Consider the following 57671-nt stretch of genomic DNA (forward strand, 5'->3'; position numbering starts at 1 on the left):
TAGCAATCCCATCTTACTTCTGATAAGTTTGTCTTCCGTACCCATTAGCTTTCTCCTTTCTGATTTTGTTTTATTTCCCCTCAGAAAGAATAGCTCGTGGGTACTTCCTTTTCAATTACCCAACTGTCAGATTTGATCGGAACTAATACAACTGACAGGATAGTCGGCAGTTTCTGTCCTACACCCTCCTGCGTTTCATTTTCAATGTCGTGCTGTCAATAATATCGTCAAAGAGCATCGCATGCTTGGTTTCAATAACATTACGTATTCGCTGAAGAGATCTTGCCTCGATCTGCCTGACCCGTTCCCTGGTGACACCGATTCTCAGTGCAATATCCTTGAGCGTTGCAGGCGGATCGGCAAAAAACCGTTCTTTTAGTATAAATATTTCCCTGTTTGATAATACCTGCGGTTCAGAGGATATGATGTTCATTAAGAATGTCTGGCGTTCCTTGCATACATATGCATGTTCCTGATCCGGTGTTTCATCAAGCATATGGTCAAGAAGTTTGTCGTCTTCGTCATGATCCCTCGACAGGCTGCAGTCGAGCGAGACAAGACCCTTGGCATGGGAAAGAATGCCCGTGTGAGTCTGATAGCTCTTGTAGATATAATTCTTGATGTATGCCTTTATCCACCAGATTGCGTAGCATATAAAACGCACGCCTTTATCCGGATCGAACCTGGTGATGGCTTTTACCAAGCCCATATTGCCTTCCTGGATGATTTCAAGCGGACGATAACCCAGGTGGAAATAGGACTGGCTGATTTTCATGACGAATCGCAGATTGGATGTTATGATTTTCTTACCGGCCTCTTCGTTGCCTTCTCTGTACTTTATGGCCAGTTCCTTTTCTTCCTCTCGAGAAAGAATAGGATAATCCTTGATTCTCCTTGTGTAAATCTCCAAATCTGAAGAAGAACACCTGCCCCCCATAGACCCTCCTTCCCCAGTATCATTGTGACATGTTATATTGTATTACAACATTAGTACACAAAATGCACAATGTCAATAATTAATTTTAATCCAATGGATCAATGATTACATCTCAAATAATATTAATGTGTTAAATAAATATTAAATTATTATAATTTAACTATATTTCACAATAATGAATCATGCCTCATAATTTAAATGAAAGAAACAGATTATAATAATCGGCTTAATCCTTATTTTTCTCTGCTCGCCAGCTTTTAAATCCTCCGATTATAGCAGGCATAACTGTTATTATTATTATTGCCATTACAACCAGGGTAAAGTTCTTTTTTACAATGGGAATGTTCCCGAAATAATAACCGGCAAAGATAAAAGTGAACATCCATGATATGCCGCCTGTGATGCTGAAAAGCAAGAATTTCGAATATTTCATGGTACCGATTCCTGCCACAAACGGTGCAAAGGTACGGATGATAGGCATGAATCTGGCGAGTATTATAGTCTTGCCCCCATGCTTCTCGTAGAACGCATGTGCCCTTTGCAGATAAGCCGGGTTGAAGAAACGGGATTTTTTAAAATGAAAAGCCTTTGGTCCTATCCATCTTCCGATCCAGTAATTGGTGTTATCTCCACAAACGGCTGCAAAAGTAAGGAGAATGAACAGATTGATATGTGATAACGGACTGCCCGGAAGGGCTGACAGTGCACCGCCCGTAAACAGTAATGAGTCTCCCGGAAGAATAGGCGTCACGACAAGTCCGGTTTCACAGAAGATCACGATAAAAAGAATCAGGTATGTCCAGGCATGATAATCTCGTATTACATCGGCGAGATATATATCAAGATGAAGAAATATATCGACAAACTGCATTATCAGTTCCATTCTTTTTCTCCGAAGTCTTTTTTCGGATATATATTTTAAAGGTATTTACGTTGCAAGGAATGTATTGAATTGTTACAAAAAAATAATGACTGGCGATATATTGAAACTTGATGTTGAAGGTCTAATTTTCGGGGGGAAAGGCTTTGCCAGAACAGATAACGGCCAGGCCGTTTTTATTTCTCAAGTCGTACCCGGGGAAACCATCTATGCAAAGATTGTAAGGGAACATGCATCATATCTTGAAGGCATACCTGTTCACATAATCAAAACCTCTCCCGACAGGGTTGAACCTTTGTGTGAGCATTTTTCATCATGTGGCGGATGCGACTGGCAGCATATAAAATATTCAGAACAGGTCAAGTGGAAAGAGATTATAATGAAAAATCATCTCAGGAAGGCTCTTTCAGAACAGGATACTGAATATTATACTCCTGCAATCTCCTGTAAAGAATATGAATATCGAAGCCACATACAGCTTCAATGCAATTCAAAATCAATCGGATTTTATAGAAAGAATACAAATGAGATTATCGATATCAAAGATTGTCCGATTGCGGAAAAGAAAATAAGAGATATATTGCCTTTTCTAATAAAATGTATATATAATTTAATATTAAGAAGTAGAATAAGAGCAATTGAATTGTTTGCCCTTGGGAATACGGTACAGATTATTATTCATTCCGGGCAAGAGGTAAGTAAGAAAGCATTAATAGAGATTTCAGGAGCATGTAAAGATTTAAGCATATCTGGAGCAGTAATTGTTAATATGGCATCGGGTAGCATGAAAGTCATCGGAGATGGGTGCTTTGTATATGGTGTGGAAACAAAAATGAGGAGATTCAGCATAACGGGGGGACTCGGTGGATTTGTCCAGGCAAATCTTTGTGTAAATCAAATGATGGTTGAGCATGTAGTCGATTTGGTAAAAGGTTCTGAGAACGTCCTTGATCTCTTTTGCGGCTGTGGAAATTTCACTGTCCCTGTGGCTTCAGTCAGCAGAAAAGTCACCGGAATAGACCATGACAGAAGACTTACAGATTTTGTTTCAGAAAATGCAATCAATAACTGCCTGGATAATGTTCAAGTAATAACCTCTGATTTGGGAAAAAGCCTCGACCTGAAGAAACTGAAAAAAACAAGGTATGATACGGTAATAATGGATCCGCCAAGGACTGGCGCTGCGGGATCAATCAACTTCATCAGCAGAATAAATCCGGAAAAAATTGTTTATGTGTCATGCAACACTTCAACGCTTGCAAGGGATATGAACCTTTTAGAGAAATCAGGATATTGCCTGAAATCGCTCAGAATGTTCGATATGTTCCCGCAGACATATCACATAGAAACAGTTGCTTGTTTGGAACAACAAGAGAAATAAAAAAACAACATATTAGGAGGTTTTATATGAGGAGCAGGAGGAATTTATTTTATTTATTGGCTGTACTTCTGGCATTCGTTTTTTCTTCAGGTTTCCTTGGCTTCTGTGTTGGGTCGAATTATAAACCATGCACGATCGAATTCACCAGTCCGCCTAACGGAACCATTCTGGCTCCGGGAACGACCGATGTCGTGATCAAAGGTATTGTAAAAAGCGGAGACAGCAAACCTCTCAGTTTGACAAATAATGGAAAAACTGTTGCCTTTGATAAAACTACAGGGAAATTTCAATATACGCTTAAGCTTGACCAGAACAGTATATACACAACAACCACTTTTCAGGTTACTGATTCAAAATACATTGTGAATAAAGAAAGAATTTCATATGCAATAGGTTATTCTGCTCAACCTGGGGCATCAGGGGTAGTGGATAATGCGCTCAGGCTAATGCTGACAGAAGACCTTCTCGGCCAGGTCGTAGATGCGGCTGCAAGCTTTATGAATACATGGAAGAATGACCTTGTTTACGGATGGAATAATGGGCTTTACGGTTCTCTGGACCCTGCAAGTCCTTTTGCAGGAATTACTCCGATATTGCCTATTCAGACGAACGTGTCCGATGGTATGAACGGCTATATCAGAATTGATCCTCAAATGTCCGGTAATGACAAAGGCTACATCAACATCGGAAATATCTCAATTGATTCAGATATCAAGGCGGACAGGACAATTTCGACTCAGATGTCCATTACACCAGAAGCCTGGGTGAATCCGAACGGCGGAAGAGCAAAGGCACTTTTTGTACAGGGTCACTATCGTACATATCCTCTGGGAATAGAAACAAGGATTCATTTCAATCTGAAAGCCGACAGCGTTAATATTTCAAATGCGAAACTGAAGCTGAGCGTCAACTCGAAGAATAAGATAGTGGCAACCATAGACTTGTCTCATGCCTCTGTCAGCCTGGGAAATCCAGAAATCGAATTCGGTATCCTGTCTATTCCAAGCTGGTTTGTAAGTTTTATAATCGACATAGTAAAGTCCGATATATTGTCCAAACTTGTCGTTGATACCGAGCTCATCGACATTAATTCTCTTGCCGGAAATATTTTGGGAATCAACATAAACGGCTGGCCGATGGATAAAACCAACCTTTATTCTGCAACTGAAAACGATATAACAATGGATCTCGGTCTTGGTTCCACACTTGCCGATCCATCAGCCGAAGTCCAGATACCTGGTCTCAATATGTTTTATTCCACGCCGTTTGACCAGCTTCCTCCTCTTCAGATAGCAGGTAATGAAAATCTGATCATGGCTATAAATGACGACCTCATCAACAATATCGTTTTCAATGCACTGCAGGCCGGATTACTGAAGGATCTGGATATTTCGGAAGAATTCAAAGCACTGGTCAAGAGTATAATGCCCCGTGATAATATTGAGTGCTATGTTACCATAACAACTCCACCGATTGTTGACTTCTCAGGCAACTATTCCGACACGCTGGGAATAACTGATGTGGGAAGGATTATTGTCAGGAATGTAATACTGGAGCTCCATAATGTATCGATCATTGCACCGAAATATCCCTGCGTACTCAGGGTAAGTGCGGATCTTGATCTGGTGCTGAAGCTTATTTTGGGACCTGACGGCAAAACTATTAGAGGTACTATTGATACTGATAACTCAGAAGCCGCTGTTCTTACTTTCCTGTACACGAATTCAACAACCTCAGCCATTCTCCCGACCATCAAGGATAAGATCGGTAAGGAAATAACATCTCAGCTCAAGGGTGCCATCGAGAAAATGCTTAACTTCTCGATACCTGCAATACCTGTTTACGGCCAGTCCATTGGTCTTGAACTCAAAGGTACTGAATTGGCCCAAAACAGCATTATTGTGAAGGTTAAATTAGATATTGCCAGGTAACATTCAAAAATAAACGGCAGGGAATAATTTGCCCCCTGCCGTTTTCTTTTTTCAATCTGGATATTTGTATCAGTGGAATGTATATTGTCTATCAATGAAGATAGGTATCATATGCAAAGAAGATAATACTCAAGCACTCTTGCAGGCCGCGAAGGTTGCCGAGTGGCTGGAAATCAAAAAAATCCACTGCCTTTATGAAGACCATATGGCCGCATGCATGGATAAGCCCAAAACTGATAACGTGTGGACGGGCGCTGATGTAATGGTGGCAATCGGAGGAGACGGCACAATCTTAAGGACGATAAGGATGTCACTTCCAAGGGAAATCCCTATCCTCGGCATACACATGGGATATCTGGGCTTCCTTACAGAAGTAACCGAAGAAAGGGCTTTTGAGGCAATCGAAGCAGTCCTCAACAATAAATGCGTCAGGGATGAAAGGATAATGCTTGAAGCCCGCCTGATAAGGGGGACCGATGAGATCATCAGGCAGAATGTCATCAATGATGTCGTATTGAACAAGGGTGCCCTTGCAAGGATTTTCGACCTCGAGGTCTGGGCAGATTCAACATTTATAACATGCTTCAGGGCTGACGGCCTTATAGTATCGACGCCTACCGGTTCGACTGCCTACAATCTGGCTGCAAACGGCCCCATAATTCATCCCAAGGTGGATTCCATCATACTGACGCCAATCTGCCCTCATGTCCTTTCTAACAGAAGCATAGTCTTACCTGTTGACCAGGAGGTCACTCTAGTCGTCAATCCCAAGAAGGAATCCGGAAGCGTTTACCTCACGCTTGACGGCCAGAAGGGCATGCCTCTGATGATGGGCGATCACGTAATAGTCAAACGTGCGAAAGAAAAGGCAATATTCTTAAGACTTCCTGACAGGGACTTCTTCCAGATCCTGAGAACCAAACTTAAATGGCAGGAAAGATGATTGAACTCCTCAAGATTTCATCCCTTGCAGTATTTGATGAAGCGGAAATCGAATTTGGAGAAGGCCTTAATTGTATCACAGGCGAGACGGGTGCAGGAAAATCATTGATAATAAAAGCGCTTACAATCCTGATGGGAGCCAGAACATCCGCCGATCTGGTAAGGACGGGTAAGGACAGGGCCGTAATTGAAGCGCTCATTCATAACAACTGCGGCGATGAGACGGTTCTGAAGAGGGAAATCTTATCAACAGGCAGAAGCCGCTGCTATATTAACGGTGAGCTGTCCACCCTTGAAAAACTCGGCCAGGTTTCATCAGGGCTTATTCACATCTACGGCCAGCATGAATATCAGGACCTGCTTTCGCCAAGGGAACAGATGCGCATACTGGAGGATATTTTCTCCCTTTCGAGGCAGTGCGTATTCGAGGCGTATGAACAGCTTGCAGCCTTGAATGACAGACTTGTCGAGACGCAAAGACTTATAGAAAACGCGGCAGCCGAAAGGGCCGATCTTGAGCATACTGTCCTGGAAATAGAATCCGCGCAAATTCATGATAATCTTGAAACCGAACTGAAATCCGCCCTTGAGGTAGCGCTGTCGGCACAGGAACTTCAGGAAGCTTCTCTCAGGATAAACGGAATGCTCTACTCGGACAGCCGCTCGATCACTGATATGCTTTCTGATGTAAAGGCGATACTGACAAAAATGCTGGAGCACGATAAACGAGTTGCCCCTTCACTGGAGAGTATTTCAGCCATTTCAACCGAGATCGAGGATATAGCCCGGGAGATGCTCAGCTTTTCTCAAGGATATGAATTCGATGAGGCCGGAATCAATAAGCTTGAGGAAAGGCTCCACATTCTGACCGATTTAAAAAGAAAATACCACGCAGATGAGGCCGGCCTTGTCGCCATTAAAGAAAAGGCAAAGGAATCCCTAGTGCTGATAGAAGACTCCTCACAAACTCTGGAAGAGATGAGGCTCTCACTGAAAACAGGTCTTGAAACCTACAAAAAAAATATCGGGGAATTTCTCTTAAAAAGACTTTCTGCAGCGGAAGCCTTTTCGAAGGGAATAAATAAGGACCTTGAGGATCTGGGTATGCCAGGGACGGTTTTCAAGGTCAGCCAGACAACGGCTCAGGAACTTGATGAAATATTTCTTCAGAATGACATACGCTCTCTTGCGCCGGGTCAGCTTCTTGAAGGGGAATTCATGGTTTCCACCAATGTCGGCCTTGATATGATCCCTCTTGCACGGGCTGCTTCAGGAGGAGAACTGAGCAGGATCATGCTTGCAATAAAGGCAAGGCAGAAGAAGGGTACAGAAGGTTCAATGGTATTCGATGAGATAGATGCCGGAATCGGCGGTCAGGCCGCAATAATGATTGCGGATAAACTTAAAAGCCTCTCTGAAAAGTCGCAGGCGATAATAGTGACGCACCTTCATCAGGTCGCCTCTTCGGCGGATTCGCATCTCGTAGTGGAAAAGAACATAAAAAACGGTGAAACATTCTCATCGGTGAAAACAGTTAAAGGTGATGAAAGGGTAGCCGAACTTGCTCGAATGATGGGCGGCGAGGCCCCGGGCGAAGCCCTCATAAGACATGCAAGGAAACTCGTCAAGAATTCCAGATAATAATCAAGGACCTTATAAATCTTGTGATGGTTCATCTTGCAGCAAGGGATAATTGCCGCTTTCTTTAAACTTTTATAACTTAAAACTTTTTATTTATTATGTTATGGCGGGTTAATGATTATTAGAAAAGCCGTTGTATCTGATGTACCCGAAATCAGAAAGCTGATAGAACCGTTTGTAAAGGACAGGCTTATACTGCCCAAATCCCTTCATTCGCTTTATTCTTCGCTGAGGGATTTCTGGATATTGACCGACGATGCAGGCATGTTAATAGGATGCTCGGCTGTTCAGGTTTCCTGGGATGAGGTTGGAGAAATCAGGACACTTGCAGTGAGGAAGGACATGCAGGGCAGGGGGTATGGGCTGGAACTTGTCAAAAGATGCTTAAACGAGGCAAGGGATCTCGGTCTCAAAAAGATATTCACATTGACGTACAAGGAAGGTTTCTTCAAGAAGGCCGGATTCAAGAACATAGATAAGTCCAGGCTTCCGAACAAGATTTGGGCCGACTGCATACACTGCCCGCATTTTCCCGACTGCGACGAAACGGCCATGATGTATACAATCAGATGAGGTGAATGAATTGACTGCCGTACTTGATGATAAAATCGAAAAGGCTCTCTTGCTCCTGAAAAAGAAGGGGATAAGGGATTACGAAATTTTTGCATCTTCAGGAGACATTATCAGGGCGGAAGCCGAAGACGGTGCAATGAAAAACCTCGAAAGGGCGGCGGAAGCAGGGGTGTCAATAAGGATACTGACTGATGGTTCCATGGGTTTTGCATGCGGAAGGGACGCCGACGAGAAGCTTGTGGATTCGGCAATAATATCAGCAAGATACCAGTTTTCAGACGAACACAATACGATCCCTTCCGCTGAAGCGAAGTACATGAACACAGATATATTCGATAATGATATTGCGGGACTGACAGCAGAGGAGTGCCTCGAAAGGGCAAAGATAATCGAGAGTTCTGCGCTTAAATATGATGAAAGGGTAAAACAGGCAAGAAAGGCGACATTTGCAAGAACATTGTCATATGTCAGAATTGTCAATTCCGCAGGTATTGATGTCAAGGGTGAGGCCACATACTGTTCCGCATCGGTTATGGTCATGGCCGGCAGCGGTGAGGAGATGCAGTCCGGATATGACTTTTCAATCAGTCATAATCTAAAGGATATAGAACTCGAAAAAACAGGCCTTACCGCCTCGAAAAATGCCGTATCAATGCTCGGGGCAAGGCATATCGTGACATGCAGGATGCCTGTTCTCTTCGACAACACTACTACAGCCGATATCCTCGAGACGATTTCAGGCTCTTTTGTCGGGGAAAATATTATCAAGGGAAAGTCTCTCTTGAAGGACAGGCTGGGAGAGTTGTATTTTTCACCCTGCATAACATTACTGGATGATCCTCTCGAGAAGAACTCGATCAACAGCTTTGCCTTTGACGGAGAGGGTGTCGCTTCAAGAAAGAACATACTGATTGAAGAGGGAAGGGTGGCTTCATTCGTATATGACAGCTACTGGGGAAAAGTAGCCGGCAGGTCTTCTACCGGCAATTCGATAAGGGGTTCATACAGATCTTCTCCGGTACTGGGCGTCAGATATCTCAAGCTTGAACCGGGCGGCGCCATGTTAGGCCAACTTGCCGGTCTCAAGCAGGTATTGAAGGTTACCGATATAATGGGAATGCATACCGTCGATCCGATTTCCGGCGAGTTTTCAGTAGGCGTTAATGGAATGCTCATTGAAAAGGGCGAAGACTCTTATCCTGTAAGGGAAGCGGCGATTGCCGGAAATCTCTATTCCATGCTCGGCCATGTTGTACATGTAGGTGATGACATTAGGAGCTTCGGCAGTGTTAAGACTCCGTCTATACTTATTGAAGATATGGACATAAGTTCACAATAAAAAATGTTGAACAGGTGATGATGAATGATTAACTGGCTTTTAAAAATATTCGGAAGCAGCAACGAAAGGGAAATAAAGCGGATAAGACCTCTTCTCGAACAGATCAATTCCCTTGAAAAGAAATATTCTGACATGGACGATGCGGGCCTCAAGGGAATGACTCCGATGTTAAAAGAAAAGCTCGCGATGGGTGCAACCCTCGACAATATCCTTCCGGATGCCTTCGCAGTAGTGAGAGAGGTTTCAAAAAGAACCCTAAAGATGAGGCCTTTCGATGTGCAGATACTGGGCGGAATTGTCCTTCATCAGGGAAAAATCGCTGAAATGAAAACGGGCGAAGGCAAAACGCTTGTCGCAACAATGCCTGTATATCTGAATGCGCTGGCAGGAAAAGGAGCGCACGTGGTTACGGTCAATGACTATCTTGCGAAGCGCGATTCCGATTGGATGGGTGCGATATACAAATTTTTGGGAATGTCGGTTGGCGTTATCGTTCACGGGCTTGATGACATACAGCGCCGCGAAGCATATTTCTCGGACATTACTTACGGCACGAACAACGAGTTCGGTTTCGATTTTCTGAGAGACAACATGAAATTCACGCTCGAAGATTATGTGCAGCGCGATTTTTTCTATGCAATAGTCGATGAGGTGGATTCGATACTTATTGATGAAGCCAGGACGCCGCTCATTATATCCGGTCCGTCAGAAGAATCCACAAGCATGTATTATGATGCAAATTCCGCGATAGTATCACTGCTCAGGCGCGATAACCGTGACAGCCTTATCAACCTTGATGAAAAGGCCAGAACCGTTACGCTTACTGACGAAGGTGTAGAGTATATTCAGAAAATCATGAACAAGGAAAATCTGTATGATCCGTCAGAGTTCCAGACGGTTCACCACCTTAATCAGGCGCTCAGGGCGCATACCCTCTTTAAGAGCGACGTTGACTATGTCGTAAAGGAAGGAGAGGTCATAATAGTTGATGAATTCACCGGACGTCTCATGCCGGGAAGGCGCTATTCCGAAGGGCTCCATCAGGCCCTTGAGGCGAAGGAAGGCGTCAATGTCGCAAGCGAAAATCAGACGCTCGCCTCCATTACATTCCAGAACTACTTCAGGATGTACCAGAAGCTTGCAGGAATGACCGGTACGGCTGAAACCGAGGCATTGGAATTCAAGAATATCTATAATCTCGATGTGAATGTCATTCCAACGAACATGAAGATGATAAGAATCGACCATAACGACCTTATCTATAAAACCGAAAAGGAAAAGTATAATGCCGTTGTCAGGCAGATCGAGGAATGCCACAAGAAGGGTCAGCCGGTCCTTGTGGGAACGATATCCATCGAGCACTCCGAGCATGTCTCCAAATTTTTAAAGCGAAAGAACCTGCCTCATAATGTACTCAATGCCAAACACCACGAAAAAGAGGCTGAAATCATAGCACAGGCCGGCAGAAAAGGGGCCATCACCATAGCAACCAACATGGCAGGCCGCGGAACCGATATCCAGCTCGGAGGAAACCCGGTATACATGGCCAGACAAAAGGCCCTGCAGGCCGATGACGCCAATTATGAGGAGATACTTGGCAAGCTCAGGGAAGCTTGTGCAAAAGAGCATGATGAAGTAGTCAAAGCAGGCGGGCTTTTCATCCTCGGTACTGAAAGGCATGAGAGCAGGCGAATCGACAATCAGCTCAGGGGCCGTTCAGGCCGTCAGGGCGACCCTGGAGAGTCGAAATTTTACCTTTCTCTCGAAGATGATTTATTGAGGATATTCGGTTCGGAGCGCATTTCATCGATTATGGACAGACTGGGTGTCAAGGAGGATGAACCAATCGTTCACCCGCTTATCAACAGAAGCATTGAAAGCGCCCAGAAAAAGGTCGAAGGAAGGAACTTCGAAATAAGAAAGCACCTCCTTGAATATGACGATGTCATGAACAAGCAGAGGGAGGTCGTATACACCGAGCGAAGAAAGATACTCTCGGAAGAGAATCTCAGGCCTTCCGTCGAAGCCATGATAGAGGAGACAGCACGAGCTATCGTTGAGGAATATATCTCAAAAAAGGTAAATATAAATGATTCGGATATCGACGGGCTTAAAATCAGGCTCAAGAACACATTCGGTCTTGAGCTGGCCTTTGACCCCTCAAGAAGCACGAACAGGGAAGACCTGCTTGATAATGTAGTGCGCGAACTCAATGCACTTTATGATGAACGGGAAAAGATATTTACGCCGGAGATAATGCGAATGGTCGAACGCCAGGTTATGCTCATCACACTTGATACGCTCTGGAAAGATCATTTGCTTACAATGGATCATCTGAAAGAGGGTATCGGACTCAGGGGTTATGCACAGAAAAATCCTCTTAGAGAGTATCAGAGGGAAGGTTTTGATGCTTTTACGGATATGCTTTTCAGAGTAAAGGAATTGACCCTGGAAAGACTGTTCAGAATGCAGCTCCAGCGTGAGAGTGATGTCGAACGCATCACACAGAAGGAGCGCAAACAGAGAATGATGATGTCGCGCGGACCGGAAGTCAAACCTGAAACTGTCAGAAGGCAGGGGAAGAAGGTCGGAAGAAACGAACCGTGTCCGTGCGGATCAGGGAAAAAGTATAAGCAGTGCTGCGGGAGGAATGAGTGATAGACGTACCGGTCGGATTCAGGTTTGCTGCAGTCAATGCAGGGGTCAAGAGCAGGGAGACTAAAAAGCTTGATATGGGAATTATCCTGTGCGATTCGCCTGCTGTATCGGCAGGGGTTTTTACGACAAACAAGGTCAAGGCTGCACCTGTTCAGATTTGCATTGAGAATATCAGAAGGGGCTCTGCCAGGGCCATACTCGCAAACTCAGGAAATGCCAATGCCTGTACCGGATCAGAAGGGATTGAAGATGCAAGAAACCTTATGAATGCCGTTGCCGCCAGCCTTGGTATCAGTCCTGAAGAAATCCTGCCGATATCGACCGGAGTGATTGGGTTAAGGCTCCCTGTTGACAGGATGTTGGAGAAGGTCGCATTGCTTGCCGAATCTCTGGGAAATGATCCGGAACCTTTTGAAACAGCTATTATGACGACAGACACATTTGCCAAAATCGTATCAAGGAAAGCAGGGGAAGCGACAATCCTGGGGTTTGCAAAAGGCGCTGGTATGATTGCGCCCAACATGGCTACGATGCTTTCTGTCGTGCTCACGGATGCAAAGATAAATATTGCTCAACTCAAGAATATTGTTAATGAATCTGCGGATAACACATTTAATGTGATCACGGTTGATGGGGACATGTCCACGAATGACACGCTTATCGCCATGTCATCAGGAAGGGTGGAAGCGGCACTGGATGATATAAAAGATGCCATAAGGGAGACTATCGGCGAGCTTGCCATGATGGTTGTAAGGGACGGAGAAGGCGCAACCAAGCTTGTCAAGGTGATCGTCAACGGGGCGGTATCGAGGGATGACGCCAGAACCGCTGCCATGGCGGTTGCAAATTCGCTTCTTGTAAAAACGGCCATGTTCGGAGCCGACCCGAACTGGGGAAGAATAGCATGCGCTCTCGGTTACAGCGGAGCTGATGTAAATCCTGACAAAATATCCATAAAGATCAACGGGCTTGATGTTGCCGAACAGGGAATGCAGGCAAGTTCTTTTGATGAAGAAAAAGTTCACCGCTCGCTTAAACAAAAAGAAATCGTAATCGAGATTAACCTGAATATCGGAAAAGGCACATTCACTGCCTGGACTACCGACATTTCATATGACTATGTAAAGATTAACGCGGAGTACAGATCATAAAATATTAATATGGCCGATAATATATGTTATGTTAAATAACGGATTCATTAAGTTCCATTTGAATAAAAGGTCTCACTTCCCTTTCGACTGTTTTGTGAAGTCTGTTTATAAATTTCATGTGATAAAAAATGAAATGCTCTTCTTCATTCAAGTTTAATAATTTGATGAACCAACCCTTCTCTTTCTGGAAATTTCTTAAAATGCCTCATATACCCATCATGCATTTAAAAATGGATGATGAATCATACAGGCCGGCTTAAAATTTTGGCATATTGGCTAAATTAGAGCCTCGTCTATATAACCATTTGTTATTATTATTGTTAAATCCATTTTATTCCATGCAATAAGACTTCATTTTATTAATGAGATTATCTGATAGACATTTTCATGATAATTTGCTGTTAATCATATAAGTTGAATTTTGTTGAGGGGGTTTTAGGATTTATGAAAACTTTTTTTTCATTCACAAAGATTATTTATCTTTTAATCATAACAATCAGCTTAAGCTTCTCCTCATGCAAGATTGATAAAAAACCTGCCGAGCAGGATGCTTATTTGAGAGCAAAAGCCCAGGCGTACACGGACTTTCTTATAAAATGGCATTCAACAGGTCTTGGCGGAGTATCAGACATTGTTTTTACTGATGAATCACGCAACCAGATATTGAGAACAAGCGGTTCCGGTGACAGCACTGACTGGACTGCGACTTACCTTGTAACGCAATCGATCAGATATATCGTAACAAAAGAATCACAAGCCCGGGAAGAAGTTTTGAGAATAGCCAATTACCTTCATATCGTAAAGGACATTACCGGTGACCCCGGATATCTGGCCAGGTATGCAGCACCTGACAGCCCTCCCTGGAATGTCGAGTATCCTGATGCGGACAACAAATATGCAGGCACTGGAAAATATGCCGGATATTTCTGGCTGGGCCATAATGTCAGGGACAAGTATATAACGTGGTTCTGGGGTCTCACCTGGGCCTATGATGCAGTCGACGATGAAAATATGCGCGCGACAATCAGGCAGGATTTCCGTGAAGTAATCCTTACCCTTGAAAAGAACAAATGGAAGATCATCGATCCGTTCGGAGATGTGTATTCAGCAGCCGACATTCTTCCTGACATACGTTTAGCCCTGCTTGTTCAGGCGGCTCATGTGATCGATGAACCGTATTTCTGGGACCTTCTTGACAGGGAATACAGAAAGGTAAGCCCTGGTCTGATTTTTACTTCTATCGCATATTTCAACAGATATATGGAATATTATGCCTTTATAAACAATTATTCCTTTGCCGAGCCGCTGTTCAGGCTTTGGCCGGACAGGGCCCGATTCAATTACCTTTTCAGTATATGGAAAATAAATGTCAGAAAAAATTCCAGTGATACGCACAACGCATTCTTTGACAGTGTATATTACGGAATCTGCTTAAGAAGCGGCATATATGATACAAATGAGATGAACGCCCTTGCCCAGGACGTTCATCACGGGCTCACCGTAATGAACGAGGCGCCCAATTATCGCAGAAAAGTTACATGCAGGGATGATCTTCCGCTGGACAGTTTCTCTGTCTGGGCAAGTTCGGTAATTGCAAAAAACGGTTGGTTCGAGGACCTTACCGGCATCAGGCTGGAAATCGAGCCTCAGACTGCTGTCGCACATGAGGTTGACGACAGGTGCTGGGAGCCCATGCTCTGGGAAAGAAGCCCCTATCATCTTAAATGCAGTGGGGAAGAAGATCAGACCTACACAGGACCCGGCGTTGACTATCTGATAGGATACTGGCTCGGGGTATATTACGGGCTTCTTCCAGGAGGCGGTCCTTATCTCAAGGCTGAGTTCAGGAGTCGGAATCAATAATATTGAATGCTTTCCCGGCGCTCTCGATTGCCTTTGATATTTCGTTTTCTCCGTGGGCGGTGCTTATGAACATAGCCTCATATGGTGAAGGTGCAAGATAAATCCCGTCATCAAGAAGGGCATGGAAAAACCGGGTGTATGCCTTTGTGTCGCTTGCCATTACATCGGAAAAGCCTTTTATATCCTTGTCACTGAAGAAGATTGAAGCCATCGAACCGATGCGGTTGACCGATACCGGCATTCCCTTCCTTGAGGCTTCATATTGGATGGCGTCAAGAAGTCTGTTGATCGATTTTTCAAGACCCTCATAAGGATCAGTGTCCCTTAAAACTTCAAGAGTTGCCAATCCGGCAGCCATTGCCAGAGGGTTGCCAGAAAGGGTGCCTGCCTGATAGACAGGGCCTACCGGGGCAAGCATTTCCATGATGTCCGCCCTGCCCCCGAATGCTCCAACCGGGAGCCCGCCGCCGATTATTTTACCCAGGCAGGTCAAATCAGGTTTTATTCCGATTTCATCCTGATATCCTCCGAACCTGAATCTGAAACCGGTAATCACCTCATCAAAAATAAGAAGGCTTCCTGCTTTGGCTGTTTCGTCCCTCAGGGCCTCAAGGAACCCCGGTGCAGGCAGCACCACTCCCATATTACCGGCAACCGGTTCGACAATTACCGCTGCTACTTCGCTGCCTCTGGCGGACATGAATGCCCTGAAGGCATCGATGTCGTTGTAGTCTATAACGGCGGTTGTCGAGGCAATTGCGTCGGGTATGCCTGCGGTATCGGCTATACCTAGTGTTAATGCGCCTGATCCGGCCTTGACGAGAAGGCTGTCGACATGGCCGTGATAGCATCCTTCGAATTTGAGCGTTATATTCCTGCCTGTAAAGGCCCTTGCCAGGCGGATAGCACTCATGGTCGCCTCGGTCCCCGAATTTACAAAACGCACCTTATCTATCGATGCAAACGCACCACATATCATTTCAGCCATCCTGACCTCAAGTTCGGTGGGCGCGCCATAACTCATGCCGGTGGAGGCCTGCTTCCTAACCGCCTCGACCACCTTTTCGTGACAGTGCCCCAGAATCATAGGCCCCCAGGAAAGCACGAAATCAATATACTTTTTCCCTTCGGCATCAGTGATATAGGCCCCTTTTGCCGAAGAAACAAATCTTGGCGTTCCCCCTACTTTCCTGAATGCACGCACAGGCGAATCTACACCGCCGGGAATCACTCTAATAGCCATTTCGAAAAGCTCGCTGTTGGTCATTACAGCCTCCTTTTGCAGGATGTTTGAACGAACAGGATTTGTTTACATTATGAGCGGTTGCATAGACAAATAAAATTTAAATTTTACTGCCGGAAGGGGGATTTTTAACGTCATTCGACAGAATTTTCTTAAGAGCGGATGAAAAAGTGCTTATGCGGTAAGGCTTTTGTACAAAACCGGAGAGACCTTTGCCCAGGAAGCGGTGGACTACGTCCTGTTCGTTATAACCGCTGCTCATTATTACTGGTATTTCAGGATCGATTGAGCGCAGTTCGCGGAATGTCTGCTCTCCATCCATATGCGGCATTGTAAGGTCAAGAATGATACAGCGTATCTTTTCTTTGTGCATATTGAATATGTTAAGGGCCTCTCTTCCATCGGAAGCAAGCATTACATCAAAACCCAGACGTTCGAGAAGAAGCCTTCCGAGGGCTCTGATCGATTCCTCGTCATCCACCAGCAGGACAGTACCGCTGCTCTTCCAGAGCTTATCATCTTCCTTTTGTTCGGGAGATACGGAATTAGGCAGTGCATCAACAACAGGGAACAGCACCTTGAATGTGGATCCTTTGCCTGGTTCGCTGTAGATCTTCATGGCACCCTTGTGGCCTTTTACTATCCCTTGAACTGCTGAAAGGCCAAGGCCTCTGCCGGTAAATTTTGTCGAGAAGAACGGGTCAAAAATCTTCGACATCGTAGTCTTGTCCATACCACAGCCGGTATCCGCCACTTCCAGGTAAACATAATATCCTTCCTTAAGATCGCTTTGCAGCTGAAGCTTTTGCAGGTAATCCCTGTTGCACTCTATAAGACCCGTCTCAATGTATATTGCACCGCTGTTTTCACCGATGGCTTCGGATGCGTTTATTATAAGGTTCATGATGATCTGCTGAATCTGGGATACGTCTGCGTGTATTGAAGGCAGTTCCTTTGCAAGTTTGAAATTCAGAATGGCCTTTTTCGATACGGAAACTTCAAGCATGCGGCTCATCTCCTCCACTATCTCCGAGAGGTCAACAGGCATGATTACAAACCTTCCCTTCCCCGAATATGCAAGCATCTGCCTGCAGAGGTCGGCCGCTCTCAAGGAAGCTTTGTTGATAGACTCGATCCTGGGTCTTGCCGGAGACAACTCTGAAAGATCCATAAGCGCAAGCTCCGCATTTCCCAGGATGGCTGTCAGAATATTATTGAAGTCATGTGCGATCCCGCCTGCAAGCACGCCAAGACTCTCAAGCCTCTGGGTCTGCTGCAACCCTTCTTCGATCTTCCTTCGTTCTTCTTCCCGCCTCCTGCTTTCTGTAATGTCATATATGACGCCCGTCCATAGCATGTGCCCGTTCTCAGCCGGCCGCGGGATCGACTCGTAATGGATCCATTTGATACCGGCATTCGTATTTATCCTGCCTTCCCATGAAAAAGGGGTTGAATTGGTATTTGCTTCGATACGCTTTGCCGTGAAGCCGTCCTTGTCCTCTGAATATATCATTTCATTGATAAAGCCGGGATTGATTTTGATTATCTCTTTTTCTATGCCTAAAATTTCATAAAACCTGTCGTTTACCATCTCAATGAGATAATGAGGATTGTCGGAGCCGCTACTTGCCTCCTTTGGAAATACTCTAAGCCGGTATATACCGGCAGGCTGAGTGTTTACCAGATCAATATACAGCTCTCGCTCGCGTTGAAGAAGCGCTTCCGATTTTTTTCGCTCTGTTATGTCGCGATTGCTGGCCCGTCTGCCGATGTTTATGGAGGCGGAATTTAGTATTGGTTTGCATACATGGTCGATCCACCTGACTGAGCCGTCCTTATGTATGATTCTGAACTCTGCATGGCTCAACTTGTCCGAGGCATGAAATTCATTTATGTGTGAAGCAATCCTTTCCCGGTCATCTTTATGGACGATATCTATCACCAATTCAGGATTAATGATAAATTCTTCCGGCTTATAGCCCGTTATCTGTTCACAAGATGGGGATGAATATACAAAGTGCCTGTCATTATCAATCCAGTAGTCCCAGTCATGCGTGAAATCGGCAAGCAGATGGAACTTTTCTTCTGACTCACGAATAACCGCTTCTGAGCGTCTGCGCGTTTCGACATCCCGTTCAAGTACTTTAGAATTATAACGCCACCAGATACCGCTTATACCCAGTATGGATGCAATCAGTATCACGGCGATTGCCAGGCCTGTTGCAAAAAGCCTGTCGTACATCGGTTTATAAATCTCAGTTTTATCCATTTTTGCAATCATCGTCCAAGCTGTTCCAGGAATTGCTTCAGAGGCCGCAATTACCGGAACGCCCCGGTAGTCGATGCCTTCAAAGGCCCCCTTTCTTCCGCTCAAGGCAATGGCTGCAGGCAGATTCGGATCATTAACTGGCTTTTCAAGCTTAAGTGCTGTCCCTTTCACATGCCTGAGTTCGTTCAGATACAGGACCTTGTCACCTTTCCTTTCGACAAGGAGTGTTTCGGCGGTCTTGCTGGGTGTCGGCCATTTCTGAATGAGGGGGTATAAAAATAGGTATGGATCGATCTCAAAGATTATGAAGGCTATCGGTGAAGTATTCCCGGCTGATGATTGTATATCGGGCGGATAAACAGGCACTGTAAGATCAATTGCTATTCCCCCCGACGTTTCCCGGTAAAGATCGAACATCAATATCTTATCCGAGCTAAGAACCTTAGATTTGACACTCGTTAAAGATTCATCCTCTGAAGCGCGAATGGACGGAACTGAAATGAGAGGCTTCAACTTGTTATCATACAGGGTAATTTTCTTATAGTTGAAGCTTTTCTGAATGACTGTCATCCAGTCAAGTATGTGCTTCCGTGCCCGCGGCGAGTATGGATCTGAGAGATATGATTCTACTGTTTCCGCGATCAGGTTAGATTTGTATACCAGATTTGCATCTCCCAGCCTCTCATTTCTCCAGTTCACTATCTGCTGTACCTTGAGATCGGCAATGGCGCTTAGATTCTGGTTAATTCTCCGGGTCTCGTCCGCCTGCTGTTTTTTCATGTAAAGCCAGCCGGAAAGGCTTATACCTAGGAATACCATAACAAATATCGCCAGAAGGACATACTTTAACTTTATGTACATTTTATCAGTCAAGATGGTTGAATTATCCATTTATCACCTTTTTCAATATCACTATAAGATCATTCATATGATAAGGTTTCTGGATAAAGCCGGAAAGATTCATTCCGGTAAAGCGGCCCTTCACTTCAGCTTCATTGTAACCGCTGCTTATAATAATCGGTATGTCTGGCTGAATGATCCTCAGTTCCCTGAATGTTTCCTCACCGCTCATATTGGGCATTGTCAAATCAAGCAGGACGCAAACAATCCGGTTTCTGTTTTTGCGGAATATGTCAACGGCTTCCCTGCCGTCTGCTGCAGAAAATACGCTGAAGCCCATACGTTCGAGCATGACGCGGCCAAGCGTCCTTATCGATTCTTCATCATCAACAAGAAGGATGGTCCCGCTTTCTGTAAAGACTTTTTCTTTGTTCTTCAATATGGGAGCCTGTTCCACCTGATACGTGACTGCCGGCAGCATCACCCTGAATATTGAGCCTTTGCCGGGCTCGCTTATTATATTTATGCCGCCCTTGTGGCCGCGGATTATTCCGTGCACAGCCGGCAGCCCAAGGCCCCTGCCTGTGAACTTTGTCGAGAAAAACGGATCAAATATCCTGGATAATGTTGCTTTGTCGATACCGCAGCCCGTGTCAGCAATTTCAAGATATACATAGTTGCCTTCCTGCAGGTCGTTTTCCAGTTGAGCCTCATCAAGATATTTCCTGTCGATTTCCATGAACCCGGTCGAAATATTTATTACGCCACTCTTTTCGCCAATGGCCTCGGATGCGTTGATGACGAGATTCATGATTATCTGCTGAATCTGTGATCTGTCCGCTTCGATGAGTGGAAGACCTTCAGCAAGGCTGTAGTCAAGAAGGACATTCTTGCTGACAGATACTTCAAGCATGGGCATCATTTCCCGTATCACATCGGTAATGTCGATGGATTGAATTATGAAGCGGCCCTTGCCTGAATATGCAAGCATCTGTTTGCATATCTCAGAGGCCCTTAATGATGCCTTGATTATTGCCTCGAATCTCGGGCGCAGGGGCGAACCGTCAGGGGTATTCATGAGCCCGAGTTCGGAATTGCCGAGGATGGCCATAAGTATGTTGTTGAAGTCATGTGCTATCCCTCCGGCAAGCACGCCGAGGCTTTCCAGTTTTTGAGCATGATGAAGCTGCTTCTCGAGATTTTGTCTTTCTTCCTCGTTTTTCTTCCTTTCCGAAATGTCTCTAACAATGGCCATCACGACTTCTTTACCGCCTATAAAACTGAGCTTGAGGTTGACTTCCACCCAGAAAATCTTTCCGTATTTATCTTTTGCCATCCACTCAAAGAGCTGCGGGCCCTTTGTTTGAGCTGCCCTGATCTTTTCGGTTGCATCATCACTCGAATAAGGCGGATGTCCTTCGCTGATTGATTCTATATCAAGCGCCAACGCCTCCTCATGAGTATAAGAATACATCTCGCACATTCTTCTGTTGACATCCAGGATACTTCCGTCCTTCAGATCATGAATGAAGATGGCATCGTTTGCCGTATCGAATATTGCCCGGTAGTTTTCTTCAGAAATCCTAAGTGCCTCTTCATCATGTCTGAGTCTGGTAATGTCCGTGCTGGTGCCGATCATTTTTACAGATATTCCTTTGGCGTCCCTTACCGAATCTCCCCTGTCCGACCATATTCCGTATGTCCCGTCCTTGCGCCGGATGCGGTATTCCTCGATATAAGGGGCGCCTTTTTCAATGTGCAGGTTGAGCTTACTTATTACGCGGTCCCGGTCGTCGGGATGGATGCTTTCCTCCCATGCCTCTATAGTCCTCGGAAATTCACCCTGTTCATACCCGAGCATGTCATCTACCGCACCAAACCATTGCAGGCTTCCGTCATGTATGTTCCATTCCCAGATCAGATCGCTTGCGTTACCTGCGGCAATGCGGAAGCGTTCCTCCGATGCAAACAGCGCATCTTCAGAGAGTTTTCGCTCGGTAATATCTGTTGCGAATCCGTACCAGTATACGCTGCCGTCAGAGAGTTTTTCAGGTTTTGACTGACCCAGAATCCATCTGAGAGGTTTGTCCGGAACCTGAACGCGAAATTCGCACAACCAGGGGGTCATGTGCTCGGCTGAATATTCAATCGAGCCGATTACCTTACTCATGTCATCAGGCAATATAACCTTTGTTATTGGAGAAAAATCGTTGCGCACATCCCTTGCGGAACAGCCGAAGATGTCCTCTATGGCCTCGGTAGAGAATGGAATGCAATAGGTTCCGTCAGGATTCTTCAAGAACTCGTAAATCATCCCCGGAACCTGGGAAGAAAGCTTTCTGAATCTTTCATCGCGTTCCTTAAGCTCGGCATCAGCCCGTTTCCGTTCGGTTATGTCAATAACATGGGTAATCAGATATAGCGGTTTATTTTCTTTGTCGCGCAGCAGGACGGAAGAAAGTTCGCCCCAGACAATCTGTCCGTCTTTGCGGATATATCGTTTTTCCAGATGTATGGCGGAAATTTCGCCTGAAAAAAGACGGCTGACAGCCATTTGGCTTGATGCAATGTCATCGGGGTAAGTAATATCCATAAAATTCATGTCCTGGAATTCTTCCCGCGTGTATCCCAGAAGGTCGCAAAAGGCCTGATTGACCCTTAGAAAGATTCCGTCAGGCCTTATCAGCGATTTTCCGATGCTGGCGTTTTCGAAAGACATTCTGAAAAGCTCTTCGCTTTCAAAAAGGTTCTTATTGGCCGTCTCAAGCGCAGCAGTACGTTCGGCAACAAGCTGTTCCAGATTTCTACTGTATCTTTCAAGTGAATCCGCCATTTCATTAAATGAAACAGCCAGCTCTTTTATCTCCTTTGTTCCGCCTTTTAAGATGGCCCTTGCCCCTGTTTTTCCTTCTGCCAGCATCTTCGTTGCATTAACAAGCTTCCGGACATGCCTTATTATTGAAATGTCCGTTGCGAACCAGACAAAAATAAACGCCACGGCCATAGACAGACCAAGCCAGATAAAACCTGTGATCATGTTTTTACGGGTATCTCTGTATATCTGGTTTAAAGAAAGGCCAACCCCAACGAACAAACCATCGTCGCTTCCAGGGACGTATATGAACGTAAAAAGCCTCTTATTGCCGTCAGTACCTATTGCTTCGACATATTCCCCCGGCTTTTTACCGGCTCGCCTGAATTCCTTGAACCCCATGCTTGATTTGCCCTGAAGCAATTCATTGTCCGGGTTTCTGGTTATGATTATGCCGTTTCTGTCAATCAGATTGACCAGAGAGCCTTTCGGGAGGACAATTTTGTTGATCAGAAGGTTCAGTACCCTCTGGTCAAGCGTGACAAAAACCGAGGCCGCAGGTTTGCCGGCAGAGTTGTCCGAAATGATAGGATAACCGAAAGTTATACCGGGTTTTCCTGTTATTCTGCCAACCTGATAGTCTCCTACACTGAAATCCTTTGACTTCTGCAAACGTTTGAACCATTCACGGTCATGGACATAAATTCTTTTATCTGCCGGAACGGAAGATGAAATAATCAGACCTTCCGGATCGCATATGCCTATCATCAGATACTCTTGTGTCGCCATGCCTAAATTTTGAATAAGTTCCGTTTCCATCTGGATGTTCTGTTTTATCAGCTCACTTGAGTATGCGAGGGACAGGAGAAGCTGCCTGCATCCTTCTACAAGACGGGCGGCGCCGGATGCGCTTAGTTCAGCGGTTTTCAATCCGTCTTTTTTAATTTTAAGGATATTTTCATTTCTCTCGATTATTATTCGGGTAAACATAAGCAGGCTTACAGGCACCATGGCGAGAATGACGAGCACCATGAGGCGGAAACGCAAGCCCGAAAGCCAGGATTTCATTCCGGTGACCCCTCCTTATCCCCAACACAAACTCCTCATGGATATTTCAATTATGTAGTCTTATATCTCAAGCTATAATTTAAAATATTAATGTTTATATTTCACGGGTCAATGCCTTCAATCAGAAAGTATCCAGGGAAGGCGCAAGGAAAATTTCTCATCAGAGGTATGATTATCTAAAAATATTGCATTGAGGACTTCTTGAATTCCCGCTTGCTCCAGAAGATTTTATAGTCTCTGAGGCCTGTTTCCTCTGAAATCATGTTTATCAGATCTTGAAGTTCCTTTTTTGTTCTCGCATGAATCATTGTGAAGATATTATATGCACCGAAATCAGGACGTTCATAGCAGTGGGTTATGGCCTCATATCCGGAAAGCTCTTTACCGGCCTCTTCCACCCTTTCCTCTTTAACCGCCCATGTCACGATTGCATTTGCCAGAATGCCGGCCTTCTGATGCCTAAGAATTGCCTTGAAATCACGGATGATGCCGTTTTCTTTGAACATCTTCAAGCGGTTTATAAGCTCTTCCTGAGATATTCCGAGTTCTGCGGCCCATAAAGCAAAAGGCTCTTTACATACAGGGAGATCGCCCTGAGCGAGCCTTAATATATCCATATCGATCTTATCCAGCTCTTTCATGGTATGCAATGTAGCCACAGAACTCTGCTGCTTTCAATGACAATACTTGATTGACTGAAAACCGTCAGTCCGGGGCGCTAAAATTATCCTTTAAGCTGCCCTTCTTTCTTTTTGTGATCATCCTTTCTGTCAACCTGACAGGCACTGCTCATTCATGTCTGAACGCCGAACCTGGGCAGAATAAACACCTGCAGGATAAACCACAGTACTATTATGCCAATAAAAATCAGTGCTTCACTCATGATGACAAGCCTCTCTCAATCATTGCCGAGAGCTGTTCTTTGGGTCTTGATCCCAGCATGGATTCCCTTACCTGTCCTTTGTTGAAAAGAACAAGCATCGGAATGCTCCTGACTGAATATTCCCGCGATACTGCCGGATTTTCGTCAACATTTACTTTAACGATATTGACCTTACCGCTGTAATCCTTTGCCAGATCTTCAAGAACCGGGGCTATAGCCCTGCACGGTCCGCACCACGGGGCCCAGAAATCAACCAGTGCAGGCATTTCGGAGTTGATTACCATAGCATCGAAGTCACTGTCCGTTGCATGTTTTACAAGGCTTTCTGTTTCCATCATAGTTTCTCCTTTTAACCTGTTTATATTTTTATGCATGTTCAGCATATTTGATGTTCTTAATATAGGGCTTGATGGTAACTGTTGTAATTGATTTGAATCAAGAAAATCGATTTGTCTTCAAATCATGGCTGATTAGCTATTGACCTTATGCACATAATTACATAAGGTATGTACATGAAAATTGAACAGGCAAAGATCAAAGCGGAAATATTGAAGGCACTGGCCCACCCTGTGCGCATAATCCTTGTGGATGCACTCAGCAGGGGCGACATGTGCGTTTGCGACATGAACACACTGGTGAATGTAGACCAGTCAAATGTATCGCGACATCTCGCTGTTTTAAAGAAGGCCGGAATAGTGAGCGAACGCAGAGATGGCATGCGGGTTATACATCATCTCGAGACGCCATGCATACTGAATGCAGTCGGCTGTGCTGAAAACGTACTCATGGAAAGGCTCGCCCGTCAGGCAAAATTAATGAAAAAGGATTGATATATGAATAAAGAACTTAAAATACTTTTGTACCTGATAGCGGCCTTTGCAATAATTTTCTTTCTGCCTGTAGATTCCCTGCGTTTTCAGGGCGCCGTAATCGAAGCTTTCAGACTTCTCAGATGGTATGCCAGGGAGCACGTACTTTTATGTCTGGTGCCAGCCTTTTTCATAGCAGGAGCAATCGGTGTGTTCATTTCGCAGGCGTCGGTCATGAAATACTTCGGGCCTACAGCCAAGAAATGGCTTTCATATTCTGTTGCTTCGGTATCCGGAACAGTGCTTGCGGTGTGCTCCTGCACGGTGCTTCCTCTTTTCGGCGGCATATACATGCGCGGCGCAGGCCTTGGTCCAGCCATAGCCTTTTTGTATTCCGGCCCTGCAATAAATGTTCTGGCAATCGTGCTTACCGCCAGAGTCATCGGCTGGGAAATGGGGCTGGCACGAGCAATAGGAGCTGTCTTGTTCAGTATTGTCATAGGGCTTTTGATGCACTTTATTTTTATCAAGGAAGAGCGCGCCAAGGTTCAGGCGGCAGGTGAAGTCTATTACGGCGATGATATAGAAAACGAAAGACCGCTCTGGCAGACCGTGCTGTTCTTCTTTTCCATGATAGGGATACTGGTCTTTGCCAACTGGGGCAGACCGGTTGAGACAACTGGAATATGGCACGCAATCTTCTCGGCAAAATGGGTTGTTACAGCATTATTCGGCATCATGTTCGCAGCCGTGTTGTGGCGTTTTTTCAAGGTTAAATTTCTCTATCTGTTAATCGGCGCAGTTGCAACCGCCGCCATGACATTCGTCATGCCCGGCATGCCTTCTATGGCCGTCACGGCAGGAGTCATTGCACTTTCAATAATTACTTTTTATTCCGGTTCGGAAATGACCGACTGGAGAGAACAGACATGGGGGTTTGCAAAACAGATAACGCCTCTGCTTTTCGGGGGCGTTCTTGTAGCAGGATTTCTTCTTGGAAGTCCTGAATCCAAGGATGCAGGAATAATCCCAAGCATCTGGATTCAGGCCTTTGTCGGTAATACGCCCGAGGCTTTCATGTCACTTACGGGTATGATTGGTGAAGCTCCTGCCTGGCTTAATCTGATATGGCCGGTGTGGACTAACTTTTTCGCTTCACTTTCAGGTGCATTGATGTATTTTGCAACGCTTACCGAAGTGCCGATAGTAAGAGGGCTTATCGACAGCGGCATGGGACAGGGCCCTGCACTCGCGCTGCTGCTTGCCGGACCGGCGCTGTCTCTTCCCAGCATGCTGGTTATAAACAGTGTGATCGGCCCCAGGAAGACACTTGTTTATATAATTCTGGTTGTAATTATGGCGACAATATCAGGGATGGTCTACGGAGCAATCGTTTAAAAAACTATTCGGAGGAATTTTTATGAAAAAGATACAGATACTCGGAACAGGGTGCCCGAAATGCAACATGCTCAAGGCAAATGCCGAAACAGCAATCAAGGAGCTTGGAATTGATGCAGAGATCGAAAAGATTTCAGATATTAAAGAAATCATGAATTTCGGTGTAATGAGCACGCCCGCCATAGCAATAGACGGTAAGGTCATCAGCGCGGGCAAGGTTTTAAAGCCGGAAGATATAAAAAAACATCTAAGCTGAATGTCTTAAATTTATTCATCTTACATGCTTTTCATAAAGGAGAAAATTATGAGAAAATATTTATTGCTGCTGGTTGCTTTTGCATTTGTCTTTTGTCCTGTCCTTGCTGATGCAGCCGCTAAGGCAGATACAAAATACATCGTGTATTATTTCCGCACTACAGGCCGCTGCCATTCATGCATCCAGATGGAGAAGATGACAAAAGAGACCATTGAGAAGGATTTTGCAAAAGAGGTTAAAAGCGGCCTTGTTGAATTCCGCTCGGTCGATGTTGAGACTCCTCAAAATAAGCATTACATAAAAGATTACGGGCTTTACACAAAATCAGTCATTATTTCCGAAGTAAAAAACGGCAAGGAAACCCGCTGGAAGAACCTGGATCAGATATGGAAAAAATTAAGGAATGAATATGAATTCAGGCTCTATATCTCTGATGAATTAAGACAGTTTATGAAAGGCGCTAAATAGATGACGTTGCTGGATATCTGGGCAGCCATGTGGCTGGGGATACTCACTTCCATCAGCCCCTGCCCTCTTGCAACCAACATTGCGGCCATTTCCTACATAGGCAAGGACATGACATCTCACATGAAGGTGTTCGTCTCCGGCATCGCCTATACAACAGGAAGGGTCTTTGCCTATGCGGCTGTGGGCGTTATGTTGAGCGCCGGGCTTTCATCCGTGCCGGATGTCGCCAACTTCCTTCAAAGATATATGAACGCCATTTTAGGCCCCATGCTTTTCATAACAGGCATATTCCTGTTCGGTTTTATCAATATCAGCCTGCCGGGAATAAACGCCGACAGGTTTAAAAAACTTGCAGGAAAAGGCATGGTTACAGGGCCGTTCCTTCTTGGGATAATTTTTTCACTTGCATTCTGCCCGGTTTCAGCGGCTCTGTTTTTCGGCAGCCTCATACCGCTTGCGCTTTCAGTGAAATCGCCGGTCATGTTTCCGTCATTATATGGTTTCGGAACCGGTCTGCCTGTCATCCTTTTTGCCTTCCTCATCGCTTTCGGTATGCATTCGCTTGGCAGTTTCTTCAAAGGAATCACCCGTTTTGAAAAATGGGCGAGATACGCAACCGGAATAATTTTTGTGCTGGTCGGCGGATACTATGCCCTCATCTACACATTTAAAATAATCTAGAAAGAGAAGTATGAAGATGAAAAAGATTGAGATTATCGGTCCGGGGTGCCCCTTCTGCAAAACTCTGTATAAAAGGGTTGAAGAAGTCGTAATGGAAAACGGAATCGAGGCTCAGGTCGAGCATATTAAGGATTTCAGCGCATTTATCAAATATTTTCCCAGAACCCCGGTTTTAAAGATGGACGGCCAGGTTCTGCATAATGGCAAAATCCTTCCGGACAAGGCGAAGATAAAAAACATGCTGGTCTGATGATGAATCAAACGGCATGAATAAAAAGATAAGGAGAGCTATTATGAAAAAGACAGTTATCGCATTAACGGTTGTTTCATTGCTGGTTCTCGGAATTTCCGCCGAAGCGTCGGCAAAAACGGGCTATAACTGGAGAGGCAGCGGCGGATGGGGAACAGGCACGCCTTATCAGAGCCTTTTTGATCCTTCAAAACTCGAAACAGTAAAGGGCGTAATCGAATCTGTCGAAATGATAAATCCCATGAAAGGCGTACATAATGCGGTTGCTCTGATTCTAAAAACAGACAAGGAAAGTCTAACCGTTCACCTTGGACCTGACTGGTATATTTCAAGACTGGATACAAAACTGAATAAGGGAGATACCATCGAAGTTAAAGGCGCAAAGGCCATTTATTCAGGGAAAACTTTTATAATCGCCTCCGAGATTAAAAAGGGAGATGCCACTCTTGTCCTGAGAAATGATAATGGCATACCTGTCTGGGCAGGGTGGCGCAAGCAGTAGGTTAACCAATTCTTAAGCCGGATTCAACATTTGGATCCGGCTTAAAAATCATTTGAATTGAATACATTATAGATAACCAATTCTTAAGTTATATTAAAAATTTCGGCAACGTCATACATCTGATTATCGGTATGACATTTATTATCGTTTCTCTGCGCATGCTCTATGAAGGGGTTCTTGGAAAGACTCCCCCTCCCCCATCAGGAACTGATATGCCAGGCACCGTCGTAACCAAATCGGTTCTTGGTTCAAGTATTGGTTTTCTTGCTGGAATAATCGGTTTGGGCGGCGGCTACGCTCTTGTCCCGTCATTCCTGTATTTTTTCAGGGCACCGATGAAGCTTGCCATTGGAACATCCATGGCAGCATTTGTCTGGATGGCGCTGGTTGGGGCTATCTTCAAGATTTATCAGGGAGTCGTCAATATTCCGGTTGCCGCTAAATACGGAATTTAGTGTAATCTTGAAGCATCCGAGGACAACTGTAAAAACCATTGCTGTTGAAATTATCCACGCTGCTATTTAAATAAGCAGGAATAGTATTTCAGATAAGTTGTTCAGATTATATATATTGACTACCAATATAATGACTCCTATATGTAACATATAAAATAAATCAAAAGGATGCAGTCCAATGGACCTTAATAACGTAAACTATTGGAAATCATTGATAAACAACGGACTTTCCAGGATGCTGATCTTGAAGGTGTTATCAAAGGGACCTAACCATGGCTATGGGATATTGAAGGAACTTGAATCCCTTACCTGCGGCTGCTGTATCCCCACGTATGGGACTATATATCCAATCCTCAAGGAATTAAATCAGCATGGATACACGGAAGTCAGGGAAGACAAACAGCTCAAGGGTGCCCAGAAAAGACGGGTCTATACTCTGACTTCTCAAGGCTTTGAGGCTTACAAGGTGGCTGTTGAGGCCTGGAAAACCACGATTCCCTATATTTACAAGGCAATTGAATACCAAGAGACTGTTTGTATCAAAGAACAAAAGCAAGCCTGATACAAGGTCCTGACAAATGCACAGGAGGTATGGATGTTCGGATTGAATAATTTCATCACAGCAGGAAAATTCTTTCTCATCATAACAGGTGAGCTGATACTCATCTTTATAGCTGTATCATTTATCATTGGCGTGCTTATGGAATATTTGCCTCCTTCCCGAATAAGGGATTATCTGTCAAACAAGTTTACATGGGTGCAGTATATTATCGGCGCCGGCATGGGTGCTGTCACCCCTTTTTGTTCCTGCTCAACCGTTCCAATCACAGCCGGGTTGCTTAAGGGAGGTGTTCCTTTCGGGCCGGTTATGGCGTTTCTGTTTTCTTCGCCTGTACTAAACCCGATAATCATTGCACTTATACTTTCACTTCTTGGAATCAAAGTAACCGCTGTTTATGTAATTGTTACTTTTTTGGGTTCCATCATTGCGGCAGCCATGTTGTCAAGGTTTGGCATGGAGAACCAGGTGAAACCTCTTCTGAAAATCCAGGAAGATTGCTGCGCAGGAGCGTCAAATCAAGACTATGACCCTTTGATGTACAAGAATGATTCAACTGAATGTTGTTGTTCTTCCGGGAAAGCCCAACCTTCTCCGATTATCAGCATTAAAAACAATCAGAATTCTTGCTGCTGTGCACCAGAGTCTGCACAAACTGAATCAAACCCAGACGAATCATCATGCTGTTCTGTCAGTTTTGAAAATGAAACACCAGCGGAAGATTCATTTAAGGAAAAGATGAAACGGGCTTCTTTGTCGGCTTTTGATACTTTTAAGGAAGTCTTCTGGTATCTGCTCCTTGGGGCTGGCATTGGAGCATTTATTTATGGCTTCTTTCCACAGGCCCTTGTTGTTAGACTGGCAGGTCCGGGTAATCCGTTTTCTATTCCTGTTGCTGTATTCATTGGCATTCCCATGTACATCAGGGCCGAAACCGTTATTCCTATAGGAGCGGCTCTTGTTGGAAAAGGCATGGGTGTCGGCACTGTATTGGCTCTTATAATCGGCGGTGCTGGGGCCAGCATACCTGAAATGATAATTCTCAGCTCCATGTTCAGGAAAAAGCTGATTTTCGCCTTTGTATTGAATGTTTTTATAGTTGCTATTGCAGCTGGGTACCTTGTCGATCTTCTGGTTTATTGAAAACAAAGAATAATAATTCTGTTTGATTATTGTTAGCCTATTGGCTAAATATAAATCTTAATGCAGATGAAAAAAACTTTAGAAATCACCAAGGCACTCGCTGACAGAAACCGGCTCAGAATCATTTTAATGCTTTCATGTAATGAGGAGCTCTGCGTATGCCAGATAGCGGACGTCCTGAATATTACCATGCCGTCTGTTTCGAGACATATGTCAAAACTTTCTGTGGCACGGCTTATTGAAAGTCGAAAAGAAGGCAGGTGGATTTATTACAGGCTTTCTGAAGAATTTCCTTATGACCTTCTGGACTGGCTTGAGGAAAACCTTTCTGACTCAAATGAGATACAAAACGACCGTCGTGTTCTTGAAAAGGTCCTTTCTAAAAAGTCCATGGATTTCTGCAAAAACAATTCAAATATCAGGAGAAAATGTAATGAGTGAACATATTTCAAAGCGGCTTTCGTTTCTGGACCGATACCTGACAGTCTGGATATTTGCCGCAATGGCGCTTGGTGTTGGTATTGGTTATGTCAATCCGGGAGTTTCCGATTTCTGGAACAGGTTCAATATGGGAACAACCAATCTGCCGCTTGCCGCTGGGCTTATCCTGATGATGTATCCGCCTCTTGCAAAGGTGCGATATGAGGAGATGGGGCCTGTATTCAAAAACTTCAAGGTGCTGGGACTGTCGCTTATTCAGAACTGGATAGTAGGGCCTGTATTGATGTTTGCCCTTGCAGTTATATTCCTTCATGACAAACCTGAGTACATGGTGGGTCTTATAATGATTGGCCTTGCGCGCTGCATTGCCATGGTCATAGTCTGGAACGACCTTGCCAAAGGAGACTGCGAATATTGCGCAGGACTTGTGGCATTCAATTCAATCTTTCAAGTGCTGTTCTTCTCGGTCTATGCATATGTCTTCATTACTGTGCTGCCGACATGGTTCGGGCTTAAAGGCATTACTGTAAGCATTACGATTGCCCAGATAGCCAAAAGCGTTTTCATTTACTTGGGCATACCCTTTATAGCCGGAGTCATTACGAGATTCATGTTGATAAATATAAAAGATAAAAAATGGTACCATGAAAAATTCATCTCGAAGATCAGTCCGATAACGTTGATTGCACTGCTGTTTACAATAGTCGTGATGTTTTCATACAAAGGCCAGTACATAATCAGCCTTCCGCTTGACGTCGTGCGCATTGCCATTCCGCTGCTGATATATTTCATTTTGATGTTCTTCATCTCATTTTTCATGAGCAAGAAAGTTCATGCAACCTATGGACAGGCGACAACGCTCAGCTTCACGGCAGCATCGAACAATTTCGAACTGGCGATCGCGGTAGCAATAGCCACATTCGGTATCAGCCACGGTGCCGCTTTTGCCGCTGTTATAGGGCCGCTTGTAGAGGTGCCTGTCATGATAAGCCTTGTGGTTGTGGCATTGAGGCTTGGCAAAAAATATTTTCCAGGGGCAACAGACAGCTGTTCAGGCTGAGTCCCGGAAGCCCGTGCTTATCGCTGTTTCCAAAGGGTAGTTTCCTCAGGGTTTTTCACTGCGGGTTTTATTCCCAACATGATTTTCTCAATAATATATTATTTTATTAGTATGCCATCTTTTCTTTGACTTCTGCCGCTGAATTATGCTAGCCAACCCGCATTATGGATAACGACGACAGTAACGGCGATAGATGCATGTGAACCATACCCCAGGCGTGGAAAATCCTTGACCCGGGGTGGAAGAGGATGACCGTGCCGGCCTGAAAGAAAGCCTGGTAAAGAGTCAATCCCAAAAAATTTAAAACGCACGGGTGACTTGCCATGATGAAAGGATACCAGCTCTGCGAATGTAAAATTACGAACGGTGAAACATCAAGAGACTGCCAGATTCAGGTATTTATCAATCCGGATCCCGAAGAAAAACGTTATCTTATTGAAGATCTCAAGGTTGACGAGCATACGCTGAATTCTGCACTTGACCCTGACGAGATCTCCCGTCTCGAGTTCGAGCCGAACCACCTGGCGGTCATTTTCAAAATGCCAAAGAGCTATTCCGGAAATGACCAGCTCCTTTTCAGGGTTGCCTCGACCGGTGCATTCCTGTTCGAAGACAGGCTCGTAATAGTAATTTCTGAAGACGTGCCTCTTTTTGAAGGCAAGCAGTTCATGAGGGTCACATCACTGAGAAGCCTTTTTTTAAGAATTCTGAACAGAAGCGCCTATCACTTCATGGAACACCTCAAAATCATCAATATGCTTACAGACGAGATAGAAGACAAAATTAACGAATCGATGGAGAATAAGTATCTCATCAATCTGTTCACTCTTGAAAAGAGCCTTGTATACTATCTTAACGCCATACACTCAAACACCGTTGTTATTGAAAAAATCAAGAACGCCTCTGCAAAGATCGGTTTCTTGACAGAAGAAGCGGAATTTCTGGACGACATCCTGGTTGAAAACAACCAGTGTTTCAGACAGGCGGAGATATACTCGAACATTCTCGCAGGCCTCATGGATGCAAGGGTTTCAATAGTCAGCAATAATCTCAATATCCTTATGAAAACACTAACCCTTATTACTATCGCTATAATGATTCCAACACTTGTTGTAAGTATATTCTCAATGAATGTTACAATGCCTATTCCGCATGACCATCCTTTGGCCTTCTGGTTTATCATGGCAACGGCGCTTGTCTCTGTTGCTGCAGTGATATCATTCTTCAAATTCAAAAGGCTGTGATAAATCAATTTTCTGGAATTTTCATGCTTTTTATTGGGAAATAGTTTTTCCTATCAGGGGCAACAGGTACGCCCCTTAAAGATAATTATTATAATATATCAATATGTTATCTAATAGACTTTACTGGCATATGTATTGCTTCAATATCTATTAAAATCCCATCCGTAACGGAGAACGATATGAAAAGGTTTTCAATACTATTTTTCCTGGCCGTCTTTTCAATATTTACAGGATGCAGTTCAACGGAAACCAGCACTGTCGTTAATGACCCGATAATCTATGCGGAAGGCTCAGCGGCTGCTGATGCTTCAACCCAGAAGGTTTATGATGGAGAATCTGTTGTTTTACCTGACGAAGATGGAATCGACGTTAGATATAATGAAGTAAGGCAGAAGGCGTCCCATAACGCATACCAGCGGGATGAAAGCATAATCGATCAGCTCATTTATCACAGGGTTCGCGCCATTGAATACGATCTTCACACAAATTACGGAGAGCCCGTATTGAAACTTCAGGCAGCCCCGGACGGCGACTGGCTCGTTTATCATCATATTGCCGATATGGAAACCAATTTCAAACTCTTTTCCCAGGCTCTTTCTCAGCTTAAAGGCTTTCACGAGATAATGCCAGAGCATGAGGTCATAACCGTTTTCTTTGATATCGGCTTTGACGCAAAGCATACGCCTCAGGATTTTGACGACCTCATCAGTTCTTATATATCGAGGGAGTGGATATTTACGCCTGCCGACCTCTTGAACAGGTGTACCGGGGCATCAACCTTGAAAGGTTCAGTCAATGCATGCGGATGGCCATACCTCGACGAACTTCGCGGCAAATTCATTTTCGTTCCAACATCAGGTTCATATGCAGGCGAAAACAGGAAAGATGCTCTCGAAAGGCTGTGTTTCGTAACCGGCGGGTTCGGTGATGTGAATTCAGTTTTTTTCAACATGGAGTATGAGGAGAATGATACCGATCCCGCAGAGGTTTACAATGCCGGTTATGTAAGCCGCGTGTATTATGCCGACAGCGCAGAAAAGTTCGCAGATGCAAAAGACCAGAAGGCTAATCTCATCGCCATCAACGAAATAAACAGCATAGAGTATCCATGGAGCAATACATTCAATTCATCCGGTTATCCGTTTGAGTGTATTGACGACCCTGACAGAATACCCGGGGATTATAAAGAAAAGGCTGACATTATCGGCATCGTATCTGATTCCGGGGGCCTGGGAATCGCTTTTAAGGACTCTTTCACATTCTTGTATGAAAATGCCGCAAACGAGGATTCAACATGGTCGGGGATCATATCGGTTCCTGACAGCTTCTCGCATTCCGGCGCTAATGCCTTTATCATGGCAAGAGAAAGTCTATCACCGGGTTCCCCATACTTTGCAGTTGTCAGACCTTCATCTGTGCTCCCCCTGTCTGTCCTTATCCGTACCAGGGAAAACTGTTTGCCGAAACTTATTCCGGGATTGAAAGTGACTCCATCAGGCATTCCCTGGCATGATGCCCCGTTTGTACGCCTCAATATATCAAACGGATGCAAAACCATTTCCGCATCAGGTTCTTTTGACGGCAGGACATGGGTTGAGATCGCATCATATACATTCAGCATGCCTTTAAACATGCACGGCATAGGCACATCATCGGATTTGCCGGGCGGGTTCAAGTCGCTTTTTGCCGGTATTACAAAGGCCACATCATCGGATGTTAAAAAATACACCTCATCGGATCTCATTACTGGTGAAATCGGAAAAGTGAATAATTCGGCAGTATTTGATGGCGTTTTCCCTGAATAGTTTAAGGTTTCAAAGCGAGTTTACCTTATGGTCCTCGCCCAGTGCTTCAATTATTTTTTTACATAAATGACCCATCTCAAAGGGTTTCATAACAACCTGCTGGATATCCTTGAACTCGATCTTTTTCTTGATAATGTCTTCTGGATAGCCGCTGATGACAACTACCGGAATATCAGGATCAATCTGCCTGAATTTTACAAGAGCCTCTTCACCATTCATAACAGGCATTACAAGATCAAGTACTATACAGGTTATCCGCTCCGGAAGTTTATTTGACTGCTCCCTGTTTTTCCTGAATATTTCAACAGCATCCGCACCGTTAACGGCTGTAATGACATTAAAACCGAGAACTTCAAGCATCTTCTTTCCTACATTAAGGACGATCTGCTCGTCATCAACAAGGAGTATTGTCTTTTTCTGACGATTGCCGGTTTCAGCCTGTGACGCCAGAGAGATTTCAGCCGGTTGCGATTGAGCAGGCAGCAGTACGCAAAAAGACGAGCCTTTTCCAGGCTCGCTTTCAATCCGGATAGTACCTCTCATTTTTTTTACAATACCCTGAACGGCTGCCATTCCAAGTCCGCGGCCAAAGAATTTAGTTGTAAAGAAGGGGTCGAAAATCCTCTGTTTTGTATGTCTGTCCATACCGCATCCGGTATCAGACACCTTGAGAAATACATACCTCCCTTCAGCCAGGGCATCATCAGGCCATGGTGTTTCAAGGTCCTTTTTTTTGCAGCTGACCGTTCCGGTTGAAATGGTTATCACTCCGGGGTTGTCCCCTATCGCTTCGGATGCATTTATTACAAGGTTGATTATAATCAGTCTCATCTGGTCAACATCAACAGATATCATCGGCAATGCCGGATCGAGATCGCTTACAATTGTAATCCTGTTGGACACATTTTGATCAAATACCGGCATGACATTTTTAATGATTCTGTTTAGGCATGTATCCTCAATTATGTTTCTTCCCTTCCCCGCATATGCAAGCATGTGAGATGTAAGTTCGGAAGCCTTGTGTACTGCCTTAGCGGCTGAATTGAGATATTTTCTGGATACATCTGAAGTGTTCTCGTCAAAGAGAGCCAGTTCGATATTGCCAAGTATCGCCATCAGGAGATTGTTGAAATCATGTGCAATGCCGCCCGCAAGCATCTCAATGCTGTCTATCCTTTGAGCCTGCTGGTGTTGCTGAACGATTGCTATCCTGTCGGCTTCAGCTTTCTTTCTGTCTGTAATATCGCTGATGATATGAACGGCGCTTGTTATATTGTTGTTTCTGTCAAGAACAGGATCTACGGTTATCAGCTTCCACCTGCCGTTCAACTCAAGCTCGACCGATTCCCTCTTCTTTGATTTCTTCATTTTTAAAACAGGGCATTCAGGCAACGGCTCTTCTGTCCCGTGTACGACTTCACAGCAGTGTTTGCCTTCAATATCGCTGCCATATCTTTCCCTGCTTGCCTGATTGAATCTTAGAATCCTCATATCATCATTGATCAGCCATATCATATCCTGAACGGAATCGAATGTTTTCTGCCACTCGTCAGATGCCTTATTGATGCTCAGGCTGGTTTTCTTCAATTGCCTGGCATGTCCTGTGACCTTTTTCTCAGGGTTGTCTCTGCATATCTGCTGTTCAAAAAATTTCTTTTCCGTTATGTCGTGGACAACAGAAAAAAGAAAAGATTTATGCCCTATCATTACGGGATTTGTAAAAACCTCAACCTTTCTGACTTCTCCGTCGGCAAGCCTGTGCGGGACAATAATTGTATTCGTCTTGCCGTTGACTGAATTTATTGCATTAACAGCGAAGATTTCAGGAGAGGTTTGATTGATGTCGGTAATTTTAAGCGAAGTGATTTCTTCGTGCGAATATCCATAGAACTTTACGGCCGCTCTGTTAGCATCAACGATATTCATGGTCAACGGATCAATAAGCAGCATAACAGTATGTGAATTATCGAAAAGACTGCGGTACCGCTCTTCGCTTTGTACAAACTTTTCCATAACTGTTATTTTATCTGTTATGTCGGCGGCAATGACCGAAATCTGAGCCAGGGAGCCGGATACGTCTAAAATTGGATCCACATGTATATCATACCACCTGCCTTCATGTTTACATCTGCCATGATATGGTTCAGGATTCTCGGTAAATTTATGATATTCCTTTTTCTTGGAATCTCTTATTTGTTCGGGAAAAAAATCAAATATTTCACGTCCAGGTATTTCTTCTATGCCAAGGCCCAGCTTCCGGGCCCCTTCTTCATTGGACTTGATGATTCTTCCATTTATATCGAGAATGAGCCTTATTCCGGGAGTGCTTTCAAATAGCACGTTTAGAAGCATGTCCTGGTAGTTCAGCCTTGCTTCCTTTTCTTTTTTCTCGGTTATGTCCCTTAATATGGCAACAGTTCCAATAGGATTTCCATCTTTATCGTTCAGTCTTGCGTTATGAACTTCAATTGGGAAAGTGCTGCCGTCTTTTCTGATCGCCGTGTATATCGAATTCTTTGGGGATACCCCATTTATGATTTCACGCCTGCTTTTAGAGAGCCTCTCGTGTTCATCGGGTGAAATCCAATCAAAGACAGATGTTCCAATCGCCTCTTCAATGTTTTTGATACCGAACATACTGATCGCTACATCCGATGCATATATCAAGTTCCCCTCAATATCGGACATGATAATCAGGTCAGGCAATGCCCTTATTATTCCATGATATAAAATGCCGGATTTGCCGCGCATCAACTTAAAGGATTTTTTTGGATGTGCTGATCTGTGATAGACATCCTTTTGAGGATTAAACTTCAAACTTTCAGTTTTTTCCCTGGAGATCATTGATTCCTCCTTTTTCCTTATCCCCAGTCGAACCTAATACATAAAAGGCAAATAAATAATGGTAAAATAATAACCCTTACGTATTATAAAGCAAGCATATTTAAATTATTTTATGAGAAATATTTTACAGTGCCGAAGGTTATGAAGATCAAGCCATCTGACTATATTGTTTCAATTCCGAGGCTGGTAAATATTTCATGGTATGATTGTATATTTTCGGGTTTAATGAATTTTTTCATTTCTTCCGGAACATGTCTGTTCTGTCCTGAAAACTTGGCAAGTTTTTCAGGCCATAACGGATTATATGCAAGCAGCCTTACTTTACGGACTTTGCATGAGACGAGGAATCTGGCAATTGCATTGAGGTTTGAATACGTATCTGTAATACCTGGGACCAGAGGCACCCTAGGAAGAATCTGTACCTGATTCATGAAACAAAGGGTTCTGAAGTTCTCGATTATTTTCTCATTTGCTGTGCCGCAGTATTTTCTGTGTTCGGTGCTATCGATTAGTTTTATATCAAAATATATCATATCCAGCCAGGGAATCATTTTTTCAAGAAACCGGTCAATTTCGAACAGACCGCAGGTTTCAAGCAATGTATCTATTCCAAGTCTTTTACATTCCTTGAGGAGCTCTGAACTGAAATCCATAAACATGGTCGGTTCGCCGCCAGATAAAGTCACGCCTCCGCCGGAGGTTTCAAAGAATGGCTTGTCCTTCATGACTTCGGATAAGACCCTCTCAATGCTCATCTCCCTGCCCACTATATCTAACGCCCCTGTCGGGCATACGCTGATGCATGTATGACATTCGGAACACCTGGACCGGTCAATTCTCAGATTGCCGCAATCTCCGTTTATTGCATGGTTGCTGCATGTGTTTACACATGTCAGGCAGCCTATGCATTCTTTTGAGTCATATGAATGTTCTGGTCCGGGTCTCATCCCCTCAGGGTTGTGGCACCATACGCATGACAGGGGACAGCCTTTCATGAAAATGACGGTCCTTATACCCGGACCGTCATCAAGGGAATTCCCCTTCATCTCGAATATAAGCGGTTTTTTCATATTCCGTATTCTGCCCTCTCGATGAGTTCGATTTGCATGTCGCGGTTTAGTGTCGTGAAATATGCATTGTATCCTGAAATCCTTACAAGCAGGTGCTGATAGTTTTCAGGATTGAGCATGGCGTCTCTCAATGTATCGGTTGAAACCACATTAAACTGCATCTGCATGCCACCGAGGTTGCTGTATGTTTTCACATAGGAATAGATGTGTTCGACCGAGTCTTCGTGAGAATCGGCTGCCGACGGTACGACTTTGACATTAAATGCGATATTGTTGTTCATATTAAGAGGATCGAGCCCGGATACATCGCGTATATTGTCAAGCAGATTCCTGGATGCGTGCGCTTCGGGTGTGAGACCGGGCGTGAAGGCTTTGCCGGCAAGCCTTCCCGAAGGGAGCGCTCCGGTAAGGCTTCCGAAGGCAACATGATTGGACATCGACCAGAACCCAGCCGTATACGGTCCGCCCCTGAAATTTCTGTATGCACCATAGCAGTCATGGGCGAATCTGGTTATCCTGTTTGCTATTTGAAGGGCCTCTTCCGAACCGGAACCAAAGAGCGGCACCTTTTTCCTGACCATTGCATGTAAAGCTGGATCTGCTTCAAAATTGGTCCTGATTGTATCCTTTATTTTTGCAAAGCTTACCTTCTTTTCGTCGAACACGAGCTTTTTTATGGCCATCATCGAGTCCGTAATATCAGCAAGGCCTATGCAAGCTGCACCTGAAGAGTTGTGCCTGGCTCCTCCCTTTGTGACATCAACCCCTGTCTTGATACCGTCACTGATAAGAGCTGATATGAATGGCGTGGGTCTTATTACGCTGTGAGCCTGTCCCAGCATGTTGTTATATTTAACTGAGTTGTCTATAAGGAATCTGAATTGTTCGGTGAAGGCATTGAAGAATGCCTCGAATGAATCGAAATCATCACCTGTCTTGGGCCCCACTGAAAGTTTCATGAGTGGATGCAGGCCGTTGTTCAGCGCCATTTCAAGGGCAGCGACCATATTCATCATCATGCAGTTTGTGTGTCCAATATGTTTTCCCGAAAGCGTAGGTTCAACACAGCCTGTTGCTGACCAGTCCCTCAGGTCTTCAATCGGATAGGAAAATTCCTCAAGCGATTTCATCACGGCGGTATCGTTATGAATTGAAGGAGTGGCTGTTGTTATAAGATTAACCTCGGATAAACGCTTCAGATATGTATCGCTGTTCTTATCCCTGTTATAGCGGGCATTGACGTTCGGGTCCCTTATGCCGAGGATTTCGGTAACTTTAAGGAATATATACGTCATGTCGTTAACGGCATCTTCGCCTTCAGGGGTTATACCGCCCAGGGTGATGGCCTGATCCGACGAACTTCCTCCGAAGAGGTAGTTTCCTATATCGGGAATGAGAGGCAGGTGATCGGTGCACCGCATATAAAAACAAGATACAAGCTCGATGGCCTTTTTTATGTATGCGTCTTTGTCGGCCCTGGTCTCAAGCTTGGTGATATCGGCGGCAAAGTAAGGTTGCAGCCACTGATCGAGTCTACCGAGCGAAAATCCTGCATTCGTGTTTTCCATATGGACGCCTATCCAACCGATCCACAGGCAGCTTATGGCCTCATAAAGAGTTTCACAGGGGTTTTCCGGCACTTTTGCGCAAATTTCGGATATCTTTAAGAGTTCTTTCTTTCTTTCAGGGTCTCCGGTTTTACCGGCCTCGATCATGGCCTGCCGCGACAGGTTCTTGGAATATGATGCAAGTCCTTCAAGACACAATATCATACCGTTCAATGTTGCAATCCTGCCCGTTTCAGACGGATCGACCTTCAATAGTTCTTCTTCAATCTCCTTGATGATCCCTTTGGTCCCCAGCCTGAAAAGCTTGGGAAAGTCGCATATCGTGTGTGAGAGCGCCACAGTCTTCCACAGGAAATAGACTGCGAAACGTTCATCCAGTTTCTGGCAAAGGGGATTATCGTATTTCATTCTAACCCATTCCCTGACGTTTCTCTTTGCCCAGTAGGGAAAAACCTCATGATGAAGCACACGTACGGTTTCTTCGCTTATGTCATACCTGTTCAGCGACCTGTAAGGAGTTGTCAAGAGTTCACCCCATATAAGGGTCCCGCTTGTGTCGGGATAAATAACCACTCCGATCGGTTTTGTCGTTGTGGTGCCGGCGATAAGGTCATCTTCCGCTATAATGGGAAGCTTTTTTTCCATAAGATATTTGAAGGCATACCCCTGTCTCAATTCAGGTTCCCATGCAGAACCGTCCTTTCTGAATTCAAAGCCGTTCTTTCTGAACCATTCGGTAAGAATAGCAGGCCTTTCCGCACATATTTCGGGCTTGATTGAAAAGTGGTTCCTGTGAAACTTTTTGATCCTGGGAAAGTCATCAAGCGAGTATTCCGGAAGGTACGGATCATCGAGAAACTTAACACCCGGATCAATAGACGGCGCTTTCATCCTCTGCACCTTAGCCTTTTGATCGGGAGCATTTTTGCAGGCTTTGACCTTGGTCGATTCATTCTTTGCCTTTTCCTCTTCCTGCTGTTTCAGCATTGTGCTTATCTGCTTGTCCTTTAAAAGCACTGATAAAAGGAAATTGAAAACCCCCAGGTAGCTCATGTTGCCTTCGGTAATGAGTCTGTTCTTTAAAAGAAGATTCATGACCTCGTTAGGCGGCAGGCTGATCATTTCCCTGAGTGTGGCTTCGTCGGTGAAAACAAGTCTGCAATCAGAATTCTGAGGTATGTGATCAAGTACTGTGGCCTTTCCGTTCTTGAAAGATATGGCCCTGTTGACCGAATTGTTTACCGTCTTTATTCCGAGAGTGAAGTCTATCCACCCGTCTGTTGAACGCAGGTATTTTTTTATGCCCGGCCTCAGATTGACACATGCAGCCATAAGTCTAAGAAGTATTCCTGCCAGCACGTTTGTCGGCGAATTTAAAATATCCTTGATCATCAGCACCTCCCGGGGTCCAAAGCGTATCATTCAAAATGACGACAAACTCGATTATCCATCAAGTTGCAAGGTCTGTCCAGAGGTTTGGGGGATGCTATCTGTAGGAGTTAATCAATTCTTCGGTAATTCTTTTTATTACAATATCAACCTTGCTGAATACCTGTCTTGATCCGATGCTGTTGTGCAGGGTCACGATACCGTTTATCATTATCCAGAGTTTTATCGTATGTTTCATTAGGTCGGTTTCATCATGGCACCTGACAGTGTCTTTAATCGTGGCCAGTGCAATTTCCATGGCCCTTAATGACGATTTTCTTTCTTCTGCCGCAACGTCCTCCATAGGCGTACCGATATAATCAAGATATTTGGGACTGTTGCCGTTGAACATGATCTTGTAATAATCAGGATTCCTGATCCCGAAATCTATATAAGATCTTATCATTCCTTCCAGTCTTGCATGAGGTTCCTTCTCTTTTTCATACACCTTGTCCATATCCTGCGACAGCATTTCGAAGCCCTTCGCCCTTACAAGTATGTATATCTCATCCTTGTTGTTGAAATAGTTGTATATATTGGCAGCGGTCATTCCAAGACGGGATGCGAGTTTTCTCATGCTGAGATTGATGAAGCCTTCGCTCACGATTATATCAAGAGCAGCTGTTAGTATCCTTGCCCTTATTTCTTTTATCTCTTCTGCTTTTCTCGGTGTCTTTGCCATCTTGATGCTCCGTTTTAGCCTTTACCTGATGTCTATTCCTATACCCATGTATCCGCCGGAAGGTTTGATTCCCATAAGGCTTATCTCAAAATCTGGCAGGTCATTGGATATTTTATCAATATCGAGGTCTCCTGTATCTAGTTCAGCCAGAAGTTCTCTGGCTTTTTTCTCGTTTATGACAAGGGGGGTCTTTTCAAGCCATGGATTCATGAGTTTGATTATCTGAGGCATGAGGTTCCTGACCGCCCTTTCGATATCAACGGCTTTTTCAAGGCCAAGCCTGTCTGCAAGATAGAAAATATTGAATTCGTTGAGCTTCAGGTTCAGCCTGAGATAAGGCTTGCCTCCCTGTACGATTATGTCTGTTTCCACTTCAGTAACAAGATCAATGGCAACCTCAAGCTGCCTGTTTGCATTCATGTAAAGGCCTGTTTTGAGGTTCGGGACATAAAGCTTTATTTTACCGTCATTGAAATCAATGAAAGGCGGTCCGCCGAATGTGACATTCGCCTTCATGTCAGCCGGAAGCCCGAGATCAGGCAGAAGCTTTCCGACATCGAGGCTCAGGCCGAAACCGGCCTCGTTCAGTGCAGCAAGCATACCGTTTATCGAATCGGCCGATACAGCCAATGCAAGGTCATCATCCTTGAACTTACCAAGTGAATCAGACAGTGTTATTGAAGGCGGCAGGCTTATAATACCGTTATTCTTAACCGGTTTTGATTTTCCCCCAAAGCCCGCCATGAAACCGATGCTGTCTGATGTGCCGGTGAATTTTTCCAGTTCCGCGTCTATTGACAAATTTCTGATGCCCAGAATCGAATCAATGAGCTCGTTTTCTCCTTTTGCAGGCAGTATGTCATCAAGATCGACTTTTACCGGAGCAATGTATACAATAAGGCCCAGACCTTTATTATTTACAATCGAATTTAATGCATTGCTGACAACACCGGCGAGCCAGCCTTTTATCGGGAGCTTCAAATAATATGTATCGTGGCTGATGCCAAGACCATCAAGGAACTTTGTCAGGATGACCATGCTGGGAATGTCAGCTTCAAGCTCCTTAAGCCTAAGATCAAGCGATGATATATTCACACCCAGTCCTGTGGCTTCCTTCACGCCCATCTTGAGTGACAGGTCGGCAGCAATACTGTTGAGTTCAAGAACAACCTTTGTATCGGCAAGACCATCAGGAAATTTCATATCGCCGATGCTGACGAATTTAATGTCAGCGGATATTTCAATGCCTTTGAGATTCATGCCGGCAAAGAGTCTGGCTGTATCAGTATTCCCGGGTTCTCTGGCACACAACCGGTTTATGGCTACATCATAACCGGTCTTTATATTAATGCCGGTAAGTTTCAATTTTACAACGGCCTTGAAAGGATCTGTAACTTCCACGGTTATATAATCATCCATATCAACATCTTTTTTGCCCACAGCTTCATTGAGCAGGTCGGATATGACAGCCGTAAACTCTGCCGGCAGTTCCAGCGTGGAATTATCTAATACAGCACCAACAGCATTACCTGATTTCGTACCTGATGGAACGCCTGCCCCCCTTAACAGTACAATCCTGTCCCGACCTGCATATCCGTTCGCATCTATGGCCGAAGCCTCGATTGCAATGAAAGGGCTCGAATCTTGTGGCAGAGGTAGCTCGACTGAAAAGCCGCCGCCGGAAGAGATATGGGTATCCGATCCGTTTACAAGGAGTGAAACAATCTTTTGATCGCCCTTGTTTACTGTCCCGGTGACAACGATGATTTGCTGATCGAAACCGATTACCTTACCGCTCGAAGGGGTCGCTATTTTTACAACAGGCGGAATGTATCCTTCGGGATAGTTGATGCTGCCGCCCGGTTCTTCTCCTGCCGGTCCGGTGGCATATTCGGTTTGTGGCCTGTAATCTTCGGTACCGATCCCACCTGAACCCGAACATCCCGAAATTATGCCTAGAAATATTATAAAAAGCCCTGTGAATATCTTTTTTAATGTCTTTTCATTATATTTCATTTCGAAATCTCCTCAGCCTTTCCTTCATGAATCCTAAAACTTGAACTCCGCAGAAATGCCTGCTGCAAACCCGTAGCCGGACAGCGTTATCTGTTCTCCTGTCTCCGCTTTCGTATATTCCTTCTCGATCAGGTAATGATACTGAATCATTGTCTGTACGCTTACGGGTTTGCTCCAGAATCTGCCCGGTTTGTCCCATCTGTTTTCAGTCCCGATGCTCAATATGTGCTTGTCGTTGTCGAGGAAATTCGTAGTCCCAGTCTGATCCGGTACGGGAGATTTCCAGAATGAATACCCGCCCCTCAGGGTCATATCCCCTAGCCATTTGTTTGAGTAAATGACACCCTTTTCTATTCCGGCCCTGACATTGAATACATCATTAAAGGAAGGGGTCGGCTCGCCGTGAAGAACGTCAATATATTTCGACCATTGCATCCATGTAAGGTCGGCGCTTAGTTTGAGGTCGTTATCGAACCTGTATGCCGCACCGAAGGCCCACTGTGAAGGCGAATAATAATGTGCAAAGTGGTGATTATAGTCAAAGGAAACTGTCAGAGGCTTGCCGTCGGGGTCTTGAGGGTTTTGTATCAAAACATCAACATGATTGGTGCCGTAATCATCCATATAGAGTTCATCCCGCCACGACAGGCCGAATGAAAGCTTTTCGTTGGGCTTGATCTGCAAACCCACAATGGGAGAAACGCATAATTTCGTTTTCTGGTCTTCGCCTATATCACCCGATACACTGGCATATTGAGAATTTCCGTTCGGCCCGAGAAAGGCCTTAACAATATCATTTATCGCCTGCTTGTCGACATATACTGGCCCTTTACTGTTTGTCTCAAGTTCAAGCAGTATGTTTGCGCTTACGCCGATTGAAAGCCATTTTACGGGTTCATATCCAATGCCTGCCACTGCGACAAGCCTGTGCAGATCGTCATAATAAAAAATATAACGCTCCTCTTCAGGAAGCTGGGTTCTCCACCAGTACAGGCTGTCGGTCGGTATCAGGAATGTCCCGCCAAGCACCAGCGGTGTATTCTTGAGATACTTTGAGATGCCTCTTATATCAGCGCTGAAATTAAATCCGATATTCGTAACCGAGTCCTGTCCTGAAGGCGTATGCTTCCCGTATATCGAACTGTCAACCGTGCCTTTTAAATCGAATGTTGAAATGCCGAATTCGCTTGTCAGGCCTACATCCTTAAAAAAATCGATACCGGTCAGGCCTGCAGGATTCAAGTATGCCTCGGATCCGTCTAGGGATAGCGCTACCCCCGTGCCTGCCATGGATTGAGACCTGATGCCAAGGCCGCAGATTTCTCCCATTGATGCAAAAAGAATTGCCGGGGAAAATATACCCGTGAGGATTAAAACAATGAATAAGGGGGTTCTTCCTTTCATATCTAGAACCTCACCTTCCATGTGATACCGGTATTCCAGAGAGTTCCCCCGTATTTCACTGAAATACCGCTTATATCCTTAGTTACTTCGGAATCAGGCATGTATTGATACTGTACATGCAAATCCAGATCCGAATCCCTGAAACTGTATCCTGCACCTGTGCAGATGATATGGGTGTTTCCATCGATATAATTGAACACCCCGGTCTGTTCAGGGGCAGGCGTAGGCCTGTACATGTAACCGGTCCGCAATTTGATTTTTTCGGTAACAGCATATTCAAGACCCAGTTTAGGGTTAAAGGTATCTTTAAACCCCGGGTCAGGTGTCTCTTGATGAGGCCCTTTATAGTCGGACCATTCTGAATATGTAAGATCGAAAGAAGCGGTTATTCTGGAACCCTTCAATCCTAATCCGAGTGTATATTCCCTGGGTGAAAAGAATGAATTGTGTTCAAGATCGACCTTGATAACAGGAATCCTGTCAGCCAGTGTTTTATTCACATTCCCGTTCTTATCGACCGGAAGTATGTATAGATATTGATAACCTGATGAATCGGCGCTTATCTTGTCCCTGAAGCTGAATCCCAGGCTGAGCCAGTCAACAGGTTTATAGGTCAGACCTGCATAGAATGCCGCATTCAGAATCAATTCCCTGTTTACGGCAGCCTTTACATTTGCACTGTCGCTTATGTCAATCTGGAGTTCATCAATAAGCTTTTCGATATCTGTTATGTTATCTATAATCTTATTTGAATCGACCTTAAGTGTTATGTGGGTGTCGGTATCGGCAAGCCTGAGCAGTATCTCTGAACCGATGCCGATTGATATCTTTTCACCGATATTTTTTGAAATGCCTGCATAGGCGCCAAGTCCCTTGGCGACATCGTTGTAAACGGGAAAGAAATAGTCTCTTGCTGTTTCGGGAATGTCAATGTCCAGTATTGCCTGAGTTGGAACAAAACAGGAAATGCCGAGGGTGAATCCTTTCATATGGCTTTCCAGTCTTCCGAGATCCATCACCAGACCAGCCGTGATGGCCTTTATATTCTCGTCGTCTTTTGCTGTTTTACCGGTACTGTCACTTATCTTGAAATCAGGCATCACGTACATCGCACCGATGCCGAGCTGAAGCCATTGGTCTTTTTTCAGTACGAAATTGAGTCCGGAAGGGTTGTAGTAAGCCGCTGTATAATCATCTGAAATAGCCGTCATGGCCCCGGCCATGGAAGACGCCCTTGATGAAAGTCCAAGAAATGATGCCGTATCAGCTACGGCATCAGTCTGGAAAAATAAAACAAGGAGAAGGGGCAATAATGCATTTCTTAAATAAACAATAAAATTCGGTGTCCTGTGGCACGTGATGTTATTCATGAGTGCGGCCACACACCCTACAAATACTTCCAGCCCCTGTCACCCATAAAAAAGCCAAATGGCAGCACAATTTCAAGATTCAATAACCTCCCCATCCTTAATATAACAACGTTAAGCTAATTAAATATAAGCAACCTGCGTGCCATACTCATCACTTTTCAAACATTTGGAAATGACCCTGCAAGTTACTGAAAATACGAGCATAAAAAGCTGCAGCTATATTATTCTCCGACAGTTGATAAAAGTTATATATTCCATTCATATTTCCTTATGAATATTTTTTCTCTTTTGACCGGCAAAGTATTTCATAACATCTGTATACCTGGTACTAAATCCAGCCCAGGAATCCCATGAAGATAATCAGGCACAGCAGGTCAAAACCAAGTATTGATCCTGTTGCAATGGCTTTCGCTTTAATAGTTTTCATATCATGGACCCAGTATGCAACCGCATAGAACGGAAAATATCCAATCAGCCATATTATGAACGGAAACTTGATTCTCCACCATGAATACTCCCAGGTAAGGGCATTAAGCGCATTGAGTATGATCTCTATTATCACGCTCAATGTCGTGAAGAAGACAATGAAGAACCACCTGTTAGGGATGCCCATAATCTTCATGTTCTTGTCTTCGGGAAGGATTATGGTTGAAGCTATTCCAAGTATCGAGAACATGAAGCAGATTTCAATATTCAGGCCGATGAGGATCAGGTATGCAGTGTCGCCGCCCGGAGCGCCCCATACAGGGGCATACTGCGTGAAATAGAATACAAGGCCGTTCCATATTTCATTGAACCAGTCCATTCCCCAGAGGGCGAGACCCGCGAAGACCACACTCCAGTTCTTCTTTGCCACCTGTGTGTGGTATATGTAAATGACTATTACGAGAATCGGTATCACATACCATTTGAACGTTGCCGGGTCTCTCAGAATGCCGAGCGCCTGAATCGAATACTCTGTCATGTTGTCCATGTTCTTTACAATTGATAGAGCCTGTTCTGAAAATCCGTTCATGATAACCTCCTTCACTTATTTAATTGAAATCAAATTAATCTTTTTTAAAAGAAATGAAAAATATAAAAATGACACACACTAAAGGCTGAAATTTCCGCTGCCCCGTTCAATGGCCTTGACTGTGCTTCGGATGCCTTTACTATTTAAACAGGTGCAATTTTTGTGATTATTTTTAACTGGAGGTGGTGCCTTGATGGAATTTTCAGTTTCCGGCTCACAAGAAAAAGATGATCATACCGGACTAACAAGAAACGCCTTTTTCAAGGCAACAGGGTTGGCCGTTCTCGGTATTCTTTCAGGATGCAGCGGAAGATCAACAGACACCTATCCGGCGTCTGAAAATTATCACACGTCGGCATTTTCAAAATCAGAAGGAACCGAAGAAACAGTGTTGGATCTTTCTTCAAATATCAATCCATGGGGACCCGCACCTGTTGCTCTTTCAGCCATGAAAGAGCAACTATATCGCAATGTGAGCCTTTCTGGCATCAACCGTTACCCTGATTTCATGAGCCTGAATATCAGAGCCAGCGCTGCAAAACTCAACCGTGTATCACCGTTAAATATCGTTCCTATTTGCGGCATCTCTGAAGCGGTCAATATACTTTCTGATGCATATCTTGATGAAGGGGACGAGGTTATCACAACAGACCCTGCATTTTTTCTCATGGAACAGAAAGCCCTTTTGCAGAAGGCTTCTGTTGTAAAAGTGCCATTGATGAAAGACCACAGAACCGACCTCGATGCAATCATTAAAAGAATATCAAAAAAAACTAAGCTCATATATCTGATGAATCCACATAATCCCTGCGGGACGATCATCAAAGACAATGAACTTGAAAATTTCATGACAAAGCTTGCGGCAGTAAACCTTTTGAGAAAAACAAAGGTTATTGCAGTTCTCGATCAGGCATATGGCGATTACGTCGTCGACCCTGATTATGGCAAAACACTTACCGGTTATATTTCTTTTAATCCAATGGTCGTACTTCGTACCGCATCCTTCGCCTATGGCATGGCGGGCTTGAGATGCGGCTATGCCATTGCAAGAAGAGACATCGCAGCAGAAATGGACGGGAGCCTGCTGTATTATATAAATTCTGCGCTTAACAGCGATGCCATCTCAAGAATCACACCGGGCCACAAGGGATGGAAACACCCCGAGGGTAACATAAACCGGCTTGCGGAATCGGGCATGATAGCAGCACTTGATCACGGACAGGACCATATAAGAAAGGTCAGAACGAAAAACAGGGAGAGCCTCGAATGGCTTTACAATGAGCTTGAGTTATCAGGCATAGATTTCATTCCATCTCAGAGCAATTTCCTCTTGATCGATCTGGGAAAGAGAACAGGCGTTGAAATAAAGAAAAAGCTGGGCACGATGGACATCTCGGTGCGCTCTGGCGATGAGTTTCATGCCGGATACTCAAACTTCATCAGGGTCTCAATCGGAACCAAAGATCAGATGGCTGTCTTTATTCAGGCCCTGAGAGAGGTGCTGCAGTGAAACCCTCTCTGCTCTCAATTGATATTACAAGGAGGGATTTTTTCAGGTACGGTGTGACAGCCGCCTCTCTGGTTGCAGCCGGATTTGCAGGCAGAGGCAGGGCCAATGCCTTTCCGCCTGACTGCATTTCGGATAATTTCACACGCATGTGTTATCACGAAAATCCTGTGGGGCCGCACCCTGCGGTTTATGAAAGCCTTGCAGGACTTTTATCTTCAGACAGTCCGAGCCGCTATCCTGATGACATTGAGATGGAAGAACTCAAGAACGCCGTCCTGAAATACAACCGGGTGTACGGCATTCTCGGCACCGAGAATATCGGACTTACAGTCGGCTCGACTGAAGCTCTCATGATGTGTGCCTATTCACTTCTCAACGAAAACACCGCAGTTCTCACCGAATGGCCGACATACGGCATATTCTTCACCCGTGTTGAACAGACTGGCTCCAGGATAATCAAAGTCCCGCTCCTTAAGCAACCGGACGGAAGCTATCTTCCTGATCTTGAAACCATGAAGAAAAAACTTGATGAAGACCCTTCTATAAGGATTGTTCATTTCAATCTGATAAACAACCCCATGGGGTCATACATGAAAAAGCCTGTATTTGATGCCTTTGTCATGCATGTAAACGATAACTTCCCCGACGTGGTCATAATAGCAGATGATTCAGACCCCGAGTTCAGGGAGCGCATCACGGATGATGAGTTTCCAAAACCTCTTGAACACGTCATTGCAGGAAGAAACGTCATTCATGTACAGACCTTTTCGCACATTTTCGGAATAACAGGTCTGAGGCTTGGCTATTATATCGCGCCGGCACGTATTGCGGAAAGGCTCGAGACCAAACGTATATACAGGGGTGTAAACATATCTGCAGTTACCGGCGGAATGGCCAGCATGCAAAATGCAGGAGAGCAGATAGAAAGATCGTATGTTAACAACCATGAAGGCAGGCTCTGGCTTTATTCACAGTTTGAGCGGATGGGAATACCATATCTAAGGTCCCACGGTTCATACATAATGCTTGATACAGGCATTCAAAGCTCAATCGTTTACATCCTCATGGCGGCCCAGGGTGTGATGATACGCCAAGGCAGCGAATGGGGACTTGATACATGGATTCGCGTAAACCCCGGGATGCATCCGGTTGAAAACGAAATTTTCATAAAGGCCCTTAAAAACATACGCATTGATTCAAAATCCTCGCTGTCACTGAAGGATGTCCTCAACACAGCCGAGGGAAAACAGGGGCTGAAAAACGGTTATGAAAACGGAATGCTTCCTGATATGATATCCCTCGATGAAAATGAAAGGATGACGGTTTTAAAAAATCTCCTCTCCGGGGGGTAATATGATCAAACGGATCGATCATGTATCAATTGCAGTAAAAGACTTTGAAAAGGCGAGGAAGTTTTTTGAAGACATCCTCGGGGCAATACCGGGCAGCCATGCAACGGATGATTCGATGAAATACAAATGGCATATCTTTTCCGCAGGCGACCTGAGCAGACTGGAAATCATATCACCCACGGGGCAAGGGAGTTTTCTAGACGGCTTTCTGAAAGACCGGGAGGGCGGCGTTCATCACATTACATTTCAGACATCGGATATTAATAAAGCGAAGGCCGCTCTCGATGCAGCAGGCATCCCCTATTTCGGAGAAAATGTATACCCCGGAGGAATATGGAAGGAACTGTTCATCCACCCCAGAGATGCATTCGGCGTGCTTGTTCAGATTGCAGAATTCGCGCCCGACGACTGGCTGGCACCTGAGCTGTGTATGTCTGGAGGCCAGAAGTTCGAAGTTTCCGAGTCACCCGACGGTTGTTCGATATGCTTTGCGCACCCGGGCGGCGGAAAAGTCAGTCTTGAATTGAGCGATGACGAAGCGCAGTTGTTGATCGACAGGCTGAAACGTGCGATAACCTAGAACGAACCAAAGGAATGCAAGGCTTCAGCGTTCTGCAATCACCATTTCTGGAAGCAATGTTCGGCAAAGCCCAATATGTCTTTGACCTTGAGAACGGTCCCGTCGTCAAGCACGACCGTTCCGCTCATCCTGCCCCTGGGCTGTATGGTTTTCATGTAATAGAACCCGAGGTTTATAAACTGCGAGTGGTCATAATCGCATTCCATCGTTATATCGAACCTGTTGTCATCGCTCTTGAAATGCCACGGCTGCATGATGTCGTCCGGGTTATAGTCCCATTTGATCGGGCCCATCTTGTGGACAACACCGTCATAGACTATTGCACTGGCCTGAAAACGCGATGCGTTCTCTTCACCCCATCCGAAGTTGAAACCGAGCACCTTGCCTTCCACCTCGCCTGACGCCACGGCCCAGCCCCACTCGAATTCTTTCGGCCATACCCCCCTGCCCCAGTCGAGAACGGCATATGAATCCTTTTCATCAAAGACATACTTTTTGCCCTTGATGGTCACGCTTCCCGAAGCCCTCTTGGCAAAGACCTTGTCCGTATAGAAGAAGCTCAGCCCTTTCTCGTCAAAAGGCGCGGCAGTTGCCAGGGAGTCATCGGCCGGATCGTCCTGTATCTTCATCTCTCCAGTTATTTCCGGCCCGAAAATGGCGGATTTGGGGAAATCAAAGGTAAGCTTCTTGATGCCGTCCTTATATGTAAATGCGGAATATACGCCGCCCTTATCGAATACGTTGTCTTCATATGGGTTAAGCGGCGGCGTCAATGCATCGGTGTTAAAGAGGATGCGCATGTTGGAAAAAGTTTCACCGGTTTTATAGTCAACCAGCGATACTGTTATCAGAACCATCCACGTGATATCCGCCATGGTGATTTCAAAGCTGTAATCGGAATTGTAGACATTATAGAAATCCCATTCCTTAAGCCTTTTCTGCTGGTCTTTCGTGAGGTTTTCCCTGTTGTATATCATGAGCGGATGGCGGGCCCACCCCCATGCGGCCAGTGTCCCGTCATCATTGAGCAGAGGCGTTTTTCCGGTAATTTCCCAATCATTATGCAGAACGACCTTTTCATTCTGACCCTCTGACTGTTCCGTTGCTTGAGCGGCGGAATCGTCACCACCTGAACTGCTGCAACCGCAAATCATTAATACTGCGATCAGTATCGCCGCATATAGCAAATTTTTCATATCATGCCTCCTCATCTGCAAAATCAATTTATATATGCCGGGCATGCCCAACCATACCGGATTAGTATAACACATTATTCATTTATAAAAAACCCGGGTAAAGGGTCGGGCAGCAAATGATAATCTACTGATGCAGCCTTTTCAGTAAGATCCGCCGAGTTATACGTATGCCAGTAAAGAATCTTCCTGCCAGCGTATTCATTTGATTCGAGCATGTCCAGAACCGCCGCAAAGGTCTTGCCTGTGTAGGTTGGTTCGAGACTTAAACCTTCGTTTTCTTTCATCACCCCGATTGCCTTCATCCCTTCGGGTGTAGGATAGCCGTATCCTTCGCCGAAATATGAACCTATTACCTCGTACCGGCTTTGATCTATCGTAAGATTTATACCAGCAAGCTTTAACGTCTGATTCATGAGCGATGTCACTGTCTCTTTTGTGCATGCCCTGAAAGGCCCCAGATGTGATGCCGTGACCCTTACACCGATAACCCGGCTTCTGATCCCGGCAAGCTGAACCCCCAGAGACAATCCCGCCATTGTTCCGTTTGATCCGAGAGGGCATACGATTATGTCGGGTTCAGGCATCGCCCCTTGCTCTATCTGCGTTTTGAGTTCGAACGCCGCATTCACGAAACCGAGCGTGCCGATTGGTGAAGAACCGCCTGCAAAGAGCGAATACGCCTTTCCTTGCCTGAAATGCTGGACTACAAAAAGATGAAAAAGGGCATTCATTATACTGCGGGCATAAACCATCTCGGCATGGTATTTATAAAACATCAGCATGTTGCGCTTGACGTATTCATTAACCGGCTGCTTGAATAGAACTAACGTGCATTTAAGTCCGAGCCTTTTTGCAAATACCGCAGTGGCCAGTCCGTGATTGGTGCCGATGCCTCCCATCGTGATTATGCGGTCACAGCCATTTTTTATAACATCTGCAAGCACGAATTCAAGTTTTCTCACCTTGTTGCCGCCATACTCAGTAGAGGTTTTGTCGTCCCGTTTTATCCATAACCTTCCCTGCCCTATCTTCTCTGCATGCTGAACGGGAGTTGGAAAATCGCCGAGTGCAATCCAGGGAAACTTTGCCTCGAGTTCGGGATATGATTCAAAAATTACGGGTTTATTCATAAAGGTCGTTTCTCCCTTTGATATCTTCGATATTCATTCCCTTCTTCAGGAGGCTTAACTTTCTCAATTCATAATAAATGACACCGCTTACTGCGAATAGAAGGAAAAAGACAATCTTTCGCCAGTCTTTGAGGTCAACCAGAATTATCAGACAAAAAAACGCCACCATGACGAATCCGATGACAGGGCACAGCCACAGCCAGATACCCTTGAGCTTGAAATAGGCCTTTTCATACGCTTCGGGATATAGCCTTGGCAGCCTCATGGAAGCTATCATCACAGGCACGAAGATTATCATGCCGCCAAGTGATGAATATGCAGCGAGCGTTTCAATGGGGAGTTTCAGAGCCACACCGAGCACGGAAAATATCCATATGACAGCCAGCAGCACATGTGCTGTGCCGAACCTTTTATTGACAATACCCATCCATGAGGGTGCTATGCCGTCTTTTACAATCATGAAAAGACTCTTTGTCCCCACCATAAAGAGTGCGTTGAGCGTGGTCAGGATTGCAAGAATAGCCCCGCATGATATGAAGAATATAAAACCCGCATAACCGCAAACTGATTTACTGACAACACCGAGCGGGTCTTTGATGCAGGATATCTGGCTAAATGGCAGAGCACCTGTTGTTGCAATGGCGACCATGAGATAAAGAATCATTACAATTGGAAAGGCAATGAAAAGTGCCCTGGGAATCACCTTGCCGGGGTCCTTAATTTCGCCGCCGAGTTCGATTATCCCGTTTGACCCCAGGTAGGTGAATGTAAGAAGCGCAGTTCCCAGGAGAAGTTTTCCTATACCCTTGTCGAACATGCCCGCAAAATTTTCCGGATGAAAATTCTCAATCCCCCTGATTCCGAAAAAGACCATCGCCGCGATAAGGAGAAGAACCATCACACCCTGGATCCATGCGGCAAGTTCGATTCCGAGCAGGTTGATTATAAAGAAAAACGTAAGGAGGCTGATAGCTACAATTTCTATGTTCAGATCCGGCATAAAGAGCGATGCATATTTTGCACAGCTTACCGCATAAAGCGGAATCTGGCCGAAAAAAGATGCGAGGATATAAATCCAGATTCCAGTAAAAGCAAGCCTTGGCGATACCATCCGGCTTGGATATTTATAGTTTGCGCCTGTGCATGGTATTGCCGAACCGAGCATTGCTACCGGCAGCATGGTTATTATTACAGGGATGATTGCCAGTGCGTATGCAACAGGCAGCGCCGCCCCCGTAATTCCGAGAACGATTTCGGTGAATACGAATACTCCGCCGCCTATTGTAAAGCCGATGGCAATAAATGTTACCGTAGGAAGACCAAGTACACGCTTAAGTTCGGGCATCATAATCTCCTGAAATTTCATCCGTATTTATTTGAACAAATTGTTATATGCACTATCAGGCAATGCCGGGTCAATTTATATCTTTTTTGCAGGCAGTTAATATAATATGATAACAACAATCTTTCGGAGGCAATATGAATAAATTTTTTATAAGGCCAGAGGATACGGCCCTTCTGGTAATAGACATCCAGGAAAGGCTCTATGCCGTAATGGAAAAAGAGCTTAAGCCTGCACTCGTCAAGAATAATGCCATCCTTACAAGGACAGCCCAAACTTTCGATATGCCCGTTGTCGTTTCAGAACAGTACCCAAAAGGGCTGGGGCCGACCATTACCGAAATGGCTGAACTTTTAAGCGGCATACCCAAGATTGAAAAGCTCTGTTTCAGCTGCTTCAAAGATGAACCCTTGAAGAAGGCCATCGTTGATGCAGAAAGAAAGAATATCGTCATTACCGGCATTGAAACGCATGTCTGCGTGCTTCAGACCGTTCTTGACCTGCTTGATGCCGGCTACAACCCGGTCGTGGCATCAGATGCTGTCCTGTCAAGAAATGCTTCAGACAGGCTCGCTGCAATCCAGGCCATGAGGGATGCGGGCGCAGTAATCTATCCGACGGAAACCATAAGCTTCATGCTTCTTGAAAAGGCCGGGACGCCTGAATTCAGGCAGCTGTCGCCGCTTTTCAAATGAAGCCGCAATACAAGGAGGTCTGAAATGGGAAAAGGATTTATGGGCAAGGTTCTCTGGGTCGATCTGACCTCAGGTGAAATCAGTGAAGAGATTATCCCCGAAACCACTTACGAAAAATATCTGGCCGGACTCGGGCTTGGAGCCCATATCTGCTATGAGAGGATCCCGGCAGGTGCGGATGCTCTCGGCCCTGACAATATACTGGGTATACTGCCCGGACTGTTAACCGGTACCGGCAGCATCTTTTCCGGCAGGTGGATGGTGGTCGGCAAGTCGCCTCTTACCGGCGGATGGGGAGACGCTAATTGCGGCGGCACATTCGCACCATCCATAAAACGTTCGGGATATGACGGCATATTTTTTAAAGGTATCAGCGAAAAGCCTGTGTATCTTTATGTGAAAGACGGCCAGGCGGAGCTTAAAGACGCTTCCCACTACTGGGGCAAAGATACGGTCGAAGCTGAAGAAGAACTGATCGAAGCACACGGTAAAAACGCTAAGGTTGCATTGATAGGCCCGGCCGGTGAAAGGCTGTCACTTATTGCAGGCGTATGCAATGACAGGGGAAGGATTGCGGCCCGTTCCGGGCTTGGCGCAGTCATGGGATCGAAGAGGCTCAAGGCGGTCGTGCTCGACGGCAGGAAGCGCATCGAAGTCAGCAACAAATCCCTGATGAAAAGTCTGACTGAAAAGAGCATGAAATTCATCAATCTTAAGATGCCCCTTCCCGGCGGATGGTTCCTTCCTCTGGTCGGAGCCTTTATGCGCATAATGCCGACACAGATGATGCAGGATGGATTCCTGTTCAAGCAGCTGCTGGCAAAATGGGGAACAATTTTTCAAAACCAGTATTCGCTTGAAGCCGGTGACTCTCCAGTTAAGAACTGGAAAGGAAGCCTTGTCGATTTCAACAGGGAAAAGTCAAGCAGAACAGGTGCCGATCTGATAATTAACCGGGAGAAGAACAAATATCACTGCTATTCATGT

46 protein-coding genes (1 of these 46 running past the window's edge) are annotated in these 57671 nt (G+C 45.0%); 28 read left to right on the plus strand and 18 right to left on the minus strand.

Annotation, left to right across the window (positions count from 1 at the left end; genetic code table 11):
- Window positions 1-178: 178 nt before the first annotated feature.
- Together VIS94_13475 and VIS94_13480 are read right to left on the minus strand one after the other, a co-directional pair.
- Window positions 179-937, minus strand: coding sequence for a sigma-70 family RNA polymerase sigma factor (locus VIS94_13475; protein ID HEY9162081.1), 759 nt, complete (start codon window positions 935-937; stop codon window positions 179-181).
- A gap of 226 nt (window positions 938-1163) precedes the next feature.
- Window positions 1164-1820 (minus strand): DedA family protein, encoded by a 657-nt coding sequence (locus tag VIS94_13480; GenBank protein HEY9162082.1) that lies wholly within the window; start codon window positions 1818-1820, stop codon window positions 1164-1166.
- Between the two features lie 85 nt (window positions 1821-1905).
- Between VIS94_13480 and rlmD the strand changes: the two genes are divergently transcribed.
- From rlmD to VIS94_13525, 9 genes are all read left to right on the plus strand, one after another.
- Window positions 1906-3198 (plus strand): 23S rRNA (uracil(1939)-C(5))-methyltransferase RlmD, encoded by a 1293-nt coding sequence (gene rlmD, locus VIS94_13485; protein ID HEY9162083.1) that lies wholly within the window; start codon window positions 1906-1908, stop codon window positions 3196-3198.
- Between the two features lie 26 nt (window positions 3199-3224).
- A complete protein-coding gene (locus VIS94_13490; protein ID HEY9162084.1) occupies window positions 3225-5129 on the plus strand; it encodes a hypothetical protein in 1905 nt (634 codons plus the stop codon).
- Window positions 5130-5223: 94 nt separating this feature from the next.
- The gene (locus tag VIS94_13495; protein HEY9162085.1) at window positions 5224-6072 is read left to right on the plus strand and encodes an NAD(+)/NADH kinase; all 849 of its coding nucleotides are present in this window, start codon (window positions 5224-5226) and stop codon (window positions 6070-6072) included.
- Window positions 6069-7712, plus strand: coding sequence for an AAA family ATPase (locus tag VIS94_13500; protein HEY9162086.1), 1644 nt, complete (start codon window positions 6069-6071; stop codon window positions 7710-7712). Before VIS94_13495 ends, VIS94_13500 begins: the two co-directional genes overlap by 4 nt.
- A gap of 114 nt (window positions 7713-7826) precedes the next feature.
- On the plus strand, window positions 7827-8285 hold the full coding sequence (locus tag VIS94_13505) for an N-acetyltransferase (GenBank protein ID HEY9162087.1): 459 nt from the start codon (window positions 7827-7829) through the stop codon (window positions 8283-8285).
- A 1-nt stretch (window position 8286) separates the two neighbouring features.
- Complete coding sequence (locus tag VIS94_13510; GenBank protein HEY9162088.1) at window positions 8287-9624, plus strand: TldD/PmbA family protein; 1338 nt, start codon at window positions 8287-8289, stop codon at window positions 9622-9624.
- A gap of 24 nt (window positions 9625-9648) precedes the next feature.
- Window positions 9649-12282, plus strand: coding sequence for a preprotein translocase subunit SecA (gene secA / locus VIS94_13515; GenBank protein HEY9162089.1), 2634 nt, complete (start codon window positions 9649-9651; stop codon window positions 12280-12282).
- On the plus strand, window positions 12279-13433 hold the full coding sequence (gene argJ, locus VIS94_13520; protein ID HEY9162090.1) for a bifunctional glutamate N-acetyltransferase/amino-acid acetyltransferase ArgJ: 1155 nt from the start codon (window positions 12279-12281) through the stop codon (window positions 13431-13433). Before secA ends, argJ begins: the two co-directional genes overlap by 4 nt.
- Window positions 13434-13877: 444 nt before the next feature.
- Complete coding sequence (locus VIS94_13525; GenBank protein HEY9162091.1) at window positions 13878-15296, plus strand: hypothetical protein; 1419 nt, start codon at window positions 13878-13880, stop codon at window positions 15294-15296.
- Here the strand turns inward: VIS94_13525 and hemL are convergent.
- The 5 genes from hemL to trxA all read right to left on the minus strand — a co-directional run bounded on the left by hemL (window position 15277) and on the right by trxA (window position 24746).
- Window positions 15277-16563 (minus strand): glutamate-1-semialdehyde 2,1-aminomutase, encoded by a 1287-nt coding sequence (gene hemL / locus VIS94_13530; protein HEY9162092.1) that lies wholly within the window; start codon window positions 16561-16563, stop codon window positions 15277-15279. The genes VIS94_13525 and hemL overlap by 20 nt on opposite strands.
- Window positions 16564-16639: 76 nt before the next feature.
- Window positions 16640-19699, minus strand: a complete 3060-nt coding sequence (locus VIS94_13535; GenBank protein HEY9162093.1) for a PAS domain-containing protein — start codon at window positions 19697-19699, stop codon at window positions 16640-16642.
- Complete coding sequence (locus tag VIS94_13540) at window positions 19692-23528, minus strand: PAS domain S-box protein (protein ID HEY9162094.1); 3837 nt, start codon at window positions 23526-23528, stop codon at window positions 19692-19694. Before VIS94_13540 ends, VIS94_13535 begins: the two co-directional genes overlap by 8 nt.
- 176 nt (window positions 23529-23704) lie before the next feature.
- Entirely contained in the window at window positions 23705-24187 is a 483-nt protein-coding gene (locus tag VIS94_13545) for an Lrp/AsnC family transcriptional regulator (protein ID HEY9162095.1), read from the minus strand.
- A gap of 220 nt (window positions 24188-24407) precedes the next feature.
- Window positions 24408-24746, minus strand: coding sequence for a thioredoxin (trxA, locus tag VIS94_13550; GenBank protein HEY9162096.1), 339 nt, complete (start codon window positions 24744-24746; stop codon window positions 24408-24410).
- Between the two features lie 177 nt (window positions 24747-24923).
- Here trxA and VIS94_13555 point away from each other — a divergent pair, with 177 nt between their 5' ends.
- The 14 genes from VIS94_13555 (at window position 24924) to VIS94_13620 (ending at window position 35482) form a co-directional block, all read left to right on the plus strand.
- On the plus strand, window positions 24924-25241 hold the full coding sequence (locus tag VIS94_13555; protein HEY9162097.1) for a metalloregulator ArsR/SmtB family transcription factor: 318 nt from the start codon (window positions 24924-24926) through the stop codon (window positions 25239-25241).
- A gap of 3 nt (window positions 25242-25244) precedes the next feature.
- Window positions 25245-26618, plus strand: coding sequence for a permease (locus VIS94_13560; GenBank protein ID HEY9162098.1), 1374 nt, complete (start codon window positions 25245-25247; stop codon window positions 26616-26618).
- A 22-nt stretch (window positions 26619-26640) separates the two neighbouring features.
- A complete protein-coding gene (locus VIS94_13565; GenBank protein HEY9162099.1) occupies window positions 26641-26874 on the plus strand; it encodes a thioredoxin family protein in 234 nt (77 codons plus the stop codon).
- A 48-nt stretch (window positions 26875-26922) separates the two neighbouring features.
- A complete protein-coding gene (locus VIS94_13570) occupies window positions 26923-27342 on the plus strand; it encodes a nitrophenyl compound nitroreductase subunit ArsF family protein (protein HEY9162100.1) in 420 nt (139 codons plus the stop codon).
- Window positions 27343-28023, plus strand: coding sequence for an aromatic aminobenezylarsenical efflux permease ArsG family transporter (locus VIS94_13575; GenBank protein HEY9162101.1), 681 nt, complete (start codon window positions 27343-27345; stop codon window positions 28021-28023). It begins immediately after the preceding gene.
- A gap of 16 nt (window positions 28024-28039) precedes the next feature.
- Complete coding sequence (locus VIS94_13580; protein ID HEY9162102.1) at window positions 28040-28273, plus strand: thioredoxin family protein; 234 nt, start codon at window positions 28040-28042, stop codon at window positions 28271-28273.
- A gap of 43 nt (window positions 28274-28316) precedes the next feature.
- On the plus strand, window positions 28317-28775 hold the full coding sequence (locus VIS94_13585; protein ID HEY9162103.1) for a DNA-binding protein: 459 nt from the start codon (window positions 28317-28319) through the stop codon (window positions 28773-28775).
- Window positions 28776-28888: 113 nt separating this feature from the next.
- Entirely contained in the window at window positions 28889-29230 is a 342-nt protein-coding gene (locus VIS94_13590; protein HEY9162104.1) for a TSUP family transporter, read from the plus strand.
- 178 nt (window positions 29231-29408) lie between these two features.
- Window positions 29409-29792, plus strand: coding sequence for a PadR family transcriptional regulator (locus tag VIS94_13595; protein ID HEY9162105.1), 384 nt, complete (start codon window positions 29409-29411; stop codon window positions 29790-29792).
- 33 nt (window positions 29793-29825) lie between these two features.
- Window positions 29826-30932, plus strand: a complete 1107-nt coding sequence (locus VIS94_13600) for a permease (protein ID HEY9162106.1) — start codon at window positions 29826-29828, stop codon at window positions 30930-30932.
- Between the two features lie 66 nt (window positions 30933-30998).
- Window positions 30999-31373, plus strand: a complete 375-nt coding sequence (locus tag VIS94_13605) for a metalloregulator ArsR/SmtB family transcription factor (GenBank protein HEY9162107.1) — start codon at window positions 30999-31001, stop codon at window positions 31371-31373.
- Window positions 31366-32433 (plus strand): ACR3 family arsenite efflux transporter, encoded by a 1068-nt coding sequence (gene arsB / locus VIS94_13610; GenBank protein ID HEY9162108.1) that lies wholly within the window; start codon window positions 31366-31368, stop codon window positions 32431-32433. The genes VIS94_13605 and arsB overlap by 8 nt, the downstream gene beginning before the upstream one ends.
- A gap of 323 nt (window positions 32434-32756) precedes the next feature.
- Window positions 32757-33677: a magnesium transporter CorA family protein gene (locus tag VIS94_13615; GenBank protein ID HEY9162109.1), complete on the plus strand. Its 921-nt coding sequence runs from the start codon at window positions 32757-32759 to the stop codon at window positions 33675-33677.
- Window positions 33678-33856: 179 nt separating this feature from the next.
- Window positions 33857-35482 (plus strand): Ca2+-dependent phosphoinositide-specific phospholipase C, encoded by a 1626-nt coding sequence (locus VIS94_13620; GenBank protein ID HEY9162110.1) that lies wholly within the window; start codon window positions 33857-33859, stop codon window positions 35480-35482.
- Window positions 35483-35491: 9 nt separating this feature from the next.
- Here the strand turns inward: VIS94_13620 and VIS94_13625 are convergent, their stop codons facing one another.
- The 8 genes from VIS94_13625 to VIS94_13660 all read right to left on the minus strand — a co-directional run bounded on the left by VIS94_13625 (window position 35492) and on the right by VIS94_13660 (window position 48879).
- Entirely contained in the window at window positions 35492-38326 is a 2835-nt protein-coding gene (locus VIS94_13625; protein HEY9162111.1) for a PAS domain S-box protein, read from the minus strand.
- A gap of 161 nt (window positions 38327-38487) precedes the next feature.
- Window positions 38488-39396 (minus strand): glycyl-radical enzyme activating protein, encoded by a 909-nt coding sequence (locus VIS94_13630; GenBank protein HEY9162112.1) that lies wholly within the window; start codon window positions 39394-39396, stop codon window positions 38488-38490.
- Complete coding sequence (locus VIS94_13635) at window positions 39393-42356, minus strand: pyruvate formate lyase family protein (protein ID HEY9162113.1); 2964 nt, start codon at window positions 42354-42356, stop codon at window positions 39393-39395. The genes VIS94_13630 and VIS94_13635 overlap by 4 nt, the downstream gene beginning before the upstream one ends.
- 94 nt (window positions 42357-42450) lie before the next feature.
- Window positions 42451-43074 carry a TetR/AcrR family transcriptional regulator gene (locus VIS94_13640; protein HEY9162114.1) on the minus strand — a complete coding sequence of 208 codons (624 nt, stop codon included), beginning with the start codon at window positions 43072-43074 and terminating at the stop codon, window positions 42451-42453.
- A gap of 21 nt (window positions 43075-43095) precedes the next feature.
- Window positions 43096-45090: a hypothetical protein gene (locus VIS94_13645; GenBank protein ID HEY9162115.1), complete on the minus strand. Its 1995-nt coding sequence runs from the start codon at window positions 45088-45090 to the stop codon at window positions 43096-43098.
- 33 nt (window positions 45091-45123) lie between these two features.
- Window positions 45124-46494, minus strand: coding sequence for an outer membrane protein transport protein (locus tag VIS94_13650; GenBank protein ID HEY9162116.1), 1371 nt, complete (start codon window positions 46492-46494; stop codon window positions 45124-45126).
- Between the two features lie 2 nt (window positions 46495-46496).
- A complete protein-coding gene (locus tag VIS94_13655) occupies window positions 46497-47864 on the minus strand; it encodes an outer membrane protein transport protein (protein HEY9162117.1) in 1368 nt (455 codons plus the stop codon).
- A gap of 328 nt (window positions 47865-48192) precedes the next feature.
- Window positions 48193-48879: a hypothetical protein gene (locus VIS94_13660; protein ID HEY9162118.1), complete on the minus strand. Its 687-nt coding sequence runs from the start codon at window positions 48877-48879 to the stop codon at window positions 48193-48195.
- 193 nt (window positions 48880-49072) lie between these two features.
- On the opposite strand from VIS94_13660, the gene VIS94_13665 reads away from it, so the two are divergent.
- From VIS94_13665 to VIS94_13675, 3 genes are read left to right on the plus strand one after another with little or no spacing between them, the layout of a single operon-like run.
- On the plus strand, window positions 49073-50389 hold the full coding sequence (locus VIS94_13665) for an aminotransferase class I/II-fold pyridoxal phosphate-dependent enzyme (protein HEY9162119.1): 1317 nt from the start codon (window positions 49073-49075) through the stop codon (window positions 50387-50389).
- Window positions 50386-51741, plus strand: a complete 1356-nt coding sequence (locus VIS94_13670; protein ID HEY9162120.1) for a pyridoxal phosphate-dependent aminotransferase — start codon at window positions 50386-50388, stop codon at window positions 51739-51741. The genes VIS94_13665 and VIS94_13670 overlap by 4 nt, the downstream gene beginning before the upstream one ends.
- A gap of 1 nt (window position 51742) precedes the next feature.
- The gene (locus VIS94_13675) at window positions 51743-52321 is read left to right on the plus strand and encodes a VOC family protein (protein HEY9162121.1); all 579 of its coding nucleotides are present in this window, start codon (window positions 51743-51745) and stop codon (window positions 52319-52321) included.
- 38 nt (window positions 52322-52359) lie between these two features.
- Here VIS94_13675 and VIS94_13680 read toward each other — a convergent pair whose 3' ends face one another.
- The 3 genes from VIS94_13680 to VIS94_13690 all read right to left on the minus strand — a co-directional run bounded on the left by VIS94_13680 (window position 52360) and on the right by VIS94_13690 (window position 55992).
- Window positions 52360-53517 (minus strand): DUF2804 domain-containing protein, encoded by a 1158-nt coding sequence (locus tag VIS94_13680; protein ID HEY9162122.1) that lies wholly within the window; start codon window positions 53515-53517, stop codon window positions 52360-52362.
- Between the two features lie 74 nt (window positions 53518-53591).
- Window positions 53592-54647, minus strand: a complete 1056-nt coding sequence (locus VIS94_13685) for a pyridoxal-phosphate dependent enzyme (protein ID HEY9162123.1) — start codon at window positions 54645-54647, stop codon at window positions 53592-53594.
- The gene (locus VIS94_13690; GenBank protein HEY9162124.1) at window positions 54640-55992 is read right to left on the minus strand and encodes an APC family permease; all 1353 of its coding nucleotides are present in this window, start codon (window positions 55990-55992) and stop codon (window positions 54640-54642) included. Before VIS94_13690 ends, VIS94_13685 begins: the two co-directional genes overlap by 8 nt.
- Window positions 55993-56126: 134 nt before the next feature.
- Between VIS94_13690 and VIS94_13695 the strand changes: the two genes are divergently transcribed.
- A complete protein-coding gene (locus tag VIS94_13695) occupies window positions 56127-56684 on the plus strand; it encodes a hydrolase (GenBank protein HEY9162125.1) in 558 nt (185 codons plus the stop codon).
- Between the two features lie 24 nt (window positions 56685-56708).
- A protein-coding gene (locus tag VIS94_13700; GenBank protein ID HEY9162126.1) for an aldehyde ferredoxin oxidoreductase family protein crosses the window boundary here: on the plus strand, window positions 56709-57671 show its 5' end (the start). 966 nt of this gene lie beyond the right edge of the window; the window shows 963 of its 1929 coding nt (coding positions 1-963); its start codon is at window positions 56709-56711; its stop codon lies off the right edge, out of view.

This window comes from Desulfomonilia bacterium, from assembly GCA_036567785.1.
Lineage (GTDB): Bacteria > Desulfobacterota > Desulfomonilia > UBA1062 > UBA1062 > DATCTV01.

Bases quoted from the DNA above. Each gene is read 5' to 3' on its own strand.
- arsB (HEY9162108.1), top strand. From the start codon at position 31,366: ATGAGTGAACATATTTCAAAGCGGCTTTCGTTTCTGGACCGATACCTG.
- VIS94_13685 (HEY9162123.1), bottom strand. From the start codon at position 54,647: ATGAATAAACCCGTAATTTTTGAATCATATCCCGAACTCGAGGCAAAG.
- VIS94_13540 (HEY9162094.1), bottom strand. From the start codon at position 23,528: ATGAAATCCTGGCTTTCGGGCTTGCGTTTCCGCCTCATGGTGCTCGTC.
- VIS94_13690 (HEY9162124.1), bottom strand. From the start codon at position 55,992: ATGCCCGAACTTAAGCGTGTACTTGGTCTTCCTACGGTAACATTTATT.
- VIS94_13535 (HEY9162093.1), bottom strand. From the start codon at position 19,699: ATGGATAATTCAACCATCTTGACTGATAAAATGTACATAAAGTTAAAG.
- VIS94_13630 (HEY9162112.1), bottom strand. From the start codon at position 39,396: ATGAAAAAACCGCTTATATTCGAGATGAAGGGGAATTCCCTTGATGAC.
- VIS94_13555 (HEY9162097.1), top strand. From the start codon at position 24,924: ATGAAAATTGAACAGGCAAAGATCAAAGCGGAAATATTGAAGGCACTG.
- VIS94_13675 (HEY9162121.1), top strand. From the start codon at position 51,743: ATGATCAAACGGATCGATCATGTATCAATTGCAGTAAAAGACTTTGAA.
- VIS94_13640 (HEY9162114.1), bottom strand. From the start codon at position 43,074: ATGGCAAAGACACCGAGAAAAGCAGAAGAGATAAAAGAAATAAGGGCA.
- secA (HEY9162089.1), top strand. From the start codon at position 9,649: ATGATTAACTGGCTTTTAAAAATATTCGGAAGCAGCAACGAAAGGGAA.
- VIS94_13655 (HEY9162117.1), bottom strand. From the start codon at position 47,864: ATGAATAACATCACGTGCCACAGGACACCGAATTTTATTGTTTATTTA.
- VIS94_13480 (HEY9162082.1), bottom strand. From the start codon at position 1,820: ATGGAACTGATAATGCAGTTTGTCGATATATTTCTTCATCTTGATATA.
- hemL (HEY9162092.1), bottom strand. From the start codon at position 16,563: ATGACCAACAGCGAGCTTTTCGAAATGGCTATTAGAGTGATTCCCGGC.
- VIS94_13490 (HEY9162084.1), top strand. From the start codon at position 3,225: ATGAGGAGCAGGAGGAATTTATTTTATTTATTGGCTGTACTTCTGGCA.
- VIS94_13635 (HEY9162113.1), bottom strand. From the start codon at position 42,356: ATGATCAAGGATATTTTAAATTCGCCGACAAACGTGCTGGCAGGAATA.
- VIS94_13565 (HEY9162099.1), top strand. From the start codon at position 26,641: ATGAAAAAGATACAGATACTCGGAACAGGGTGCCCGAAATGCAACATG.
- VIS94_13650 (HEY9162116.1), bottom strand. From the start codon at position 46,494: ATGAAAGGAAGAACCCCCTTATTCATTGTTTTAATCCTCACGGGTATA.
- VIS94_13695 (HEY9162125.1), top strand. From the start codon at position 56,127: ATGAATAAATTTTTTATAAGGCCAGAGGATACGGCCCTTCTGGTAATA.
- VIS94_13625 (HEY9162111.1), bottom strand. From the start codon at position 38,326: ATGATCTCCAGGGAAAAAACTGAAAGTTTGAAGTTTAATCCTCAAAAG.
- trxA (HEY9162096.1), bottom strand. From the start codon at position 24,746: ATGGAAACAGAAAGCCTTGTAAAACATGCAACGGACAGTGACTTCGAT.
- VIS94_13560 (HEY9162098.1), top strand. From the start codon at position 25,245: ATGAATAAAGAACTTAAAATACTTTTGTACCTGATAGCGGCCTTTGCA.
- VIS94_13495 (HEY9162085.1), top strand. From the start codon at position 5,224: ATGAAGATAGGTATCATATGCAAAGAAGATAATACTCAAGCACTCTTG.
- VIS94_13660 (HEY9162118.1), bottom strand. From the start codon at position 48,879: ATGAACGGATTTTCAGAACAGGCTCTATCAATTGTAAAGAACATGGAC.
- VIS94_13500 (HEY9162086.1), top strand. From the start codon at position 6,069: ATGATTGAACTCCTCAAGATTTCATCCCTTGCAGTATTTGATGAAGCG.
- rlmD (HEY9162083.1), top strand. From the start codon at position 1,906: ATGACTGGCGATATATTGAAACTTGATGTTGAAGGTCTAATTTTCGGG.
- VIS94_13570 (HEY9162100.1), top strand. From the start codon at position 26,923: ATGAGAAAATATTTATTGCTGCTGGTTGCTTTTGCATTTGTCTTTTGT.
- VIS94_13580 (HEY9162102.1), top strand. From the start codon at position 28,040: ATGAAAAAGATTGAGATTATCGGTCCGGGGTGCCCCTTCTGCAAAACT.
- VIS94_13595 (HEY9162105.1), top strand. From the start codon at position 29,409: ATGGACCTTAATAACGTAAACTATTGGAAATCATTGATAAACAACGGA.
- VIS94_13665 (HEY9162119.1), top strand. From the start codon at position 49,073: ATGGAATTTTCAGTTTCCGGCTCACAAGAAAAAGATGATCATACCGGA.
- VIS94_13645 (HEY9162115.1), bottom strand. From the start codon at position 45,090: ATGAAATATAATGAAAAGACATTAAAAAAGATATTCACAGGGCTTTTT.
- VIS94_13600 (HEY9162106.1), top strand. From the start codon at position 29,826: ATGTTCGGATTGAATAATTTCATCACAGCAGGAAAATTCTTTCTCATC.
- VIS94_13615 (HEY9162109.1), top strand. From the start codon at position 32,757: ATGATGAAAGGATACCAGCTCTGCGAATGTAAAATTACGAACGGTGAA.
- VIS94_13475 (HEY9162081.1), bottom strand. From the start codon at position 937: ATGGGGGGCAGGTGTTCTTCTTCAGATTTGGAGATTTACACAAGGAGA.
- VIS94_13620 (HEY9162110.1), top strand. From the start codon at position 33,857: ATGAAAAGGTTTTCAATACTATTTTTCCTGGCCGTCTTTTCAATATTT.
- VIS94_13505 (HEY9162087.1), top strand. From the start codon at position 7,827: ATGATTATTAGAAAAGCCGTTGTATCTGATGTACCCGAAATCAGAAAG.
- VIS94_13525 (HEY9162091.1), top strand. From the start codon at position 13,878: ATGAAAACTTTTTTTTCATTCACAAAGATTATTTATCTTTTAATCATA.
- VIS94_13585 (HEY9162103.1), top strand. From the start codon at position 28,317: ATGAAAAAGACAGTTATCGCATTAACGGTTGTTTCATTGCTGGTTCTC.
- VIS94_13680 (HEY9162122.1), bottom strand. From the start codon at position 53,517: ATGAAAAATTTGCTATATGCGGCGATACTGATCGCAGTATTAATGATT.
- VIS94_13575 (HEY9162101.1), top strand. From the start codon at position 27,343: ATGACGTTGCTGGATATCTGGGCAGCCATGTGGCTGGGGATACTCACT.
- VIS94_13605 (HEY9162107.1), top strand. From the start codon at position 30,999: ATGAAAAAAACTTTAGAAATCACCAAGGCACTCGCTGACAGAAACCGG.